Origin of the sequence: Limnobacter humi (assembly GCF_024518835.1) — a bacterium.
Classification (GTDB): domain Bacteria; phylum Pseudomonadota; class Gammaproteobacteria; order Burkholderiales; family Burkholderiaceae_B; genus Limnobacter; species Limnobacter humi.
Map to the genome: position 1 here is coordinate 56,828 of NZ_JANIGO010000001.1, position 57,671 is coordinate 114,498.

Annotated in this window: 51 protein-coding genes (2 of these 51 running past the window's edge); 20 read left to right on the forward strand and 31 right to left on the reverse strand. The window is 56.4% G+C overall.

The window, feature by feature from the left end; translation table 11 throughout:
• The 4 genes from greA to NQT62_RS00320 all read right to left on the reverse strand — a co-directional run.
• A protein-coding gene (gene greA, locus NQT62_RS00305; RefSeq protein ID WP_256762523.1) for a transcription elongation factor GreA crosses the window boundary here: on the reverse strand, positions 1–289 show its 5' portion. It extends 188 nt beyond the left edge of the window; 289 of the gene's 477 nt are visible here — the first part of the coding sequence; it begins with the start codon at positions 287–289; its stop codon lies beyond the left edge, outside the window.
• Positions 290–366: 77 nt separating this feature from the next.
• On the reverse strand, positions 367–3,597 hold the full coding sequence (gene carB / locus NQT62_RS00310) for a carbamoyl-phosphate synthase large subunit (RefSeq protein ID WP_256762525.1): 3,231 nt from the start codon (positions 3,595–3,597) through the stop codon (positions 367–369).
• A gap of 64 nt (positions 3,598–3,661) precedes the next feature.
• Complete coding sequence (gene carA, locus NQT62_RS00315; RefSeq protein WP_256762526.1) at positions 3,662–4,846, reverse strand: glutamine-hydrolyzing carbamoyl-phosphate synthase small subunit; 1,185 nt, start codon at positions 4,844–4,846, stop codon at positions 3,662–3,664.
• Positions 4,847–5,356: 510 nt separating this feature from the next.
• Entirely contained in the window at positions 5,357–6,313 is a 957-nt protein-coding gene (locus NQT62_RS00320; RefSeq protein ID WP_256762527.1) for a LysR family transcriptional regulator, read from the reverse strand.
• A 90-nt stretch (positions 6,314–6,403) separates the two neighbouring features.
• Here NQT62_RS00320 and NQT62_RS00325 point away from each other — a divergent pair, with 90 nt between their 5' ends.
• Positions 6,404–6,649, forward strand: coding sequence for a hypothetical protein (locus NQT62_RS00325; protein ID WP_256762529.1), 246 nt, complete (start codon positions 6,404–6,406; stop codon positions 6,647–6,649).
• 101 nt (positions 6,650–6,750) lie between these two features.
• Positions 6,751–7,719, forward strand: coding sequence for a diacylglycerol/lipid kinase family protein (locus tag NQT62_RS00330; protein WP_256762530.1), 969 nt, complete (start codon positions 6,751–6,753; stop codon positions 7,717–7,719).
• Between the two features lie 84 nt (positions 7,720–7,803).
• On the opposite strand, the gene NQT62_RS00335 is transcribed toward NQT62_RS00330, so the two are convergent.
• The 5 genes from NQT62_RS00335 to NQT62_RS00355 form a co-directional block, all read right to left on the reverse strand.
• Positions 7,804–9,465 carry an L-lactate permease gene (locus tag NQT62_RS00335; RefSeq protein ID WP_256762531.1) on the reverse strand — a complete coding sequence of 554 codons (1,662 nt, stop codon included), beginning with the start codon at positions 9,463–9,465 and terminating at the stop codon, positions 7,804–7,806.
• A 234-nt stretch (positions 9,466–9,699) separates the two neighbouring features.
• Positions 9,700–11,505 (reverse strand): acyl-CoA dehydrogenase, encoded by a 1,806-nt coding sequence (locus tag NQT62_RS00340; RefSeq protein ID WP_256762533.1) that lies wholly within the window; start codon positions 11,503–11,505, stop codon positions 9,700–9,702.
• Between the two features lie 90 nt (positions 11,506–11,595).
• Positions 11,596–12,525 carry an electron transfer flavoprotein subunit alpha/FixB family protein gene (locus NQT62_RS00345; protein ID WP_256762534.1) on the reverse strand — a complete coding sequence of 310 codons (930 nt, stop codon included), beginning with the start codon at positions 12,523–12,525 and terminating at the stop codon, positions 11,596–11,598.
• A gap of 25 nt (positions 12,526–12,550) precedes the next feature.
• Positions 12,551–13,300, reverse strand: a complete 750-nt coding sequence (locus NQT62_RS00350; protein WP_256762535.1) for an electron transfer flavoprotein subunit beta/FixA family protein — start codon at positions 13,298–13,300, stop codon at positions 12,551–12,553.
• A gap of 148 nt (positions 13,301–13,448) precedes the next feature.
• Positions 13,449–14,369 (reverse strand): histone deacetylase family protein, encoded by a 921-nt coding sequence (locus NQT62_RS00355; RefSeq protein ID WP_256762536.1) that lies wholly within the window; start codon positions 14,367–14,369, stop codon positions 13,449–13,451.
• 126 nt (positions 14,370–14,495) lie between these two features.
• Here NQT62_RS00355 and mltB point away from each other — a divergent pair, with 126 nt between their 5' ends.
• Entirely contained in the window at positions 14,496–15,623 is a 1,128-nt protein-coding gene (mltB, locus tag NQT62_RS00360) for a lytic murein transglycosylase B (protein ID WP_256762537.1), read from the forward strand.
• Here mltB and cysM read toward each other — a convergent pair.
• From cysM to NQT62_RS00395, 7 genes are all read right to left on the reverse strand, one after another.
• Positions 15,568–16,470, reverse strand: coding sequence for a cysteine synthase CysM (gene cysM, locus NQT62_RS00365; protein WP_256762538.1), 903 nt, complete (start codon positions 16,468–16,470; stop codon positions 15,568–15,570). The two genes, mltB and cysM, sit on opposite strands and share 56 nt — an antisense overlap.
• 35 nt (positions 16,471–16,505) lie before the next feature.
• Positions 16,506–17,951, reverse strand: a complete 1,446-nt coding sequence (locus tag NQT62_RS00370; protein ID WP_256762539.1) for a high affinity choline transporter 1 — start codon at positions 17,949–17,951, stop codon at positions 16,506–16,508.
• 92 nt (positions 17,952–18,043) lie between these two features.
• A complete protein-coding gene (gene ubiB, locus NQT62_RS00375) occupies positions 18,044–19,639 on the reverse strand; it encodes a ubiquinone biosynthesis regulatory protein kinase UbiB (RefSeq protein ID WP_256762540.1) in 1,596 nt (531 codons plus the stop codon).
• On the reverse strand, positions 19,636–20,364 hold the full coding sequence (locus NQT62_RS00380; RefSeq protein WP_256762541.1) for a ubiquinone biosynthesis accessory factor UbiJ: 729 nt from the start codon (positions 20,362–20,364) through the stop codon (positions 19,636–19,638). Before NQT62_RS00380 ends, ubiB begins: the two co-directional genes overlap by 4 nt.
• Before the next feature lie 83 nt (positions 20,365–20,447).
• Complete coding sequence (locus NQT62_RS00385; RefSeq protein WP_256762542.1) at positions 20,448–21,404, reverse strand: Tim44 domain-containing protein; 957 nt, start codon at positions 21,402–21,404, stop codon at positions 20,448–20,450.
• Positions 21,405–21,463: 59 nt separating this feature from the next.
• Positions 21,464–22,204, reverse strand: a complete 741-nt coding sequence (gene ubiE / locus NQT62_RS00390) for a bifunctional demethylmenaquinone methyltransferase/2-methoxy-6-polyprenyl-1,4-benzoquinol methylase UbiE (protein WP_256762543.1) — start codon at positions 22,202–22,204, stop codon at positions 21,464–21,466.
• A gap of 4 nt (positions 22,205–22,208) precedes the next feature.
• A complete protein-coding gene (locus tag NQT62_RS00395; protein WP_256762544.1) occupies positions 22,209–22,634 on the reverse strand; it encodes a gamma-butyrobetaine hydroxylase family protein in 426 nt (141 codons plus the stop codon).
• A gap of 185 nt (positions 22,635–22,819) precedes the next feature.
• Between NQT62_RS00395 and phoB the strand changes: the two genes are divergently transcribed.
• Both phoB and phoR read left to right on the forward strand, forming a co-directional pair.
• Positions 22,820–23,527, forward strand: coding sequence for a phosphate regulon transcriptional regulator PhoB (gene phoB / locus NQT62_RS00400; protein WP_256762545.1), 708 nt, complete (start codon positions 22,820–22,822; stop codon positions 23,525–23,527).
• 11 nt (positions 23,528–23,538) lie between these two features.
• Positions 23,539–24,855 (forward strand): phosphate regulon sensor histidine kinase PhoR, encoded by a 1,317-nt coding sequence (gene phoR, locus NQT62_RS00405; protein ID WP_256762546.1) that lies wholly within the window; start codon positions 23,539–23,541, stop codon positions 24,853–24,855.
• Here the strand turns inward: phoR and NQT62_RS00410 are convergent.
• The 11 genes from NQT62_RS00410 to NQT62_RS00460 all read right to left on the reverse strand — a co-directional run bounded on the left by NQT62_RS00410 (position 24,845) and on the right by NQT62_RS00460 (position 38,927).
• Positions 24,845–25,639: a hypothetical protein gene (locus NQT62_RS00410; RefSeq protein ID WP_256762547.1), complete on the reverse strand. Its 795-nt coding sequence runs from the start codon at positions 25,637–25,639 to the stop codon at positions 24,845–24,847. The genes phoR and NQT62_RS00410 overlap by 11 nt on opposite strands.
• Positions 25,640–25,731: 92 nt before the next feature.
• Positions 25,732–27,588, reverse strand: a complete 1,857-nt coding sequence (locus NQT62_RS00415) for a chloride channel protein (protein ID WP_256762548.1) — start codon at positions 27,586–27,588, stop codon at positions 25,732–25,734.
• Positions 27,589–27,732: 144 nt separating this feature from the next.
• The gene (locus tag NQT62_RS00420; protein ID WP_256762549.1) at positions 27,733–28,164 is read right to left on the reverse strand and encodes an HIT family protein; all 432 of its coding nucleotides are present in this window, start codon (positions 28,162–28,164) and stop codon (positions 27,733–27,735) included.
• Positions 28,164–32,135 (reverse strand): DUF3683 domain-containing protein, encoded by a 3,972-nt coding sequence (locus NQT62_RS00425; RefSeq protein WP_256762550.1) that lies wholly within the window; start codon positions 32,133–32,135, stop codon positions 28,164–28,166. Before NQT62_RS00425 ends, NQT62_RS00420 begins: the two co-directional genes overlap by 1 nt.
• A gap of 141 nt (positions 32,136–32,276) precedes the next feature.
• The gene (argS, locus tag NQT62_RS00430; protein WP_256762551.1) at positions 32,277–34,016 is read right to left on the reverse strand and encodes an arginine--tRNA ligase; all 1,740 of its coding nucleotides are present in this window, start codon (positions 34,014–34,016) and stop codon (positions 32,277–32,279) included.
• Positions 34,017–34,126: 110 nt separating this feature from the next.
• Positions 34,127–34,414: a hypothetical protein gene (locus NQT62_RS00435; RefSeq protein WP_256762552.1), complete on the reverse strand. Its 288-nt coding sequence runs from the start codon at positions 34,412–34,414 to the stop codon at positions 34,127–34,129.
• 56 nt (positions 34,415–34,470) lie between these two features.
• A complete protein-coding gene (locus NQT62_RS00440) occupies positions 34,471–34,875 on the reverse strand; it encodes a hypothetical protein (protein WP_256762553.1) in 405 nt (134 codons plus the stop codon).
• A gap of 66 nt (positions 34,876–34,941) precedes the next feature.
• Entirely contained in the window at positions 34,942–36,165 is a 1,224-nt protein-coding gene (locus tag NQT62_RS00445; protein ID WP_306173500.1) for a tRNA nucleotidyltransferase/poly(A) polymerase-related protein, read from the reverse strand.
• A gap of 65 nt (positions 36,166–36,230) precedes the next feature.
• Complete coding sequence (locus NQT62_RS00450) at positions 36,231–37,793, reverse strand: cryptochrome/photolyase family protein (RefSeq protein WP_256762554.1); 1,563 nt, start codon at positions 37,791–37,793, stop codon at positions 36,231–36,233.
• Positions 37,783–37,968: a DUF2256 domain-containing protein gene (locus NQT62_RS00455; RefSeq protein ID WP_256762555.1), complete on the reverse strand. Its 186-nt coding sequence runs from the start codon at positions 37,966–37,968 to the stop codon at positions 37,783–37,785. The genes NQT62_RS00450 and NQT62_RS00455 overlap by 11 nt, the downstream gene beginning before the upstream one ends.
• An 11-nt stretch (positions 37,969–37,979) precedes the next feature.
• Positions 37,980–38,927, reverse strand: coding sequence for a MerR family transcriptional regulator (locus NQT62_RS00460; protein ID WP_256762556.1), 948 nt, complete (start codon positions 38,925–38,927; stop codon positions 37,980–37,982).
• 255 nt (positions 38,928–39,182) lie between these two features.
• On the opposite strand from NQT62_RS00460, the gene NQT62_RS00465 reads away from it, so the two are divergent.
• The 11 genes from NQT62_RS00465 (at position 39,183) to rfaE2 (ending at position 48,796) form a co-directional block, all read left to right on the forward strand.
• The gene (locus NQT62_RS00465) at positions 39,183–39,725 is read left to right on the forward strand and encodes a glutathione peroxidase (RefSeq protein ID WP_256762557.1); all 543 of its coding nucleotides are present in this window, start codon (positions 39,183–39,185) and stop codon (positions 39,723–39,725) included.
• 27 nt (positions 39,726–39,752) lie between these two features.
• The gene (gene folE2 / locus NQT62_RS00470) at positions 39,753–40,550 is read left to right on the forward strand and encodes a GTP cyclohydrolase FolE2 (RefSeq protein ID WP_256762558.1); all 798 of its coding nucleotides are present in this window, start codon (positions 39,753–39,755) and stop codon (positions 40,548–40,550) included.
• A 92-nt stretch (positions 40,551–40,642) separates the two neighbouring features.
• The gene (locus NQT62_RS00475; RefSeq protein ID WP_256762559.1) at positions 40,643–41,968 is read left to right on the forward strand and encodes an NAD(P)/FAD-dependent oxidoreductase; all 1,326 of its coding nucleotides are present in this window, start codon (positions 40,643–40,645) and stop codon (positions 41,966–41,968) included.
• Positions 41,968–42,789: a DUF1365 domain-containing protein gene (locus NQT62_RS00480; RefSeq protein WP_256762560.1), complete on the forward strand. Its 822-nt coding sequence runs from the start codon at positions 41,968–41,970 to the stop codon at positions 42,787–42,789. Before NQT62_RS00475 ends, NQT62_RS00480 begins: the two co-directional genes overlap by 1 nt.
• A complete protein-coding gene (locus NQT62_RS00485) occupies positions 42,786–44,009 on the forward strand; it encodes an SAM-dependent methyltransferase (protein WP_256762561.1) in 1,224 nt (407 codons plus the stop codon). The genes NQT62_RS00480 and NQT62_RS00485 overlap by 4 nt, the downstream gene beginning before the upstream one ends.
• 17 nt (positions 44,010–44,026) lie before the next feature.
• Positions 44,027–45,418: an MFS transporter gene (locus tag NQT62_RS00490; RefSeq protein ID WP_256762564.1), complete on the forward strand. Its 1,392-nt coding sequence runs from the start codon at positions 44,027–44,029 to the stop codon at positions 45,416–45,418.
• Positions 45,418–45,987 carry a DUF3833 domain-containing protein gene (locus NQT62_RS00495; RefSeq protein ID WP_370569130.1) on the forward strand — a complete coding sequence of 190 codons (570 nt, stop codon included), beginning with the start codon at positions 45,418–45,420 and terminating at the stop codon, positions 45,985–45,987. Before NQT62_RS00490 ends, NQT62_RS00495 begins: the two co-directional genes overlap by 1 nt.
• Positions 45,988–46,007: 20 nt before the next feature.
• Positions 46,008–46,799 (forward strand): SDR family NAD(P)-dependent oxidoreductase, encoded by a 792-nt coding sequence (locus NQT62_RS00500; protein WP_256762565.1) that lies wholly within the window; start codon positions 46,008–46,010, stop codon positions 46,797–46,799.
• Between the two features lie 18 nt (positions 46,800–46,817).
• Entirely contained in the window at positions 46,818–47,294 is a 477-nt protein-coding gene (locus tag NQT62_RS00505) for a nuclear transport factor 2 family protein (RefSeq protein ID WP_256762566.1), read from the forward strand.
• A gap of 128 nt (positions 47,295–47,422) precedes the next feature.
• Entirely contained in the window at positions 47,423–48,289 is an 867-nt protein-coding gene (locus tag NQT62_RS00510) for a ferritin family protein (RefSeq protein WP_256762567.1), read from the forward strand.
• Between the two features lie 12 nt (positions 48,290–48,301).
• On the forward strand, positions 48,302–48,796 hold the full coding sequence (gene rfaE2 / locus NQT62_RS00515) for a D-glycero-beta-D-manno-heptose 1-phosphate adenylyltransferase (RefSeq protein WP_256762568.1): 495 nt from the start codon (positions 48,302–48,304) through the stop codon (positions 48,794–48,796).
• Between the two features lie 74 nt (positions 48,797–48,870).
• Here rfaE2 and NQT62_RS00520 read toward each other — a convergent pair whose 3' ends face one another.
• The 4 genes from NQT62_RS00520 to NQT62_RS00535 form a co-directional block, all read right to left on the reverse strand.
• Entirely contained in the window at positions 48,871–49,347 is a 477-nt protein-coding gene (locus NQT62_RS00520; RefSeq protein WP_256762569.1) for a hypothetical protein, read from the reverse strand.
• Between the two features lie 97 nt (positions 49,348–49,444).
• Complete coding sequence (locus NQT62_RS00525; protein WP_256762571.1) at positions 49,445–50,362, reverse strand: PPK2 family polyphosphate kinase; 918 nt, start codon at positions 50,360–50,362, stop codon at positions 49,445–49,447.
• 6 nt (positions 50,363–50,368) lie between these two features.
• Positions 50,369–53,965, reverse strand: coding sequence for an indolepyruvate ferredoxin oxidoreductase family protein (locus tag NQT62_RS00530; RefSeq protein WP_256762572.1), 3,597 nt, complete (start codon positions 53,963–53,965; stop codon positions 50,369–50,371).
• 119 nt (positions 53,966–54,084) lie between these two features.
• Positions 54,085–54,801 (reverse strand): EcsC family protein, encoded by a 717-nt coding sequence (locus NQT62_RS00535; RefSeq protein ID WP_256762573.1) that lies wholly within the window; start codon positions 54,799–54,801, stop codon positions 54,085–54,087.
• 260 nt (positions 54,802–55,061) lie between these two features.
• On the opposite strand from NQT62_RS00535, the gene NQT62_RS00540 reads away from it, so the two are divergent.
• The 4 genes in view from NQT62_RS00540 to NQT62_RS00555 are tightly spaced (at most 28 nt apart) and all read left to right on the forward strand, a layout consistent with a single transcriptional unit that may run on beyond the window.
• On the forward strand, positions 55,062–55,247 hold the full coding sequence (locus tag NQT62_RS00540) for a Flp family type IVb pilin (protein ID WP_256762574.1): 186 nt from the start codon (positions 55,062–55,064) through the stop codon (positions 55,245–55,247).
• A complete protein-coding gene (locus NQT62_RS00545) occupies positions 55,234–55,701 on the forward strand; it encodes a TadE/TadG family type IV pilus assembly protein (RefSeq protein ID WP_256762575.1) in 468 nt (155 codons plus the stop codon). The genes NQT62_RS00540 and NQT62_RS00545 overlap by 14 nt, the downstream gene beginning before the upstream one ends.
• Positions 55,702–55,729: 28 nt before the next feature.
• Positions 55,730–56,710, forward strand: a complete 981-nt coding sequence (cpaB, locus tag NQT62_RS00550) for a Flp pilus assembly protein CpaB (RefSeq protein WP_256762576.1) — start codon at positions 55,730–55,732, stop codon at positions 56,708–56,710.
• Positions 56,707–57,671, forward strand: partial view of a type II and III secretion system protein family protein gene (locus NQT62_RS00555; protein WP_256762577.1) — the 5' portion only. It continues 559 nt past the right edge of the window; 965 of the gene's 1,524 nt are visible here — the first part of the coding sequence; it begins with the start codon at positions 56,707–56,709; its stop codon lies off the right edge, out of view. Before cpaB ends, NQT62_RS00555 begins: the two co-directional genes overlap by 4 nt.

The window sequence follows — 57,671 nt, forward strand, 5'->3', positions numbered from 1 at the left end:
GGTCCTCTAGCTTCACGGTTGCGCCAAACACCACCCGGCCCTCGGCATCCAGATTGGATGGATCGATAATTTGCGCATTGCTCAGCTTGCCTTCAATTTCCTTGATACGGCCTTCGATAAATCCCTGTTTTTCCTTGGCTGCGTCGTATTCAGCATTCTCAGACAGGTCGCCCTGTGCACGTGCCTCGGCGATGGCATTGATCACGGATGGACGTTCGATGGTTTTCAGGCGATGAAGTTCCGCTTTCAGTTTTTCAGCGCCCTTCACGGTAATGGGTACGGTACTCATGCTTTCAATTCCCAACAAATGGAAAGCCGCCTCTGACTGAAAAGCCAGGGACGGCTTGGTGTTTTAAAGACTGCAGCTTAGGCGGACAATTCCGCGTGCAGGCTCTGGACGCTGTAGACGTCCATTTTGTTCAAATGCTTCATGCCTTCCACTGCAGCCAAGGCACCCGCCATGGTGGTGAACACCGTGACGCGTGAAGTCAGGGATGTGGTGCGGATGTAGCGGCTGTCATTGATGGCGCTGCGACGCTCTTCAACGGTGTTGACCACCAGTTGAACTTCGCCGTTTTTCAGCATGTCCACAATGTTCGGACGACCTTCCAGCACCTTGTTGACCACGGTGCATTCCACCCCGCCTTCACTGATGGCTGCAGCCGTACCCCGCGTGGCGATGATTTTGAAACCCAAATCAGCCAAACCTTTGGCAAGCTTCACTGCACGCTGTTTGTCTTCGTGCTTCACGCTGATGAAGGCGGTACCGCCGTCCGGTAATTTTACCGACGCAGCCAACTGGGACTTCACAAACGCCTCGCCAAAGCTGCGGCCCACACCCATCACCTCCCCGGTGGACTTCATTTCCGGCCCCAGAATGGTGTCCACGCCCGGGAATTTCACAAACGGGAACACGGCTTCCTTCACCGAAAAATATTTCGGTACCGGAATATCGCTAACCCCCTGATTGGCGAAGGTGCGGCCAGACATGCAGCGCGCGGCAATCTTGGCCAGCTGCATGCCAGTGGCTTTGGATACATAAGGAACGGTGCGGGATGCACGCGGGTTGACTTCCAGCACAAACACGCGATCGTTCTGGATGGCGAACTGCACGTTCATCAAACCCACCACATTCAACGCCTTGGCCATCAGCACAGACTGGCGCTTGAGCTCATCCACCATGGCAGCCGACAGGCTGTACGGTGGCAAGCAGCAGGCCGAATCACCGGAGTGAACGCCCGCCTGCTCGATGTGTTCCATCACACCGCCAATCAGCACGTTTTCGCCATCGCACAGCGCGTCCACATCCACTTCGATGGCATCGTTCAGGAAACGGTCAAGCAGCACTGGGCTGTCGTTGCTCACCTTCACGGCCTCGCGCATGTAGCGCTCCAGGTCTTTCTGCTCGTGCACAATTTCCATGGCACGACCGCCCAGTACATAGCTGGGGCGCACCACCAACGGGTAACCAATGTCTTGTGCATGGGCAATCGCCTCTGCCTCAGTGCGTGCAGTGCGGTTGGGCGGCTGCAGCAGGTTCAGCTTGGACAACAGCTTCTGGAAGCGCTCGCGGTCTTCTGCAATATCAATGCTTTCCGGACTGGTCCCAATAATGGGCACGCCGTTGGCTTCTAGCGCTTTGGCCAGCTTCAGGGGGGTTTGACCACCGTACTGCACAATCACGCCGACCGGTTTTTCCAATTGAACAATTTCCAGTACGTCTTCCAGCGTCAGCGGTTCAAAGTACAGACGGTCGGATGTATCGTAGTCGGTGGACACGGTTTCAGGGTTGCAGTTAACCATGATGGTCTCGAAACCGTCTTCACGCAAAGCCATGGCGGCATGCACACAGCAGTAGTCAAACTCAATGCCTTGACCAATGCGGTTTGGACCACCGCCCAGCACCATGATCTTTTTCTGGTTGGTTGGCTCAGCCTCGCACTCCTCTTCATAGGTGGAGTACATGTAAGCCGTGCCGGTTTTGAATTCGGCCGCGCAGGTATCCACCCGCTTGTAGACCGGGCGCACACCATGTTGATGACGCAGCTTGCGGATTTCAGCCTCAGACGTATCGAGCAAGTAGGCCAAACGACGGTCTGAGAAACCCTTGCGCTTCAAGAAGCGCAGCACGGGCTCGGTGAGGTCAGCCAGTGTTTTGGTTTCCAGTTCCAATTCAATGTCGACGATGTCCTTGATTTGCACCAAGAACCAAGGGTCGATATGGGTCAGCGCATGCACCTGCTCCAAGGTGAAGCCTTGGGCAAATGCATCGCCCACATAGAAGATGCGTTCAGGGCCAGGCTCACCCAACTCGCGCTCAATCACTTCACGGTCGGTTGTTTTCTGGTTCAGTCCATCCACGCCGGTTTCCAAGCCACGCAACGCTTTCTGGAAACTTTCCTGGAAGGTGCGGCCCATGGCCATCACTTCACCCACCGATTTCATCTGGGTGGTGAGGCGGTTGTCGGCGGTGGGGAATTTCTCAAACGCAAAACGCGGAATTTTCGTGACCACATAGTCGATGGAAGGCTCAAACGATGCAGGGGTGAGGCCACCTGTAATATCGTTCTTGAGTTCATCCAGCGTGTAGCCCACGGACAGCTTGGCGGCCACCTTGGCAATTGGGAAACCGGTGGCCTTCGAAGCCAGTGCTGATGAACGCGACACGCGCGGATTCATCTCGATCACGATCATCCGGCCATTGGCGGGATTGATCGAGAACTGCACGTTGGAGCCGCCGGTGTCCACACCAATCTCGCGCAAAATGGCGATCGATGCATTGCGCATGATCTGGTATTCGCGGTCAGTCAGGGTTTGAGCAGGCGCCACGGTGATGGAGTCACCGGTGTGAATACCCATCGGATCCAGGTTTTCAATGGAGCAAATGATGATGCAGTTGTCGGCGCGGTCGCGCACCACTTCCATCTCATATTCTTTCCAGCCGATCAGGCTTTCTTCAATCAGCAATTCCTTGGTGGGGGAAGCTTCCAGACCGCGCTTGCAGATGGTCTCAAACTCTTCAGCGTTATAGGCAATGCCACCACCGGTACCACCCAGTGTGAAGCTGGGGCGGATGATCACAGGGAAACCATTGCTGCCCACTTCAGCTGCAATTTTGCGCTGAATGTCCAGCGCCTCTTCCATGGAATGGGCCACACCCGATTTGGCAGAATCCAGGCCAATTTTCGTCATGGCGTTCTTGAATTTCAGGCGGTCTTCGGCCTTTTCAATGGCCTCTTCCTTGGCACCGATGAGCTCGACATTGTATTTGGCCAGCACGCCATGCTTGGCAAGATCCAATGCGCAGTTCAGAGCGGTTTGGCCGCCCATGGTGGGCAGCACAGCGTCGGGGCGCTCCTTTTCGATAATTCGCTCGACCACCTGCCAGGTGATCGGTTCGATGTACGTGACATCGGCCATTTCCGGGTCGGTCATGATGGTGGCGGGGTTGCTGTTGACCAACACTACCTTGTAACCCTCTTCGCGCAGGGCTTTGCAAGCCTGTGCGCCGGAATAGTCGAATTCACAGGCCTGGCCGATCACGATGGGGCCGGCGCCGATGATGAGGATTGTTTTTAGATCGTTACGCTTGGGCATAACTCGCCTTTTGGGTCAGATATTCGATTTCAAAAAATTCATTCAACGTAAGCCACTGATTGCCTTACTGCTTGCAGGCCCTGATGTCCGCAATGAAGCGGTCAAACAGCTCAGCCAAGTCGTGCGGGCCAGGGCTGGCTTCCGGGTGCCCCTGAAAGCAGAATGCTGCGCGGTCTGTGCGCTCCAAACCCTGAATGGAACCATCGAACAGCGACACGTGCGTGACCCGCAAATTGGCGGGCAGTGATTCAGGATCCACCGCAAAACCATGGTTTTGGCTGGTGATGAACACACGCTTGCTAGACAGTTCCTGGACAGGATGATTGGCCCCGTGATGGCCGAACTTCATCTTCAGTGTTTTGGCGCCGCTGGCCAAGGCCATGAGCTGGTGCCCCAAACAGATGCCGAACACGGGTAGCTTGGTCTGCTCAAGCACATGTTTGATGGCAGCGATGGCGTAGTCGCAGGGCTCGGGGTCGCCAGGGCCGTTGGACAGGAACACGCCATCGGGATTAAGCGCCAGAACCTTGTCGATGGCTGTTTGGGCAGGCACCACGGTGACTCGGCAGCCGCGCTGGGCCAACATGCGCAAAATATTGCGCTTGGCACCAAAGTCGTAAGCCACCACATGGTAGGGGCGATCGCCCTGCTGGAAGTGGGGCACTTCAGCAGCTTCACCCAGCGTCCATTCACCTTCGGTCCATTCATGGATTTCGGTGCAACTCACCACCTTGGCCAGGTCCATGCCAGCCAAACCAGGGAAACCGCGGGCCAGCTCAACCGCACGCTCGGCACTGAAGGTTTCGCCTGAACCTTCGGTCATCAAACAACCATTTTGAGCGCCCTTTTCACGCAGAATGCGGGTGAGCTTTCGGGTGTCGATGCCGGCAATACCGGGCACACCGTGCTGCTTGAGATAATCACCCAGCGGCTGGCTAGAACGGAAATTGGAGACCAGCATGGGCAGGTCTTTGATCACCAAGCCCGACAGGCACAACTGACCAGACTCTTCATCCTGCGCGTTGGTCCCGACGTTGCCGATGTGGGGGTAAGTGAGGGTGACAATTTGGCGGCAATAGGACGGGTCAGTGGCGATTTCCTGATAGCCGGTGAGGGATGTGTTGAACACCACTTCGCCCACTTGTGTGGTGGGGGCTCCGAAAGAAATCCCTTCGAACACGGTGCCATCGGCGAGCGCAAGCAATGCGCGCGCTTGATCCGATCTTGCGCTTGCGGCTAATTTCGACAAGGGAAACTCCAATAGATGCGACAAAACCCGGGGGGTTGATGCACCACCCGCGCAGGCCTTTGCCTAAGAATCATTCAGCTAACCGAGCATTATACCGGAGTTGGGCCTTGCAGGCCAGATGAGCATGGCGGGAATGATCGAGGAAAAGCACCAATTCTTTGTGGTGCCAGTAGCCCGGTTTCGCTGATTGCCCCCAGCAACACCGGCAGCCCGTGCCTTTTAACCCCCCGGCAACACCGGGGGCTGTTCGCGCGTCGATGCGTTTTGGGCCTGTGCGGTCCGCCTCCCCTGCAGCGACAGTCAGGGCCATTGGCCCGAGCGTGCCAAACAGGCGCGGTGGGCCAAGCTCAAAGAGCTGGCCCAGAGGTCGATCCTGACTCGCTGCTTGGAGGGACGACCTCAGCGGTCGTGCGGCTCAGCGAGGGAAACACCAATGGACCGTCGCAAAGGGGTGTGACCGTGCAGGGACGTAGCAAGTATCGACCAAGGGTCGGGTTACTACGCTAAGCATCACAAGACCGCCGACCGCTCAACCCCAAACTCGCGCAACAACACTTTCTCCAGAAATTCCGCCACCACACGGGACTTCAACGGTACTTGCCCGGAAGGCCCCGGCGGAAAAACGATGTAGATCGGCAATCCGCCCTGCTGTGGATCGTCACAATGCCAATCCGACAAAATTTCCACCACCGCCCCGTTGCCCACAGCCTGCCGCACCATCCATGGCGCGCTACGCCCAACCCCCAAGCCTGCAGCAATCGCGTTAACCACCATCATGGGGCTGGAGCAGGTGAGCCAGGAATTGACTTTGTGCTTTTGGCTAACGCCACCCGCTTTCGGCCAGAACTCCCACTCCTTGACATCTCCCCGTTGAGCAAAGGCGATGCATTGATGGCTGATCAAATCCTTGGGCGTTTTGGGGGCGCCATGCTCAGCCAGATACGCGGGTGAGGCATACAGGCGGCGCCAGATGGTCGACACCCGACGCGCTCTCAGACTGGAATCAGCGAGATGACCAAATCGAAGCGCCAAATCGATGCCCTCCTCTACCATCTGGGCATTCCGGTTGGACAAATCGATTTGCAGATGGACGTCTGGATATTGGTTGTGAAACTCACCCAAGCAATTGGCCAAAATATGTTCCCCCACAACCACCGGAACGCTCAGTCGAACCAGCCCCTTGGGCGTTCCACTTCGCAATTCCAGCAAGGCATCTCGCACGGTCTGTTGGTGTTCCAGCAATTCCCGGGCGTATCGGAGATAGGTGCTACCTGCTTCGGTGATTCGAAGATTGCGGGTGGTTCGGTTCAGCAGGCGGACCCCCAGATGCGACTCCAGTTGGGCGATGGCCCGGCTGACACTGGAGGGGTTCTCGCCCCGCAACTTCGCCGCTGCGGCAAAACTGCCGGTGTTCATGACCTGAACAAAAGCTTCAGCGGCATGAAGTTCGTTGAAATTATTGCTCATCGCGCAAGAGTCTCGTTCGAATCGGCTGGTTTATCAAATGCACTGACATTAATACCATGGCATCACACCGTCTCACAAGGAGTGTGAATCATGAACGAATGGCCCGAACAATACCCCGGCCTGGACGTACCCCCCCGCCATCTGAAGCGTTGGGAAGACCATGCCAAAACCTTGATCATCGTGTGCATTAGCCTCGGCTTTGCGGGACTGCTGCTTGGCCATGGCGACCTTGCCCACGCCAGTAACCAGACAATCGCTGGCTGGACCAGCCTACAGGGCTGGTTTACCGATGGCTGGAATGGCGCCTACGATGCCGGGGCGAGCGGCGCATTCTGATCGCATGATCAATTGCATCGCAGGAATGATTTGTGCCAAGGGACAAGGTACAGTGGCGTCATACTGTTTGACTCCACTGGCCCATCCATCCAAGCAACGGCATGATTCTTGTCCTCATCAATGGCAAAGCCAAATTTGCCAACCATTACGGTCCTGAGCGGCTCAAACAGGATGTTCAACACATTTTGGGACAACAGGGCACAGCCGCCCTGACCCAAAGCCTGGAAGAACTCGAGCAGACCTTGCAACAGCATGCCCCGGAGGGAATTTCTGCCATCGTTCCCTTTGGTGGTGACGGAACGGTGTCGGTGGCGCTGACCACCGCACTGCGAGTGTACGGCGCCGACCAATTGCCCCGGATACTGGCCATCAAGGCCGGCACCATGAATGAAATTGCCACCGAAATTGGCACCTTGAGCCGCAACCCACTTCACGACATTGCTGCCATGGCCCGCCTCATCAAATCTGGCGAGCCGATTCCAACCACACACCGTTACCCAATGTCCATCAATGGCGAACGCCTGGGTTTCGCATTCGGTTTTGGTGCATCGTCACGGTTTCTGGAGCGCTATTACGCTGCAGGCGCTGGTGTCTTGGTGGCGCTGCGCATGGTGGCAGGGTATGTGGGCTCAGCCCTCATCATGGGCGGCACCATCCGGAACCTGTTCAAACCCGTGGTTGGTCGCTTGGTTCACTCCCAAGGTTCGGCTCCGATTGCCTGGACTTTCTGCCTGGCACTGACGGTTCGAAAACTGCCCTTTGGTGTGCTGCTGTCGACCAGTGGTGGTGAGAATGCGAGACCAGTGATGTGCGTGGTGGCCGGTGCACCCAAATTGATTCGGCTGGCCCTGTGCCTGCCGCTGATCTGGATTGGTCGCCTGCCCAAGTGGATTGGACTGACCCGAGCGGAATACGCCAACATCCGGGTTGAACTGGAAGAACCCATGGCGTGGCACATTGACGGGGATGTGTGCACGCCCAGTCAGGCGATTGAGATTGTGACAGGGCCCAAGGTGCACTTTGTTGAACTGAAACGCGCCCTGAAACCCATGGACCTGCATGAACAATAAAAAAAGCCGCCACACCCACAAGGATGGCGGCTTTTTGAACACCCGGCCTGCACAAACAAAACCGGGGGCTTCAGTACTGCATGATCAATGAATGACCATGTGCGTGAACGGTGGCACATACGCCTGCAGGGTCACGAAGATACCGACCAAGCTGGCCAACGCAATCGAATGGAAGAACACGTAGCGCAGAATGTCGCCCTCGTGGTTATACCAACCGGTCGCAGTGGATGCCACGACGATGGACTGGGCGTCGATCATCTTGCCCATCACACCACCGGAACTGTTGGCCGCGCCCATGAGGTTGGCTGACAAGCCCAGTTGCTCGGCGGCCACTTTTTGCATGCCACCAAACAACACGTTGGAGGCTGTGTCAGAACCGGTCAGCGCCACACCCAGCCAGCCCATCAAGGTGCCGAAGAAGGGATAGAACACACCGGTGGCCGCGAAGGCCAGGCCCAATGTGGTGTCCAGGCCGGAATAGCGTGTGAGGGTACCCAAGGCCAGCATCAACACGATGGTCAGCAGAGAGTAACGCACCTTCCAGAAAGTTTGTCCGTAGTTCTTCAGCAGCGAGGGAACACCGTAACCCATCACCAAACCACCCACAATGGCGGACAGCAAAATGCCAGAGCCTGTGGCGGACAGCAGGTTGAATGTGTACTCGGCGGCTTCGGCTGTGGGCTTGGGTACAACCGGTGGCATTTTCTCAATCAGTTTGTGCAAGCCTTCAATGGCGAACTTGGGTGCAAACAGATCGTTGAAGAATTTTTTGGTGGATGGCAGACCCCAAATAAATACAAACACAGTCAGGATGACCCAGGGAGTCCAGGCCTTCACCACGGTGGCGCGGTCGTGCTGGGCGGGTGCTGTTGCCGGCTTGGCTTCACCACCATCTTCCACATGGTTTTTCAGGGAAGTTGTTGTCCAGGTTTTGGCAGGCTTCCACACGCGCAGGAAGAGTACCAAGCAAGTCATGGACACCAGCGCTGCAATCACGTCCACCAACTCAGGACCCATGAAGTTGGACACCAGGAACTGCGGAATGGCGAAGGACACACCGGTCACCAGAATGGCGGGCCAGATTTCCTTCATGCCGCGCCAGCCGGCGAAGGCCCAGATCAACCAGAATGGAACCAGCACCGAGAAGAAAGGCAGCTGACGGCCCACCATGGCCGACACTTCCGCCAGGTCGTAACCATGCACCTTCGCCAAGGTAATCACTGGGGTACCCAGCGCGCCATAAGCCACTGGGGCTGTGTTGGCAATCAAGGACAAACCTGAAGCAGCCAATGGCGAAAAGCCCAAGCCAATCAGAATGGCGGCCGTGACGGCCACAGGGGTACCAAAGCCGGCTGCACCTTCAAAGAATGCGCCAAATGCAAAGGCGATCAACAGCAGTTGCAAACGACGGTCATCGGTAATTCCGGCGATGGAATCCTGCAGCACTTTGAAGCTGCCGTTTTTCTCGGTCAACTGGTGCAGGAAAATGATGTTCAACACAATCCAGCCGATGGGCAGCAGACCGGTCAAACCGCCCAGGAAAGCAGCCTTGGTCGCCATTTCAGCAGGCATGCTGTAGACAAAAATTGCAATCACCAACGCGCTCAGCAAACCAGCGCCAGCGGCGATGTGTGCTTTTAGATGCAGGAATCCAAGACCGACAAGCATGACCACCACGGGCACAGCGGCCAGCAGTGTCGAGATGAGCATGTTGCCGAGCGGATCATATGTTTGTTGCCAGACCATTCGGAATCTCCGTTGTTGTAATAAGGATGTCGCCCATGCATTCAAAAAACCAACCACGCCGGATTGAATGCACGTGCGTTTTCCGTCAACCCTTGTGACAGATGCCGGCACTTTAATGAAACAGTGTGGGTAAACCCATTCGGTCTAACCCGCTTGGTACTAACCCGAAGCTCGTTAACCCTGAAATAAAAAAAGCCGACCCGAAGGTCGGCTTTCTCGTAGCGCACCGGCGAATCAGAAATTGGCCACAGCCATTTCAGTGACCGATGCAAAACCACCCACCACGCTATCGCGCTGACCGGGTACTTTGGACAGCACATGGTCTGCAAAGAAGCGGGCCGTCAGCACTTTGTCGCTGTAGAAGGAGTCAGTTTCACCCGACTTGATTTTGCCTTCTGCAGCCAACAGTGCACGGGCCATTTGCCAACCAGCGACCGCAGTACCTGCCAGCATCAGATAGGGCACCGAGCCTGCAAACACCGCATTGGGGTTGGTCTTCATGTTGTTGACAACAAAGTCGACGGTGTCGAGGAATGCAGCACGTGCTGCATCCAGGCGTGCAGCCACCGCTTTGGCGTGCACGGAACCGGATTCATTCAATTGACCCACGGTGCGAGCCATTTCGGCGGCCAGGGCTTTGGCAACCGCACCACCATCACGGGCGGTTTTACGGCCCACCAAGTCATTGGCCTGAATGGCGGTGGTGCCTTCATAAATGGTCAGAATTTTGGCATCACGATAGTACTGGGCAGCGCCGGTTTCTTCAATGAAGCCCATACCGCCATGCACCTGAACACCGGTGGAGGCCACTTCAATGCTCATCTCGGTGGACCAGCCTTTAACCAGCGGAACCAGGAACTCATACACAGCCTGGTTTTGCTGACGTGCAGCGGCATCGGGGTGGTTGTGGGCTGCATCGTATGCAGCACCGGCCACGCAGGCCATGGCACGCGCGGCTTCCACCTGCGAACGCATGCTCATCAACATGCGCTTCACATCGGGGTGGTGGATGATGGCCACAGCCTCGTTGGCAGAGCCATCCACCGGGCGGGACTGCACGCGGTCTTTGGCGTACTGCACAGCCTTTTGGTAGGCCCGTTCGGCAACGCCGATGCCCTGCACACCCACCTGGAAGCGGGCCGCGTTCATCATCACGAACATGTACTGCAAACCCTTGTTTTCCTCGCCGATGAGATAACCCACTGCACCCTCACCCACGTCGCCTTTGTTGTCGCCATACAGCAGCACAGCGGTTGGCGAGGCTTTGATGCCCAGCTTGTGTTCAATGGATGCGCAGAACACGTCGTTGCGTTTGCCCAGGGAGCCATCGTCATTGACCATGAACTTGGGCACGATGAAGAGACTAATACCCTTCACGCCTTCCGGTGCATCCGGGGTGCGGGCCAGCACCAGGTGCACAATGTTCTCGGCCATGTCGTGTTCACCGTAGGTGATATAAATTTTCTGGCCAAAAATTCGGTAAGTGCCATCGCCCTGCGGTACCGCTTTGGTACGCACCAACGCCAAGTCCGAACCCGCCTGTGGCTCGGTCAGATTCATGGTACCGGTCCATTCGCCAGAAATCATTTTGGGAATGTAGGTTTCTTTTTGTTCCTGGCTACCAGCCACGAGCAAAGCTTCGATCGCACCATCGGTCAACAGGGGGCACAGCGCAAAGCTGAGGTTGGACCCGTTCACCATTTCCATGCAGGGTGTGGCCACCACTTTGGGCAGGCCCTGACCGCCGAACTCGGTGGGGTGCTGCAGGCCTTGCCAGCCAGCCTCGGTAAACTGCTTGAATGCGTCTTTGAACCCTGTGGCGGTTTTCACCACGCCGTTGTTCCAGGTGGCAGCCTCCACGTCGCCGGTCCAGTTCAGTGGTGCAACCACTTCACTGGTGAATTTGGCGTTTTCATTCAACACTGCCTCGACGGTTTCCTCGGTGGCATCTTCACAACCGGGCAACTGGGACACTTGGTCCAGACCGGCCAATTCTTTCAAGACAAACATCATGTCTTTGACTGGGGCGTTGTATGTCATTTCTCGTCTCCAAAAACTGCCTGTTCTTCATGTGAAATCAGGCTCAACACGTGAGCCTGATTTTGTCTACTTCGGTACAACCGCGATGCCTTACAGCTTGGCCACAATCTGGGGAACAACCTCAAACAGGTCGCCCACCAAGCCGTAGTCGGCCACGCCAAAAATGGGGGCTTCCGGGTCTTTGTTCACGGCCACAATCACCTTGCTGTCTTTCATGCCGGCCAAGTGCTGAATGGCACCGGAAATACCCACCGCAACATACAACTGGGGTGCAACGATTTTGCCGGTTTGGCCAACCTGCCAATCGTTGGGCGCGTAGCCTGCATCCACCGCTGCGCGGGATGCACCAATGGCAGCACCCAGCTTGTCAGCCAACGGGTTGAGGATGGAAAAGTTTTCGGCGGAGCCAATGCCACGACCGCCCGACACGATGGTGCCAGCAGCGGTCAGTTCGGGACGGTCGCTCTTGGCCAGCTCACGGCTGACGAATGCGGATTTGCCAGAGTCACCCGCAGCAGCCAGGTTTTCAACAGCGGCAGATCCGCCTGTTGCAGCCACAGGGTCAAATGCAGTGGTGCGAACCGTGATCACCTTTACAGCGTCGGACGATTGCACGGTTGCGATCACGTTGCCCGCATAGATGGGGCGCTGGAATGTGTCGGCGCTTTCTACCCCGATGATATCGGACAACTGCGCAACGTCCAGCTTGGCGGCCACACGGGGCATCACGTTTTTACCCACGCTGGTGGAAGGCGCCAGAATGTGGCTGTAAGCACCGGCAATGGCCAGAATTTGGGAAGCCAGGTTTTCGGCCAACTGGTCGCCCAGCGCGTCGGAATCGGCCACCAGCACTTTGGCCACGCCAGCTGCAGCAGCGGCTTGGCTGGCCGCGCCAGAGACGCCCTTGCCAGCCACCAACACATGCACATCACCCCCAATTTTTTGGGCGGCAGCGATGGTGTTCAGCGTGGCGGGCTTGATGGTTTGATTGTCGTGTTCAGCAATAACGAGTACGGACATGTTGTTCTCCTGAATCCCTGATGTCTTAGATCACTTTGGCTTCGTTCTTCAGCTTGTCGATCAGTGTGTCGACATCGGGCACGGTAATGCCAGCTGAGCGGGAAGGAGGATCGCTGACTTTCAGCATTTTGATGCGGGGTGACACATCCACGCCGAGGTCCTCGGGCTTGATGGTGTCGATCGGCTTTTTCTTGGCCTTCATGATGTTGGGCAGTGTGACGTAGCGCGGCTCGTTCAAGCGCAGGTCAGTTGTGACCACCGCGGGCAGGTTCAGGCTCACGGTTTCCAGGCCACCATCTACCTCACGGGTTACCAATGCTTTGCCACCCTCAACCACCACTTTGGAGGCGAATGTGCCTTGGGGCATGTCAGCCAAGGCAGCCAGCATCTGGCCAGTCTGGTTGCAATCGTCGTCAATCGCTTGCTTACCCATGATGACCAGGTTGGCCCCTTCTTTCTCAACCAGGGCCTTCAAAATTTTGGCCACGGCCAAGGGCTGCAGTTCAGCATCGGTTTCCACCAGAATGCCACGGTCGGCACCAATGGCCAGCGCCGTGCGCAGGGTTTCCTGACACTGGGCTACACCGCAGGACACGGCGATGATTTCGGTTGCAACACCAGCCTCTTTCAGGCGTGTGGCTTCTTCCACGGCGATTTCATCAAAGGGGTTCATTGACATTTTTACGTTGGCAATGTCCACACCCGTGCCGTCGCTTTTGCAGCGCACTTTGACGTTGTAATCCACCACGCGTTTGACTGGTACCAGGATCTTCATGCAAGCCATCCCTAATTTGATTGGACAATAATGAAATTCAAGCACACGTATCGTACTTTGAAAAAACGCACGATCGTTCGATTTTCAGTAGAGTGTACACTCCAGACGGGGATCTGTCGAGTCAAAACCAAGTAGAAACCCTGCTTTTCTAGGACATCAACGCTTCCAGGTGCGCATGCACAGAATCGGCCAAAGCCGTCAGTTCATAGCCACCTTCCAGGGTGCTAACCAAGCGGCCGTCACAATATTCCTCAGCCACCCGTTTGAGAAAATGGGTCAGCCAACCATAGTCTGCGGTGGTCAATTGCAAGTCGGCCAGTGGGTCGCCTTCGTGGGCATCAAAACCGGCCGACACCAACACCAGCTGGGGCTTGAAACGATCAATCGCATCCAGCCAGTGGGTTTCAATGGCCGCTTTGACCTCGTCGCGCCCGGCACCGGGCGGCACCGGGCAATTTACCATGTTGGCGGCGCCATCCAACCCGCCAGTAAACGGGTACAAGGGCGACTGAAATGTGCTGCACATCAACACACCCGGATGGCCAGCAAACACGTTCTCCGTGCCGTTGCCGTGGTGGACATCAAAGTCAACAATCAACACCCGTTGTAAACGGTAAGCCGCCATGGCGTGCCGAGCCGCAATGGCCACGTTGTTAAACACACAGAAGCCCATGGCCTGATCCCGACAGGCATGGTGCCCCGGTGGACGCACGGCACAAAAAGCATTGCCGACCGCATGCGACATCACCAAATCCACCGCATGCACACAGGCACCCGCCGCACGTCGGGCTGCGTCCAGGGTGAATTCAGACAACGTGGTGTCTCCATCAATATCCACGGGCCGCCGCAGCGGGAAGCGACTGCGAATGCTTTCCACATAGGCCTCCGTGTGCACCGCGTTGATGGCTGGCCAATTTGCCATGGGTGCCTCACAGTGCACCAGCCTGGGCCAGAGCTCCGAGGCTTGGAGGCGTTGCTGAATGGCCTTGAGGCGAGCACCGCTTTCGGGGTGACCCGCACCCGGGTTGTGAAGTACACAATCGTTGTGAGAAATGTAGGCGGTGGTCATCTGTGCTCCCGGGGCAGTTTGCTGGAGTGCGGTATAGTGGGTGTGCAAGGGTTTGCGCCGTGTACTTCACCCTGGGTGAGCGCAGACCAAACCGAGTGACTAACCCCCCCGAATATTCCCCCTGACATGCCTGCTCCTTCTATTGCCACGTCCCGTTGGGCCAATGTATTGATTGTACTCACCGCGTTCGCCAGTTCTCAAGCCGCTGTTGCGCAAGCGGTCAATAAGGCCGCTGATAACTCCAACCAAGCCGAGCAAGCCAGTGCTCCGAATGCTGAGGACAAAGCGCGGCAATGGGCTTCGCAATTGGAAATCAGTCAGGGAATTCCTGCGTCATACACACTGAAAGTGCTCAGTGAAGCCAGGTACCAGCCCAAGGTGGTGGAAGCCGTCAAGCCGCCGAAAACTCCCACGGTGCGGAATTGGGACACCTATCGAGGCCGCTTTGTAGAGCCCATCCGAATCCGAAAGGGCGTGAAATTCTGGCTGGACCATGAGGAGGCCCTCAAGCAAGCAGAGACTCAGTACGGTGTACCTCAGGAAGTGATTGTGGCCATCATCGGCGTGGAAACCATCTATGGTGAGCACACCGGTAATTTCCGGGTGCTGGACGCTTTGAGCACGTTGGGCTTTGCTTACCCCCAAGGTCAAAAAGACCGTTCAGCGTTCTTCCAAGATGAGCTGGGGGCGTTTTTTGTGCTGTGCCAAAAAATGAAACTGGACCCGCTGGAGGTGAAGGGATCGTATGCGGGCGCCGTAGGCCTGGGACAATTCATGCCAAGCTCATGGCTGAATTTTGCTGTAGACGGCAATGGCGACGGTGGGATTGACCTGTTTCACAGTCGGCAAGACGCCATCTTCAGCGTGGCCAATTTTTTGAACGTGCATGGCTGGCAGCCAGGCAAAGCCGGACGCGTGCTGATTGAAACGCCCAAGACGCCCAATCTGACTGAATTGCTGGCACCCGACATCCTCCCGACTTTCACCACAAAAACCCTGACAGACAAAGGGCTGATATTAAAAACGCCGACCCAGGCGGATGAGTTGCTGGCCGTGGTGGAACTGGCACGGGGCGACGATCCCCCTGCCTATGTGGTGGGTGGACAAAACTTTTACGCGGTTACCCGCTACAACCGCAGCGCGTTTTACGCCAATGCCGTGTTGGAATTGGCCGAGGCGCTGGCCCTGCGCAAAAAACTCACGCCGGGAATACGCCAGTCGACAGGTAACGATCGCCCCGATCGCACACAATAAATACGATGGTGGCGTTTTCCACCTCCTGTGCGATCTTGAGTGCAATGTGCGCAGCGCCCGCGGCTGAAATGCCACAAAAAATGCCTTCTTCAGCAGCCAAACGGCGGGCCATGTGCTCGGCCTCGGCCTGGGTAACCTGCACCACCCGGTCTACACCTTCTGGTTTGAAAATTTTTGGCAGGTATTCCTGGGGCCATTTGCGAATGCCTGGAATTTGAGACCCCTCACTGGGTTCGGCCCCAATGATTTGAATGGCCGGGTTTTGGGACTTTAGATAGCGCGAAACCCCCATGATGGAGCCTGTGGTGCCCATGGCACTCACAAAATGGGTGACTTGTCCCGCGGTGTCCCGCCAAATTTCAGGCCCGGTGGTCTCGAAGTGTGCAAGCGGATTGTCCTCATTGGCAAACTGGTCAAGGATGACGCCTTTGCCCTGGTCCCGCATCTGCTCGGCCAAATCACGGGCGTATTCCATTCCGCCCTGCTGTGGCGTCAAAATAATGTCAGCACCAAAGGCCCGCATGGTTTGTCGGCGCTCAATGCTCAAATGCTCGGGCATGATGAGCACCATTTTGTAGCCACGCAATGCCGCAGCCATGGCCAACGCAATTCCGGTGTTCCCGGAAGTGGCTTCAATCAGCGTATCACCAGGTTTGATGTCGCCCCGCGCTTCGGCATGGCGAATCATGGAGATGGCTGGACGGTCTTTCACCGAACCGGCCGGGTTGTTGCCCTCCAGCTTGCCCAGAATGATATTGCCCCGGTCTGCGTTGGCCTGACCGGGAATACGCTGTAATTGCACCAAAGGCGTGTTGCCAATGGTGTCTTCGATGGTGAGGTATTTCAAAGCCGGATCACTTCTTCAACGATGATCTGACCATTTTACTTCGGATGGAGCACCCCATCGCGCAACAAAGGGCGATGTGGGATCCATTGCGGCAAGAGCGACGCCAGGATCATGGTCATGGCGCTGCACACCAACCCCAACAACTGGGGAGGCCAAACATCCGATGGCATGACATGAACGCTGAACTGCCACACGGCAATGCCCACCACGATGGATGCCACAGCCCCTTGGGTGGTCGCCCTTTTCCAGTACAACCCAAAGGCCAACGGTACGAAAGCCGCCACCAGCGTGACCTGATAAGCCGCTTCCACCATTTCAAAAATAGAGGACTCGGTATTGAAAGCGAAAGCCAGCACCATGCAGGTAAATACCAGCACCGACACCCGCATCACCTTCAGCAAATGCGCATCGTCCAGGTGCGGAAAAATCACCTTGTAGATGTTTTCCGAGAACGACACGGCGGGCGCCAGCAAGGTTGCGCTGGCGGTGCTCATGATGGCGGAAATCAGCGCGCCAAAAAACACCACCTGCGCAAAAATCGGGGTGTAATTCAGAATGAAGGTGGGCAACACCATCTGCGAGTCTTGTTCAATCAAGGGGCCGAACACTTCGGGTTTGATGAGCGTGGCACCGTAAGCCAAAAACACGGGGATGAACGCAAAGCAGAAATACAGGCTGCCACCGAGTACTGCACCTCGGGTGGCTGTTTTCTCATCCTTGGCTGAAGTGATGCGCTGAAACACATCTTGCTGGGGAATAGAACCCAGCATCATGGTGACAAAAGCCCCAATAAACGGTACCCACAGGGCGTAGCTGAACTCCTCGGGAAAGAAGCGCAGCTTGCCGGCGGCTTCGGCATGGTTGACCACCACGGCGACACCGCCGGTCATGTCAGCCACCAACCAGCCCACATACAACAGCCCACCGCCGATGACGGTCATCTGAATGAAGTCCATCACAGCCACCGACAACATGCCGCCAAACAGGGTGTAGGTCAGCACCACCACGGTGCCAATGATCATGCCCCATTGCTGGGTAATGGCACCATCGGAGAGCACTTTGAAAATAAGCCCCAAAGCACTGATTTGGGCGGCCACCCAGCCCAGGTAGGAAACGATGATGCAGGCACTGCAGAACATTTCAACAAAATGGTTGTAACGCACCCGGTAATAGTCACCGATGGTCATCAACTTGAGGCGATACAGCTTGGGGGCAAAAAACAAACCGGCCAAAATCAGGCACAGCGAAGCGCCAAAAGGGTCGGCCACAATGCCGTGCAAGCCTTCTTTCACGAAAGTGGACGAAATGCCCAACACGGTTTCGGAACCAAACCAGGTGGCAAACACCGTGGCGGTGACCACAGGCAAGGTGAGGTGACGCCCGGCAACCGCGTAGTCTGCCGTGGTGTTGACGTTGCGGGCCACATACAAGCCCACGATAACGGAAAGCAACAGATAGCCGATAACCGATGCCAGCAACATGAGAACGCCCACCCCAAGACAGAAATGATTGCGGATTATAGGCAAGAAACATGCGCATGGGCTGCCTTGCCCAGCACATTGGTTGCCCAACTCTAAATGCGCCCGATGGGCCCCCAATGGAACATCAGCATGGGCCACAACAATTCAAGCGCAACCACCCCAAACAACACCGCCAGACTCAACACCATCCAGAACAATACCTTGTTCAAACGCTTTTGTTGCTTCACCAACTGTTCAATTTGGTGGTCTACCCGACCGTTGGACTGCGTGAGAGACTGGTGCAACAACCGCGGCAACGCCGGCAAAATCTGCGACCATTGTGCAGCCTCCCATTGCAATGAGGATTGAAAACCCTTAAAGCCAATCTGCTGATGCATCCAGTTTTCGAGATATGGTTTGGCGGTTTTCCATAGGTCAAGGTCGGGGTCCAGTTGACGACCCAACCCTTCCACATTCAGCAGTGTTTTTTGTAGCAACACCAGTTGGGGCTGAATTTCCACATTGAAACGGCGCGAAGTCTGGAACAGGCGCATCAGCACGTTGCCCAGGGAAATTTCTTTCAGGGGTTTGTCAAAGTACGGTTCAATGCAAGCCCGGATGGCTGACTCCAATTCATCAATGCGTGTGGCCTTGGGCACCCAGCCGGACTGCACGTGCAGCTCCGCCACGCGCTTGTAATCTTGCCGGAAAAAGGCGAGAAAGTTTTGGGCCAGGTATTGCTTGTCGACATCGTTGAGTGTGCCCACAATGCCGAAGTCCAAGGCGATGTAACGGCCGAAATCGTCACCGGAATCGCCCACATAGATATTGCCCGGGTGCATGTCCGCGTGAAAAAAACCATCGCGAAACACTTGGGTGAAGAAAATTTCCACGCCATCCCGGGACAACTTTTTCAGGTCAATGCCCCGCTCGCGAAGGCGATCAATTTGTGAAATGGGAATTCCCCGCATGCGCTCCATGGTGATCACCGTGCTGCAGCAGTAATCCCAATACATCTCGGGTACCCGCAACAAATGACCACTGCCCGATGAGGATGAAAAGTTGCGCCGCAACTGTGAGGCGTTGGCCGCTTCTCGCATCAGGTCCAATTCATCATGCAGGTATTTGTCAAACTCCTTCACCACTTCCCGCGGCTTCAGGCGTTTTCCGTCTGCCGAAATCCTCTCCAGCACATTGGCTGCCGTTCGCATCAAGGCCAGGTCTTTGTCGATGACCGTCATCATGCCAGGCCGCAGCACTTTAACAGCCACTGCCTGGCCAGCCCTGGGGCCTGACTTGATCACAGCAAAATGCACCTGGGCAATCGATGCACTAGCGATCGGCTGGTCCTGAAATTCGACAAACATGTCCTCGATGCGACGCCCCAGGCTTTGTTCAATAAGCTGGCGTGATTGCTCAAAACCAAAAGGGGGAACCTGATCTTGCAACTTGGCCAATTCGTCGGCCACATCAGCCGGTAGCAAATCCCGGCGGGTGGACAGCAATTGCCCAAACTTGACAAACAGTGGCCCCAAATCCTCCAGGGCTCGGCGCATGCGCTCGCCACGTGGTGCATCCATGGCGGTTTTGGAGGAAATCAGGTTCAGAAGGATTTTTGCAAAACGGTTGTTGATTGAATCCGCCGCCAGCAAAAACAAACCATAACGACGGGCAACCAGCACAATTCGCGCCAGACGACGTAACTTCATGGCTTGGAATCCGTCGCTGTATCCAGTTTTGAAATGCGCTTTTCAAGGCGGGCCAGTTCATCGCGAAGTCGGCTTACGTCGCTGCGGAATGCGTCAAATTCGGAGGGAGTTGGTGCAATCGCTTTCTCGTGCACCACGTATTCTTTCAAACTGCTCTTGAAGCGGTTGAATACATCACGGCCATTGGTGCCCAGTGCGGCAAGGCTATTCATGATCCAAACCGCTTGGGCATCACCAACCACACGTGCCAGGTCGCGCTCAGGGTCCCAGGACAAATCATTGATCACGCCAGAGACCACTTGTGCAAAATCCATGTCACCGGAAATACTGGCTTTGCGGGCCATGCCACCAGGATTGCCAACGGAGTTCACCAGATCGGCCCACTGCAAACGAATCTCGGTGTCGAACGGCGCTTGAACACCTTGAGCCGGGGTGGTGGTTTGAAAGTGGCCTTGATCGTTGATGCGAAACACCAGTTGAACAGGCTGGATTGAAATCATCAAAACCTTGCCCGCTTCACGTTGAAGTTTGGACTTGCTGCTGCGTTGTTGTTCCAGCAAATGATTCAGAACCAGCGTGACCGACTTGGCAACGGATGCCGACAACACGACCGACGGCATGCTCGCCAATTGACCCAGACCTGGCAACGCAGCCAGCCCCTTCAGGGGCGATGCGGCCAGCAGCCGGTTGGCAAACTGTAGAAATGGCGGAGGTTGCAGGGCCACAGGAATTCCAGACAAGCGGAGGTCGAAAACTGCTTGAGTGTACCCCAGCCGCGAGGCCCTGCCAGAGCCGGGGTGCCGAATTTTCAGAGATTGTGGATACCGGCCAACAACCAGCCACCGCCAGACATGGGTCGTGTCAGTACCCACACCTCATCGACCTGCTCGGCAGCCGCACCAGCAGACTCCCGAAGCATGGCCGAGTAGGCCACCGTGGCAATTTGCTCGTCCACGTCCACTTCAAAGCCAATCAGTTCGGCCTGAAGCGTCACCACATCGGTTTTATTCACCGCGATGCCGCGCTCCTCAACCTGTGCGCGCAAGTGGTTCATGACGTCGTCGGTGCAATACTCGCGAAGCCCCTGAAGATCGCCCTGATCAAAAAGGCCTTGCATGGTGGTGAAAAACTTCTTGGCGCTTTGGATGAATGCGGCTTCATCAAAACCAGCCGGCAGCGTTTTGACCAAGCCTTGCTCTGGCGTTGGTAATGCTGCAGGTGCATCGAATGCTGCGCGCGGGTTGCCAAACTGCCCATCCATGGCCGTGGGCTGTTGAACCGGGGCACGGTAGGTGTTGGTTTGCTGGCCAGCGGACGAATAGGCCGGGCTGGGCTGCTGGGTGGTTTGGCCACGCATCAGACTGAACAACTTGCGCACCAGAAATACCGCCAACAACACCATGAGCGCCGTGCCAAGGAATTGCGCCATGCCCTCGCCAAAACCCAGGTGGCTAAACAGCGCAGCCAGACCCAAACCGGCCGCAAACCCCATCAATGGGCCCAAAAACCGGTTGCGCTGAGGTTGTGCAGCCGTGGGCGCTGTGGGTGCTGGTGCCGGGGCGGCCCGAGTGGGTGCCGTGGGTGAGGCGGTGGGCGAGCCAGCAGGGTTGCTGGGGCTGGCCTGCCGGCTGTAGGACGGTGCTGTTTTGCCAAAGCTGCTGCCTCCCCCCATACGCTTGGCTTCGGCTTCCATGGGCAGCATGGCCAAGGAAAACAGCATCACGGTTAGCAGGCTGAGGGCGCGATTCAGAAAGGAAACATTCATTACAGTGTGGCTCACAATGTTGGCTCAAGGTCCGTGGGTTAACAAGCCTTCAGACCGACTCAGGCGAACTTGGTTCCCAAATGAAGGGCAACAACGCCGAACGTAAAGTTGGTGTATTTGACATGGTCAAAACCACTGTCCAGCATGATTTGCTTGAGCGTTTCCTGATCCGGATGCATGCGAATGCTCTCGGCCAGGTATTGGTAACTCTTGCTGTCATTGGCAATCGCTTGCCCCAGGCGCGGCAACACCTGAAATGAGTACAAGTCGTAAGCAGGCGCCAGGGCAGGATTGACCTTGGAAAACTCCAGCACCATGACCTTGCCACCGGGCTTGACCACGCGGCGCATTTCGGACAATGCCACGTCCTTGTGGGTCATGTTGCGCAATCCAAATGCCACAGTGACCACATCAAAATAGTTGTCGGGAAACGGCAACTTTTCCGCATCGCACAGTGCCATGCGGGGCAGATAACCCTGGTCTATCATCCGATCCCGACCCACCCGCAGCATGCTCTCATTGATGTCGGTCAGCCAAACTTCCCCGCGTGGCCCCACCTTGTCCAGAAAGGCTTTGCTCAAGTCGCCTGTGCCGCCAGCGATATCCAGCACCTTCATGCCGGGGCGCACACCCGCCTCGCGAATGGTACTGGCCTTCCAGAGCCGATGCATACCGCCGGACATCAAGTCGTTCATGATGTCGTATTTGGCGGCCACGGAATCAAACACCTCAGCCACTTTGCGGGCTTTGAGGTCTTCGGGTACTTTTTCGAAACCGAAATCAGTGATTTTGTCGTTCATGATCTTAGTGGCTGGCGCAAGCCCCGCCTTTTTTCTGCTGAAGCGGAATATTTTCGGGCGCATTCGGGTCGCGGCTTCCGCCTGCAGCCTTCAGACGTTCCAGGTAGTCATTCCACAGGCCATCCTGGTTTTCGCCCAGCCACAGCAGGTATTCCCACGAGAACAAACCGGAATCATGGCCATCTGAAAAAATCGGTTTTACAGCGTACATGCCCACAGGCTCTAATGCGCTGATGGTGACTTCGCCCTTTCCAACCTGCAGGGTTTCCTGACCCGGACCATGTCCGCGCACCTCGGCGGATGGGGAATACACCCGCATTAACTCAAAAGGCAACTTGAACAGGGCACCCGTGTCAAACTCCACCTCCAAGAGGCGGGATTGCTGATGAACCACAATGCGGGTCGGAATGGGATTGTTGCTGGTTTCCATGGTCGGGATACTGCAGGTTGGCGTCAAACCGACAGTGTAACGCACTCCGCCCTGCTTTCCCCAACGGCTTGGCAGTCGACCTGATCCGGAGTGGATTGATGACGCTTCACCCAAGTGTCATATTACTGTCACGCAAATGCACTACTTTGTTGGCATTAACACCGACAGAGACTTTGAGGAAAAACATGACAAGCACAATTTTGGTGGTTGAAGACGAACCAGCCATTGCAGAACTGATCGCGGTGAACTTGAGTTTTGCCGGCCACAAAGTGCTGCGCGCCACCGATGCCGACCAGGCTCGCACCCTGATCACGGCTGAATTGCCCGACCTGGTCCTGCTGGACTGGATGTTACCGGGCAAAAGCGGGATCCAGTTTGCTCAGGAACTGCGTGCCGAGGAACGCACTCGACAAGTGCCTGTCATCATGTTGACGGCCCGCACCGAAGAACAGGACAAAGTTGACGGGCTAGAAGCGGGTGCGGATGATTACATCACCAAGCCATTTTCCCCAAAAGAGCTACTGGCCCGCATCAAGGCAGTATTGCGACGGCGCGCGCCGCAACTGACCGATGACGTGGTCGAGGTGCAAGGCTTGAAGCTAGACCCAGTGACCCACCGTATTCAGGGACACGACAAGATTCTGGACATGGGTCCAACGGAGTTTCGGCTTCTGCACTTCTTCATGACACACCCTGAACGGGTGCACAGCCGGACCCAACTGCTTGACCAGGTGTGGGGCGACCATGTGTTTGTGGAAGAACGGACGGTGGATGTGCACATTCGACGACTTCGGCAGGCCCTCACCTTGTCCGGCCATGACCGCCTGATTGAAACAGTTCGAGGTGCCGGGTATCGCTTCACCGTGAACCAGAGTGAGAGCGCGCTGGGCTAGAATATCGGTCTATGACTGCGCTGATCTTTCGCCTTGTGTTTTTCGCCCTGACCTTGGGGGCAGCCTCTATTGTGGGCCAAATGGCCTATGGGCACCAGGGCGCCGTGTTGTTCGCCATCGGTGCTGCGGTGTTGAATTACGCCGTGCAGGTGCGATCAGGACGAAAAGTCGCAGCCTGGCTGGACGATTTTACCCCCGAGAACATTCCGCGTGTGTCTGGCTGGTGGGACGACCTTGCTGCCAAACTGTTTCGCTACCTGCGCTTGCACCAACGCCAGCAACAGGCCCTGAGCAACGCACTGGTGTCGTTTCGCACCGCAGCGCAAGCGCTACCCGATGGCGTGGTCACTTTGAATGCACAAGGCCATATTTCGTGGTGCAACGACACCGCCCAAGACCATTTGGGTTTGAAACTCGGCACCGACATCGGCCAACCACTGATCAACCTGGTGCGTAACCCGGCTTTTCACCATTACATCAGCAGCCGCAGTTGGGAACAGCCCTTGATGATGAGCGCCCCCAGAAGCCGAAGCAAAATTTTGTCGGTTCAACTGGTGAGCTATGGCGACAACCAGGTGTTGGTGCTAACCCGCGACGTTACCAAAGTGGAAAAGTTGGAACGCATGCGGCGCGACTTCATTGCCAATGTATCCCATGAACTGAAAACCCCGCTGACCGTGCTGAGCGGCTTTCTGGAAACAATCCGCGATCTGCCGCTGAGCCCTGAGCAGCAAAAGGAATACCTGAACCTGATGTACACCCAGGCCAACCGCATGCAAAACCTGGTGGAAGACCTGTTGGCTTTGTCGGCACTGGAATCCGCCCCCAGTGCCAGCGAACATGGCGAAACCGTTGACTTAAGCCAGATTGCCCAACGCACCGTGGATGACGCCATTCAGTTGTCGGGTGGCAAACATCAATTGGATGTTCAGATTACCCCCGGGCTGTTGGCCATGGGCAATAGCGCCGAAGTGCTTAGCGCCTTTTCGAACATCGTGACCAACGCTGTGCGTTACACGCCCGAGAAAGGTGCGATTTCAGTGCGCCTGACCCGCACTGAAAACGAGTTGGGCCGCGCCTGTGCAGCATTTGTGGTGAAAGACACCGGCATTGGCATTTCGGCCGAGCACATTCCCCGGCTGACCGAGCGTTTCTACCGGGTGGACCGCAGCCGTTCGCGTGAAAGTGGTGGCACCGGCCTTGGCCTGGCAATCGTAAAGCATGTGGTGCAGCGCCACGATGGTGAGCTGGACATTCAAAGCAAGCCCAACCAGGGCAGTACGTTCACCTTGATCATGCCCCTGGTTAGATCGGTTGTTACAGATTAAATGAACCGATGTGGCTTGGCAGTTTCGAATACGATCTTAATTGGGTCAAATCTGCGCCACCCCAAGTCACGATGTCTTCAGAGTTGGATAGGGGACGATTTTCCTGTCTGAAATCGCTTCTACCGATGACAACCTTTATTCCGTCAAACAACTGATCACGTTTGAGTTTTATCTTTAAATCGAATCCTGAACCAATCGCCTCCTCAAGATGAGGGCCCAATAGCAGTTTGGCTCGTTCAATGGCGATCTCCAAAGGCTGTTGATTAGCCAAAGCATCGCGAATACATGCTCGCAGGCTTGCCGAAACCGCTGAGTCACTTCCCAATAAGGCTTCAATATCTGCTCGCTGAGAATCGTTAACTGATCCATCAATATTTAATCGAATAGAAAGATTCAAAGGCTCCACAGAATTGCCATCGCCCTTGGCGATACCATCTGGACCGAATGTACTGTGCTGAATACTGACATCATCAAGATTGAAATGCAGTTTTAGCATTCCACTTTGACCCCGACCCGATGACGCTACTGAATCAGAACTGAAAGGGGTTATCAGTTTCATTTTGGCCGACAGAATACCTTGCTGATGAAATTGATCTATCACCATGTTCTGGAATTTTGAAACGTCAACAGTATCCGAGCTGAGCGTTTTTAGAGCATCGATCAGATGAATGTAATTGAAATAACCAGCCAAAGGCGCATCGTTCGGTTTACGCTCGGTCACTGGATATTTAGCGACGAACTTTGCTACACCGGTCGAGATGCTAACAGAGTTAAAAGACGTCATGAGGAATCCCCGAAACATTGAAAACCATGAGTGGGCAATCAGAGTCTGAAAGTTCAGAACTCACCAGCATGCCGATAACCAGAAACCGTTAATCAGTCCTCTAGACCGTGACGATATGCGATGGAAATTTCAGTGTGCGAAATCACACCCACCAACACATACCGTTGTTGACGGCTCAACACGGGCAACGCATCAAGGCCGTACTTGACCATGTGCTGCACGGCATGGCGAACGGTCATGTCATCGAAGACAAATCGAGGGCGCTGCGCAATCAGCGACTCAATACCCTGTGTGCAGGCAACCTGACCGGTTTCAATCGCGGTCAAAATGCGATCACGATCAACCACCCCTTTCAACCGCCCCTCGGCATCCACCACGGGGTACACAGCAAAGCGATATGCATGCGGATCGCTTCGCATGGCCGTGACCACGTCCAAAATCTGTTGACCCGATTGAAACCGCATCACCTGCTGATTGGCCACTTGATGAACCAACACTTGTTCCAGCGGGTCGGCCGAATATTCAGCCGGTGTGCGAACACCTCGCCGCGCAATTTTTTCGGTCATGATGGTGTTGCGCATCACCAGCGATGACACCAGATAGGCCGCTGCGCAGCCCCCCAACAAGGGCAAGAGCCCCATGGGCTGCAAGGTGGTCTCAAACGCAAACACGGCAGAGGTCAGCAATGCACGGGACGCGCCCGCAAACAAGGCAGCCATGCCCACCAGGGCGGCCACCCGCACATCAATGTGCAGCATGGGCAACACACTGGCAGTGACTTTGCCCAACAACAAACCCAAGCCACCACCCAGGGTAAACAATGGGGCGAGGGTACCGCCGGAAGTTCCGCTACCCAATGAAATCGACCATGAGAAAAACTTGAACGCGATCAGCACCGCGACAGCTTGCCAAGCAAGACCATCGGACAAAATATTGCGGATGTTGTAATAGCCCACCCCCAAGGTGTCTGGCGCGAAATAACCAGCAACACCCACAGCCAACGCACCGAGTGCAGGCCACCACATCCAGTGTATGGGTAGTCGCTCAAACGTGTCCTCAATGCCATACACAATGCGGGTTACTCCCGCTGCAGCCAGGCCCATCACAGCGCCCAGCAGCGTGTAGAACACCAACGCCCCCAAGCCCGGCGGGCCCAGTTCAGGCATGGCGAAAATTGGCTCCGAGCCTTCCATCACAATGCGCATGCCCGCGGCAGTCACCGCCGCCAAAGCAACCGGAATGATGGAGCGAGGTCGGTATTCAAACAACAACAATTCAATGGCAATCAGTACCGCCGACACCGGGCTGCCGAAGATGGCAGACATGCCGGCCGCCGCACCGGCGGCCAACAGGGTTTTGCGCTCAGCGGTGGAGACTGGAATTTTTTGCCCCACAAAGGAGCCCAGTGCACTGCCCGTGGCGATGATGGGGCCCTCGGCACCAAATGGACCGCCTGTGCCGATGGAAATGGCGGAAGATATCGGCTTCAAGAACATGACCCGAGCCGGAATGCGGCTTCGATTGGTCAATACCTGCTCCATGGCCTCCGGGATGCCATGCCCGCGAATGGCTTTGGAACCATAGCGCGCCATGAGACCAATCAGCACTGCGCCCACCACTGGTATGGGCAATACCCACCATCCCAGGTGCGCAACAGCATCGGCCGGGCTCACGTCGTGAGCCTGAAAGTGACCATAGAATGCAAGGTTGGTGATGATGGCGATCAGCTTCAACATGAGCCAGGCCACACCACTGGCTGCCAGGCCCAACAAGATGGCCAAGCCCGACATACTGATGGTGCGTTTGTCGAGCAAGCCGGGTTGCTGACTTAGGTGCTCAGACTCCAGGACCAAGTCCAGCGACGGCGATACAGTGAGACCATCGGTGGTGGCGGCGTGGGAGGATGTGATGGAAGGCGTTGCGCGATGGGTATTTGCGACAGGTTTCATGCTCGACAGGTGGACCGTTCTGCGGCATGCAGGCGCACGGCAAGCCAGACGGATGAACTTTCCGTGCAGCCTGCATTGGCCATGGTTTATTTGTTAAAAACTGTGAACAGTTTACACCAAGCGAACTGCCCAAGCGGGTTGGGCTTAACCGAACTGGGCCTTCAAGCGTTCGTTCAGTTGTGCAAACCAGGTGAACTGGGTGTCCAGAATACGTTGTTGACGTGGGCTGAGGCGCGCTTCAGGCCTGGCCGCTGCCCACACTGGCGCCGGGAAATGGGCATCATCCGTAAAGCGGGGAATAACATGCCAGTGCAGGTGGGGCACCACGTTGCCCAGCGTGGCCAGGTTTACTTTGTCAGGTTTGAACTGCTGAAGTACAAATTCCTCCAGCAACACCACCGCGCTCATGCACAGCGTGCGCTGCTCGGGTGGCAATTGAGAAAACTCCTGCACGTGGGTTTTCCACACCAGTCGTAAAAAGCCCGGATACAAGGCTTCCCGGGCATCAATCACCCGGAACAGTGGATGGCGGTAAATCAATTCACCGCCATCACTGTTGCACAAGGGGCAATCCATCAGACCAGAATCCGCTCGATGCCGCCGTCGTTGGCCTGCTTCACATACTCGGGCAACCAGTTGTCGCCCAGCACATGTTTGGCAATTTCAACCACGATGTAATCCGCTTCAACCGTTGCGTCCTTGCTGTAACGGCTCAAGCCTTGCAAGCAGGATGGGCAGCTGGTGAGGATCTTCACGTCCGCACCCGGTGCCTTGTCGCGCAGGGCATCGGCACCCTTGCGCATTTCCTCTTCCTTGCGGAAACGCACTTGGGTGGCCACGTCGGGGCGGGACACCCCGAATGTACCCGACTCGCCACAGCAGCGGTCGTTCTTGACAATGGTTTGCCCTTGCATGTCGCTGTTCATCAAGGTGTTAATCACTTTGAGCGGATCATAGGTTTTCATGGGGGTGTGACAAGGGTCGTGGTACATGTACTGCACACCGGTCACCTGGTCCAGCTTCACGCCTTTTTCCATCAGAAATTCATGGATATCGATGATGCGGCAACCCGGGAAAATCTTCTCAAACTCATAACCCTGCAACTGGTCGTAACAGGTGCCACAGCTGACCACCACAGTCTTGATGTCGAGGTAGTTGAGCGTGTTGGCCACCCGGTGGAACAGCACCCGGTTGTCGGTGATGATTTTCTCGGCCTTGTCGGACTGCCCTGCCCCGCGCTGTGGATAACCGCAGCACAGGTAACCCGGTGGCAACACGGTTTGCACGCCCACATGCCACAACATGGCTTGGGTGGCCAAACCGACCTGGCTGTACAGGCGCTCAGAGCCACAACCTGGGAAGTAAAACACCGCTTCGGTATCGGCCTGTGTGCCCTTGGGGTTGCGAATCACCGGCACGTAATCACTGTTTTCAATGTCCAGCAAGGCACGGGCGGTTTTCTTGGGCAACCCACCGGGCATCGGCTTGTTGATGAAGTGGATGATCTGCTCGCGAATCGGCGCTTTGCCCACGGTCGCTGGCGGTTTGCTGGTCTGGTTGTCGACAAGCCCAATCGCCTTACCGACTTTATACGCCAAGCGTTGTGCCTTGAAACCGATGTCGGTGATGCCCACCCGCATGGCTTTGATGGTGGCTGGGTCTTTCGCATTCAGGAAAGCCATGGCCGCCGCAGTACCTGGGTTGAAGCTCTTCTTGCCCATTTTGCGCAGCAAGGCGCGCATGTTCATGGACACATCGCCAAAGTCGATGTCGACCGGGCATGGCGTGACGCACTTGTGGCAAACCGTGCAGTGGTCAGCCACGTCTTCAAACTCGGCCCAGTGCTTAATAGAAACACCGCGACGGGTTTGTTCCTCGTACAGGAAGGCCTCCACCAACAAGGAGGTGGCCAGAATTTTATTACGCGGACTGTACAGCAAGTTGGCACGGGGCACGTGTGTAGAACACACCGGCTTGCACTTGCCGCAACGCAGGCAGTCCTTCATGGAATTGGCAATCGAACCAATGTCGCTTTGGCTCATGATGAGACTTTCATGCCCCATCAGGTTGAAGCTGGGCGTGTAGGCGTTGGCCAAGTCACCACCCGGCAACAACTTGCCCTTGTTGAAGCGGCCTTCTGGGTCGATGCGCTGCTTGTAGTCCTGGAACGGCTTCAGCTCGGCTTCCGACAGGTATTGGTATTTGGTGATGCCAATGCCATGTTCCCCAGAAATCACACCGTCCAGGTCGCGCGCAATTTGCATGATGCGATCCACCGTGTGCTCCGCTTCGCGCAGCATGTCATAGTCGTCCGAATTCACCGGCAGGTTGGTGTGGACGTTGCCGTCACCGGCGTGCATGTGCAGCGCCACAAACACCCGGCCACGCAGCACTTTTTTGTGGATGGCACGGGCTTCGGCCACCACGGGCGCAAACACGCCGCCCACAAAAATGCGGTCCAGGTGAGCGCGGATTTCGGTTTTCCAACTGACGCGCACGGTGCGGTCCTGGAGCACATCGAATACGCGGGCATCGGGCTGTTGTGCCAGGCGCTTGGTCAGCTCGCCATCCAGGTGACCCATGCCCAGGCTCAGCAGGACCGGCTTGGCCGCTTCCAGACCCATGTCCATGTTGGACAGCAACCAGCTCCAGCGCTCGTGTACGGTGTCCAGCAGCTCGTTGGCCCGCAACACACGGTCACCGATGATTTCATCAGGTGACAGTTTGCTGGTGTCTGCGTCGTCGCTTTTGCCCAAGGCCAGCGGCAGCGCGAAGAAACCTCGCAATGCCGCGACCAGCTTCAGCTTGTTGCGAATCGACAGCTCAATGTTGATGCGTTCAATCGCGTCGGTGTACTCGCCCATGCGGTGCAAGGGAATGACCACGTCTTCGTTGATTTTGAAGGCATTGGTGTGGCGCGCAATGGCCGCCGTGCGGGAACGGTCGAGCCAGAATTTTTTGCGGGCTTCAGGGCTAACCGCCACAAAGCCTTCGCCAGAGCGACCATTGGACAAGCGAATCACTTCCGAGGCCGCTTTGGCCACGGCGTCTTCGTCATCGCCCACGATGTCGCCAAACAGCACCATCTTGGGAAAAGCGCCCCGCTTGGATTTCGGACTGTAACGCACAGCGCGCAAGTAGCGCTCGTCCAAATGTTCCAGGCCCGCCAGAATGGCGCCCATGGCCTTGCCCTCGCCGTCCAGGTAGTCCTTGATTTCAACAATCGACGGCACGGCATCCCGGGCTTGTCCGTAGAACTCCAGACACACCGTGCGGGTGTGGCTGGGCATGCGGTGCAGTACCCACTTGGCCGACGTGATCAAGCCATCACAACCCTCTTTCTGAATACCGGGCAGGCCTGCCAGAAATTTGTCAGTGACGTCTTTGCCCAAGCCGACCTTGCGGAACACTTTGCCTTCGACCACCAGGCGTTCGGTCTTCAAGACCTTGTCACCCGGTTTGCGATTGCCGTCACTCCACACCAGCTCGAACTCGGCTTGCGCTGCATCGTGAATTTTGCCGAGGTTGTGGTTGATCCGGGTCACTTCCAGCCAATTGCCTTCCGGGTCCACCATTCTCCACCAGGCCAGGTTGTCGAGCGCGGTGCCCCACAACACGGCCTTTTTGCCACCCGCGTTCATGGCAATGTTGCCACCAATGCAACTGGCCTCGGCGGAGGTTGGATCAACAGCAAACACGCGCCCTGCTTTTTCTGCGGCTTCAGACACACGCTTGGTGACCACACCCGCACCGGAATAGACCGTGGCGTATTCAGTGCTCAGGCCGGGCAACGTTTCCATCACAACCGGGCCCAGCTCTTCCAGCTTCTCGGTGTTGATGACCGCAGACAGGGCGGTGAGTGGCACCGCACCACCGGTGTAACCGGTGCCGCCTCCGCGTGGAATGATGGTCAGCCCCAGGCTGATACAGGCTTTCACCAAACCCGGGATTTCGGATTCCCGGTCGGGTGTGAGCACCACCATGGGGTATTCCACACGCCAGTCGGTGGCGTCTGTGACATGCGATACGCGAGACAGTCCATCGAACTTGATGTTGTCTTTCGCGGTGTGCTCGCCCAGCGCATGGCGGGCGCGGCTGCGAAAGTCGCGCAGGGTGTCGAACTCTTTCTGGAAAGCCAGCACGGCTTGCTCGGCCGAGGTCAGCAGTTCGCGAACGCGGGCACTGCGGTCGTCGGCTTCGTGGTTTTCGTTGGACTCCACGCGGCGAACATTGATTTCGCTCAAGCGGTGAAACAGCGCGGAAATGAGGGCTTGCAAACGCTTGGGGTTGTCCAGCAAATCGTCTTGCAGATAGGGGTTGCGGCGCACCACCCAAATGTCGCCCAACACCTCGAACAGCATGCGGGCCGAGCGACCTGTTTTCCGCTCCTGACGCAGTTCCTGCAGGATGTCCCAGGCCTTTTGGCCAAGCAGGCGGATCACGATCTCCCGGTCGGAGAACGAGGTGTAGTTGTACGGAATTTCCCGCAGGCGGGTGGTTTCGCCGGCTGAGGGTTTCAAGGTGTTCAATTCAACGGGTGCGTTCATGCAAAACCTTTTAACTGCTTAGCACCACATGGTACCAAAGGCAACGCTGGAGCGCCTAGAGCAACGCCCCTGTTTTTATCGCCAAAACCCTGATGGCAAAAGGGGCATCAGGGGTATTGGATGGGTGATTTCATCGTCGACTTACATGCGTTTGGGCGCCGAAACACCCAGCACGGCCAAGCCGTTGGCCAACACTGTGGCCACCGCCACCAGCAGGGCCAAACGGGCCTTTTTCAGTTGGACATCATCCACGCGCACACGTTCCGCGTTGTAGAAAGTGTGGAAGGCTCCAGCGAGCTCACGCAGGTAAAACGCAATGTGGTGGGGCGCCAATTCATCGGCCGATTTGGCCAACACATCGGCATAACTGGCCAAGGCCCGCAACAAAGCCGCTTCTGACGGGGCCTGCAATAGGTCCAGGTTGGCTTCTTTCAAGCCGATGACATCCACGCCCTCCTGGTCCAAAATGGAGTGAATACGGGCATGCGCGTATTGCACGTAGTACACCGGGTTTTCGTCGGATTGAGACAGCGCGAGGTCTACATCGAACACAAACTCGGTGTCGGCTTTGCGCGACACCAGGAAAAACCGCACGGCATCTCGCCCTTTGGTCAGTGCGTCAGGCTGGCTCAACATCGGCTGACTTTCATCCACACCACCGGACCAGCAGATAAGGTCTCGCACTGTCACGTAGCTGCCCGCACGCTTGGAGATTTTGACCTCTTGCCCACCCTTCATGACGGTGACCATTTTGTGCAACACATAGTCAGGGTAGCCCTGCGGAATGCCGACATCGGCCGCTTGCAGACCAGCCCGAACCCGGGCAATGGTGCCATGGTGGTCGGTGCCCTGAATGTTGATGACTTTGCCAAAACCACGACGGAATTTGCTGATGTGGTAAGCCACATCGGGCACAAAATACGTGTAACCCCCTTCGGATTTGCGCATCACGCGGTCTTTGTCGTCACCGAAGTCGGTGGACCGCAGCCACAGCGCACCGTCTTGCTCGTAGGTTTTGCCGGAAGCCACCATTTTCTGGACGGCCTCTTCCACTTTCCCGTTAGTGTACAAGGAGCTTTCGAGGTAAAAATTGTCGAACTGCACGCCAAAGGCTGTCAAATCCAGGTCTTGCTCAGCGCGCAAATAGGCCACTGCAAAGGCGCGAATGGACTCGAAATCGTCCACATGGCCACTGCCCTTCACGGGCTCACCGTCGGCGGCCTTCACTTCCTTGCCAGCCAGAAAATCAGCAGCAATATCGGCAATGTAATCGCCGTTGTAGGCGCTCTCGGGCCAGCCCGCATCGCCCGGCTTCAAGCCCTTGGCGCGACACTGCACCGAGGTGGCCAGGGTTTGAATCTGTACGCCGGCATCGTTGTAGTAAAACTCTTTGTACACAGTCCAGCCCTGGGTTTTCATGACCGAGGCCATGGCGTCGCCCAACGCGGCCTGCCGACCGTGGCCCACATGCAAAGGGCCTGTGGGGTTGGCCGATACAAATTCAATCAACACGGTTTCGCCTGCATGTTCAGACGATTGCCCAAAAGCAGCCCCCTGCTCCAGCACCGCGGACACCACAGCAGTGCGTGCCTGCGCGCTCAGGCGAATGTTGATGAAACCTGGGCCGGCAATCTCAATGGCCTCGACCAGACCAGCACAAATGGGGTTGGCCTTGACATGATCGACCAACGCTTGGGCCAATTCACGCGGGTTTTTTCGGGCTGGCTTGGCCAACTGCATGGCCAGGTTGCAAGCCACATCGCCATGGCTGGCATCCTTGGGTTTTTCAAGTGTGACCACCCCTTCAAAAGGCGTGCCCAATGCAGCAGTGGCAGCGTGTTCAAAAGCGGTGGCAAGTGTTTGGCGGTGTTGTGGCAGCATGGTCCAAAGGGGCCCGGGGAGGCGGTGTTGCTCTTGACCCAACGTGGATCTTCGAGCAATGGGGTGTCGAAACCCTCCATTGTATCAAGGATTTGCTTCGCCCATCGACGCTACCGCTGCTTGGCAACCCAGGCAAAGTGGCGTGCCAAGGCGTCATCGCCCCGAAGTTGCTCCAGCGTCGGGAACTGCCGAGCCAAGGTCATTTCGTCATAGAGGTCGTGAATGCCATCGTGGCAGGTGCGGCACACATTGATGCCCTGATTGAGTTGCATCTTGTTGAAATGTCGCTGGAAAAAAGCGCGACGATGCAATTTTTTGGGAATCAGGTGATGGAATGTGAGTAGCGTCGTACGGCCACAACAGGCACAAACGCCCTGCTTGATACGAAGTGAGGCCATGGCATGTCAACAACGGTTGGGCTACGCCTATTGTGCCCCAACTGGGGAGCAGACTGTTAACGCGACTTGCCACCCAGCACCAGCCGGCGAACTGGAGACACGCAGACCATGACGATGTTCAACAGCACAAAAGCACTCAAAAACAAATGAGCCTCGTTCAGCCGAAGGTGTGTGCTGAACACGGTTTGACTGACCCACGCCACCGAATGACGCAACCAGGGCAAAAATGGCCAGACCAATACAAGGCAAGCCGACAGCACCGAGAACAGGGCCAAACCGACCAGCACACGCCGAAACAGGCCTGAAGCCGCATGCAAAATAACGAAGAGACCCAAGTTGATGGCCAGCCAGATGGCATCGCCCATCCAACCCTGGCGGGCCCAGGGAAACACCATGGCCCACGACAGGCAAACTGCGATGGCCAGAATGAGAATGCCGGTGGACTGCAGTGTTTTGTGCATGGAAACCTCCCGAAACGAACCGTGTGTTTTTTTTGAAAGAAAGACAACGCGCGATGGCGCAGAAGGTTAACGCGTTCGGGATTTGGATCTGGGTTTGGCCCCGGAAGCCGATTGTGTTTGCTTCAATGTGGACAACCAAGCTTGACGAAAGGCGGCAATCAAACCGGGCATATCGGCTGGGACAGCCTGCGGAAGGCCTTCCAGATGCTGGCGCAGTGCTGCTTTGTAAGTGCCATCCAATTGCTGCTGCACAGCACAGCCCAACAAGGCGATGGTGTCGGTTTGGCCTCCGCGCTGAAAAAGCTGCAGGGCTTTGAAGGCCCGCTCTGGCTTACGGTACACGTCGATCTCGGTCAACAGGGCCAGTACATCGGCAATGCCGGGACTGGATCGACCCTCCAGCGCCTGAATGCTGGCCACCACGCGACAGAGGTCTCGCAATTCATTGGGGAATTTCAAGTGGGCTGCCACTCGGTCCAGGTGCTCACGATCCATGAACAGGCCCAAGGCATAGGCCCAACGCAGCTCAACATCGCCCAGATCGAGCAAACCCCGAAACTGCGCCTCTTCAAAATGCGCCAATGCGCAATCCATACCCGGCAATAGCGCATCCCAAGCATTGAGCTTGCTCAACAGCTTGAACAGGCGCGCTGGCTTTTTTTCTCCCATGCCCCGGTTGAATTCTGCAAACACGCGTTCGGGGGTTAGGTGCTGCAATTCCCCCGACATCACCAGGCCACGGCACATTTCAAACGTCACCGGGTCAATGCGGAAATCCGTGAAGCGAGCCATGAAACGCCCCAAGCGCAACACACGAAGCGGGTCTTCGAGAAAGGCTCGACTCACATGTCGAAAGGTTCGATCTTGAATATCGCTCCAACCGTCGTAAGGGTCGATCACCCGTCCCTTTGAATCCATGGCCATGGCATTGACTGTGAAGTCACGGCGGCGCAAATCCTCTTCCAGGCTGACAGACGGATCAGCAAAAAAAGTAAAACCCTTGTAGCCTTGCCCGCTTTTGCGTTCTGTCCGCGCCAGTGCATATTCTTCATGGGTTTGGGGATGCAAGAAAACCGGGAAATCCGCACCCACGGGTGCAAAACCGGCAGCAGCCATGTCCTGGGGTGTGGCCCCAACCACCACCCAGTCCCGGTCTTGCGATGGGCTACCCAGCAGCGCATCCCGAACAGCCCCGCCCACCACATACACCGCCACCTTGCGTGGTAATTTGGCCACTGTGGCATCGTGCTCAAAACCAGCAAGCAAAGGGAGTTCGGGCGTCAAAGTCATGGTGTGGGCGGGTGTCAAAACGCCGTCAGGGTACCACCTTGAGGGTGTTTGCGGTGCAGCGGCTTCTAGAGCGACTGCAACTTTTCAAAGGTTCGAGCCACCTGCCCGCGCAACTCGATGCGCTGGGCCTGCGAGAGCTTCCCGATGTTTTTGGCCATCAAGCCTGTGCGGGGGTTGGCCGCCAGCAAGGCCTCGTGCTTGTCCAGAAAGCCCCAATACAGGGTGGTGAACGGGCAAGCCTTATCGCCAGTTTTCACGGCAGGATCGTAGCGGCAGCCGCCACAATAATTGCTCATGCGCTTGATGTAAGCACCGGATGCAACGTAGGGCTTGCTGGTAAAGCGGCCCCCATTGGCAAACAAGGCCATGCCTGCCACATTGGGCAATTCCACCCATTCAACCGCATCCACATACACGGCCAAAAACCAGTCTTCCACCTGCTGCGGCACCAGGCCGGCCAGCAGCGCGAAGTTGCCAATCACCATGAGGCGCTGAATGTGGTGGGCATAGGCATGTTCCAAGGTTTGGCCAATGGCATCACGCAGGCAAGCCATGTGGGTTTGCCCCGTCCAAAACCAGTCGGGCAGCGGAACATCGGCCTTGAGCGCGTTGTCCTGGCGCATTTTGGGCATGTCCATCCAGTACACGCCGCGCATGAACTCCCGCCAACCCAGAATTTGCCGAATAAAGCCCTCCACGCCCGGCAAATCAGCTCGCCCAGTTTTGTAGGCCGCCTCGGCACGCTGAATCACTTCCAGGGGGTTGAGCAAGTGAAGATTGATGGCAGCCGACAGCAATGAATGCCACCCAAATGGCGTATCGGTCCACATGGCATCCTGGTAGGGGCCAAACTGCCGAAGGCGATGGTCAATAAACACGTCCAGCGCCTTCAGGGCCTGCTCTCGCGTCACTGCCCAACCAAACCTTGCGAACGTTCCGGGGTTATCGGGCAAATGTCGCTCTACATCGGCCATCACAGCCAGCGTGAGTTCATCGGGTTCAAAACCGGCAGGCTCAGGAATTGAGCCTGGGCCTGTTTTGGGGTAAGCACTCCGATTGTCTGCATCGAAATTCCACTGTCCACCCTCTGGCTCGGCACCCGCCATCAAAATACCCGTGCGCCTGCGCATTTCCCGGTAAAAATATTCCATGCGCAGTTGTTTGTAGCCTGCGGCCCAACGAGCAAAATCGGCGCGCGAGCAAATGAAGTGTGGGTCGTCGTGAAAACGGATTTCAACGGCACGTTGACGGGCCATGTCCACCAACCCTTGCTCCAAACGCCATTCACCGGGCTCCATCAGGTCTATCCGGCGAATGCTGTGCTGCAGGCACAGGTCGAACACCATTTCACACAGTGATCGCTGCGCGGTGTCCGTCAACGTGTTGTAAATCACCGTATACCCTGCCTCGCGAAGCTTTCCGGCAAAATGGCGCATTGCACTCAGAAACAACACGGTTCGTGATTTATGACTCCACACCACGCGTGACTCATCCGCCGACTCGATCATGAGCACGCCCACATCGGCAGGCGCACCCAACTGCAATGCCGGGTTATCCAGGGTCAGTTGGTCGCCCAACACCAGCACCCAGTGCTTGGGGATTTGCGTCAAAGCAGATTTAGTCACCATGCGCAGCCCCTTTCCGCTGCTTTCGGCAAGCCTCGGAACAGTACTTCACGTCATCCCAGTTTTTGGCCCAGCTTTTGCGCCAGGTCATGTCGCGCCCGCACACCGTGCAGGGCTTAGACGGCAAAGCGGACTTATTGCCTTTGAAGGTGCTGCGGGTACTGCTCGGTTTGGTCACGGTGTGGGGTGTCAGGCCTTGGGGCCCCGGTGTGGGTTGCGGGCACGCCAATCCGAAATGGCCTCTGCAATCGAATCCAGGGTGTGCAGCAACAAAAACTGCTCGCTGACTTTTTTGCGCAGGGCTGTGGAGGCACCACCGCACCAGATCTCGGTCTGGGCGGGCAACTTTTCCCGCAATTCAAAAATGGCATCCAGCGTGGATGGTGAGCCCTGAACCACGGAGAAAGACAGGGCCACGATGTCGATGGTTTGAGCCCGAGCAGCCAGAACAATGTCATAAATGGGGGTTTGTGTACCCAGCGATACACATTGCGCCCCCTCCATGGTGAAAATACACTCTGCCATCAGCAGGCCCAAGCCATGCAATTCACCGGGCAGGGTGGTCAGCAGCACACGTGGGCCTTTGCGGGCTGACGGAATGGTATTGAGCGCATTGCGCAACACCACCTGAATGGTTTCGGTGTAAATGTGTTCTTCGAAAATTTCAAAGTAGCCGCGGGCCCACGCATCGCCGACCATGGCATTCATGGGGGCCACCACATCGACCACAAAGCGCCGCAAGCCCATGGTGAGCGCCAGTCGGGACATGGTTTGGCGAAACTCTTCAGCATCATGGCGCTTGATGAGTTCCATGTAACCGTTCAACTCGTCCAGGCTGTCCGCGGCCACGTTCAGGCGCGCACCGGCACTGCTGACTTCGGAAATTCTGACCAGCTCTTCAATACTCAAACCAATGATTTTTCCCGGGCGGTGACCACCGTCCAGCAGGCGCTTGATGACACGGAGCTTTTCCACCTGATCAATCGGATACACCCGCTCACCGTAGGCATCACGCTGAGGCTGAGGAAAGCTGTAGCGCTTTTCCCAAACCCGCAGGGTGTCTTTGGGCAAACCAGTGTCACGCTCAACAGCAGCGATGGAAAATGCGGGTTGATTGAGATCGGCCCGCTCATTCATACAACAATCGTCCACATACCTGACACTTCCTGCACTGCGCTCAATGTTTTGTCCTAGACAAAATTGACTTGTCTGACTGTTCCCATAATAATGGAACCACCCAGTTCGATTGACGTCAAATTATCACAAAGTTGAATAAATCACCACACATATAGAGACATTCACGTGAATTTGAGTTTAGTTTTCGCTCATCGACCCAACAGACTCTGCCAGTGCTTGGCCACCCTTTTGGTGTGGACAGCACTGTTTTTCTCAATGAACGGCCAAGCAGCAGAGAAAACACAGGCAACCATGGCCTGCCCGACGATTCTGCAACACACGTTCGCCCGGCTTCAGGATGAAAAGCCGGTGTCAATGTGCACCTTGAGCGGAAACGTCCTGTTGGTGGTAAACACAGCCAGCTACTGTGGTTACACAGGCCAGTACGAGGAACTGGAAAAGTTGCAGCAGCAATACAGTGCGCAAGGTTTTTCGGTGGTGGGATTTCCGTCGAATGACTTCGGTGGACAGGAACCCAAATCCAACAAACAAATTGCCGATTTTTGCGCCAACACCTTCGGCGTGAAGTTTCCCATGTTTGCCAAATCCAGCGTCACTGGGGCACAGGCCAACCCTTTGTACAAACAACTCACATCCTTGACGGGCCAAGCACCCTCCTGGAATTTTTTCAAGTACCTGATCGACCGCAATGGACAGGTGATTGGCGTTTACCGCAGCGGCATTTCACCCCTGAGCAACGAAATTACCACCCCACTTCGCCGTGCTCTCGAAGCACCTCGCAGTACCCTTCAGCAGTAATGGCCCAACAGCCAAGGAGAGCACACCATGAACGCACCCGACTCCCTCTTTTTGCCAGATGAACAGTCCCGTGCTGACCTTCGCAACATCGCCATTCAGCGCGTTGGTATCAAATCGGTTCGCCACCCTGTGATTGTGGATACCCGCGAAGGTCCGCAGCCTTCCGTGGCCAACATCGACATGGCGGTGTTTTTGCCAGCCGATGTGAAGGGCACCCACATGTCTCGGTTTTTGGAAATTCTTCAACAGCAGGATCAGGCACTGACTGTTCGGGGCATGCGCACCATGATGCGTGAAATGCTGGCTCGCCTGGACTCCAATGCCGGTACCATCACCATGAAGTTTCCTTACTTTGTTCGCAAAGTGGCGCCTGTGTCTGGCGTGGCCAGTTTGCTGGACTATGAGGTGACGCTGGAAGCCGATAACAACGGCAAGGCGACCGATGTGTACATCACCGTGTTGGTGCCCGTCACCAGCCTGTGCCCCTGTTCCAAGAAAATCTCTGAGTACGGTGCGCACAATCAGCGTTCTCATATCACCATTCGCGCGTTGGTGGGCGAAGGTGTGGATATTGAAGACCTAATTCGCATGGCCGAAGAATCAGCCTCCTGCGAATTGTGGGGCTTGCTGAAGCGGCCAGACGAAAAGTATGTGACCGAGAAAGCCTACGAGAACCCCAAATTCGTTGAAGATTTGGTGCGAGATGTGGCCATTCGCCTTCGTAAACACCACCAGGTGCTCCAATACCGGGTGGAAAGCGAGAATTTCGAATCCATCCACAACCACTCCGCAGTGGCCTGGATTGAGGAAGACAAGCGAAGCTGATCCGGGGTCTTGCTGCATCCAAGCCGGGCTTTTGCGGGTAGGATGCAGCAATTCCTTATCGCAATCACAACGCAATGACAGACCAGACAGGCATGAATTTGAAGGTGAATTCCCCCAGACCCACCGTGGCGGTTGTTGGCGGCGGCGTGTCCGGCCTGACAGCAGCCTATGCGTTGCGCGAACACGCAGACGTGACGCTGTTTGAAGCCAATTCATACATCGGTGGACACACCAACACGGTCGACATGGCGCTGCACGGACAGCATTTTCCGGTAGACACGGGGTTTCTGGTGTACAACGAGCGCACTTACCCCAACCTGATTCGTCTCTTTGATGAGCTGCAGGTGGAAACCGTGATGTCGGATATGTCTTTCTCGGTGTGTCTGCCGGAGTTGAACCTGGAATGGGCTGGCACCAACCTCAACACCGTATTTGCCCAGCGCCGCAACCTGTTCAAGCCGCGCTTTTTGCGAATGCTGTTGGATATTCTGAAATTCAACAAAGAAGCCACTGCCTTGGTGGCCGATGCAGGGCGCGCCAATTTATTTCAAAGCAAAGCCCAGATGGGTTTGGGCGACTACCTGACGCTGGAAGGCTACAGCGCCGAGTTTCGGGATTGGTATCTCATTCCCATGGCGGCGGCCATTTGGTCATGCCCCAGCGAGCAGATGCTGGCATTTCCCCTGGCCACGTTTGTGCAGTTTTGTCACAACCATGGCCTGCTGCAGGTGGAAAACCGGCCGAAGTGGTACACCGTGAAAAATGGCGCACGGAATTATGTCCAAAAATTACTGCCGCACATTCCGGTTGTTCATGCCAACACCCCAGTGCTGCAGGTGGTCCCGGGCGTCCAACCTATCGTAAGGACGAACCAAGGCGGGCAGGCATTTGACCATGTTATTTTGGCCTGCCACAGCGACGAGGCCTTGGCCATGCTGAGCGGCAATGACGCCCAAAAAGACCAGCTGCAACACATTGCTTACCAACCCAATGTGGCTTACCTGCACACCGATGTGCGGTTGATGCCCAAAACCCGCAGCACATGGTCGTCGTGGAATTACCTGAGCGATGTACTCAACCCGCAACCCAGCGTGTCAGTGACGTACTGGAGCAACAATCTTCAGCCCCTGCCCACTTCAACACCAGTGTTTGTGACCTTGAACCCCATACTGCAGCCCCGGGATGAACTGGTCCATCGTGAAATTCAGTACAGCCACCCGGTGTTTGATGGCGCAGCCGTGAAAGCCCAGGATGCCCTGCGGGCCCTTCAGGGGTTAAACAACATTTACCTGGCTGGGGCATGGATGAAGTACGGCTTTCATGAAGACGGCCACACATCCGGCCTCCAGGCCGCGGCGGCGCTGATTGAAAACCTGCGCAGCGGGCAAACCAGCGGCACGGCACAACGGGCGGCCTGATGGGCGCTGGCACCTACCACTGCCACGGTGTAAAAATGGCCTGGGGGCAGGTTCGCCACCGCCGTGAAAAACCGAAAGCAAACGGATTTGCAACCGGGGCCTGTTTTGTCAAACTGGTGTTCAAGCCTGAGCCCTGTGCCCATACTCTGCCACGTTACCCGGTGATTGACGGTCGCGGCCTGGCATCGGTGAGCGCAAGTCATTATGGTTTTGAGCAGCACAACGAACGATTTGACACCTTCATCCCCAGCCTGGTCGCTCGAGTCGAAGGCGAGAGCAGCGAGGCCTTGGGTGGCGAAGTACACCTGCACACCTTTCCCAAGACATTTGGTTTTGTCTTCAATCCAGTCAGTTTCTGGTACTTCCACAACACGGCCGGGCAATGCCGCGCCCTGCTGTGCGAGGTCAACAACACCTTTGGCGAGCGACATTTTTACCTGCTGCACCAAGAAGGCCCATTCAGAGCACCATTGGACAAGGGCCAAGCCATGATCGCCCGGAAGGTGTTCCATGTGTCGCCTTTTTTTCCGGTGTCTGGCCACTATGAATTCCGGTTTTTCAATCAAGCAGACCGCACGCTGGCCAGCATTCGTTATTTCGACCAAGGCGAACTGAAACTCAGCACCAGCGTGAGCGGTACCCTGGTGCATCCAAGCACTGCGCTGTGGTGTAGAACATGGATGAAATACGGCTGGTTTACACTGGCTGTGGTGGTCAAAATTCACTGGCAAGCCGTGAAGCTGCTGTTCAAAGGCGCCAAATTCCACCGAAAACCCGAACCCCCGAGCAATGTGATTTCGCAGACCGAGTTGAACGTATGACCCAAGCCGCAGTAAGCCTTTCGCAATTCCAGTTGCCCAGTCACGCCCCTTCCGCCGCGCAGTGGACCCTGAAGCTGCTCAACAAGCTCAAAAAGGGCCGCTTGGAAATGATCACGCCAGAAGGTGTTCACCTGCTGTTCGGTGGTGAGGATGATCAGCCCAGCGCGCGCATGACCCTGCATTCCTGGGCAGTGTGCAGCAGGGCCTTGAAATCTGGCGACATTGGCTTTGCTGAAAGCTACATTGCGGGCGAATGGGAAACAGACAACCTGGCTGAATTGTTGGGTGTGTTCCTTGAAAACCGCAAAGCGGTTGAGCAGGTGATTTACGGCAGTTTCCTTGGCAGCATTGCTTACAAGCTGAAACACCTGTTGAACCGCAATACCAAGGCGCAAGCCCGAAAAAACATTCATGCCCACTATGACTTGGGCAACCCGTTTTACCAGCTGTGGCTAGACCCTTCCATGACCTATTCCAGCGCGCTGTTTGACGGCAACACCAGCCTGAGCCTGGAAGAGGCGCAGCAGGCCAAATACCAGGCCATGGTGGACTATCTGCGCCCCAAAGCTGGCGAAACCATTCTGGAAATTGGCTGCGGTTGGGGTGGCTTTGCCCAAAAGGTGTGCAGCCAGGGCGCAGAATTGGTGGGGCTCACCCTGTCTACCGAACAACTGGCCTACGCCAAGGCACGGCTCGACCGCGCTGGCCTGGGCCAGCATGCGGAATTTCGCCTGCAGGATTACCGGGACTGCAAAGGGCAGTTCGATCACATTGCGTCGATTGAAATGTTTGAAGCGGTGGGCGAGGAATACTGGTCGGTGTATTTTGAAACCGTCAGCCGCTTGCTGAAAACTGGCGGCAAAGCCGCCATTCAAACCATCACGATTGCCGATGAGCTGTTTGAACGCTATCGCAAAGGCACCGATTTCATTCAGCAGTACATTTTCCCGGGCGGCATGCTGCCCAGCCCCAGCAAGTTCCGCGCAATGGCTGAAAGGCATGGCCTGCGGGTGGTGCGTGAGAAGGCCTTTGGCAAGGACTACGCCGAGACCCTGCGTCGCTGGCGTGTTCAATTCATGAAACAGCTGGATGCGGTGCGTGCACAGGGCTTTGACCAGCCCTTCATCAACACGTGGGAGTTTTACCTGGCGTATTGTGAAGCCGGCTTCCAGTACGAAAGCACCGACGTGATCCAGTTCTATCTCGAGAAAGCGGAATAAGTTATACAAGGCCCTGCATGGACAAACCTGTTTCTGTCGGGCCCCGCGCCCTCATTACCTATGGATTGCTGGGTTGGGCCATGGGCGCCGTTGTGGTGCCCATCTATATCCAAGTGCCCTACCTGTACAACCGCGTGTACGAGGTTCCCTCTGCATGGGTGGGTGTCATCCTGCTGCTGTCGCGGTTGATTGATGCGGTGCTGGACCCTGCCATTGGGCTCTGGGTAGACCGACGCAGCAGCAACACCAACCGGTATGTATTCCCGATTGTGTTGTCCGTGCCTTTTTTGCTGCTGGGCATGGCTGGGGTGTTTTTTCCTGTGGGTAGCACACCAGTTCACCATGCCGCCAGTTTAATGGTCAGCTTGCTGGTGGTGCATTTGGGTTACAGCCTGGTCAGCATTGCATACCAAAGCTGGGGCGCCGAGCTGGGCAATACCGACAAGGAACGGTCCACATTTGTGGCGGTGCGCGAAGGCGTGGGCATTTTTGGTGTGATTTTTGCCGTGTCGCTTTCACTGGAAACCCATGGCGTGTTGATCTACACGGTTTTTGTGGCCATGCTGCTGGCTGGCCTGTATGTGCTGCTCAAGTATTCACTCACGCCCGCCGATTATGCGGGTCAGGCCAGACCAGCCCACCATCAATCCACCCACGGCATCCCTGTGGGTTCCCTGCGACGGCTTCAACAGGCGATCGCGGATGTGCTGCACCCGCTGTCCCACAGTAACTTCCGTCGCCTAATGGCCGTTTTTTTGTGCAACGGACTGGCCGGCGCATTGCCCGCCACCCTGGTGCCCTTCTACATGCGTGACCGCCTTGGCCTGACCGATGCAGACCAGTGGGTGCTGGCGGTTTACTTTTTGGTCGGCGCCGTATCCACGGTGTTTTGGGTCTGGTTGTCCAGTCGCTTGGGTTTGGCCTGGACCTGGCTGTGCAGCATCGTCATCACCGTGCCCACGTTTGCCCTGGTGGCCACGCTGGGTGAAGGCGATTTTCAGCCCTACCTGTGGGTGTGCATTGTGACCGGCTTTGCCTTGGGGGCCGATTTGTCCATGCCGGCGGCCCTGGTGGCCCGCGTGATTGGCGACAATGGTGAACGCGGCAGCAACGAGGGCACCTACTTCGGCCTGTGGAACTGGATGACAAAGCTCAACCTGGCATTGGCACCCACCGTGGCCTTGGGTACCCTGCAGTGGTTCAACTATTCGCCAGACATTGCCAAAACCGAGGCCTTTAAAGCCATGGGCTTATTAGACCAATTGGCCAATGACCCTTTGATCTGGATGTATTCCCTCATTCCCTGTGGCCTGAAAATTCTGGCCATGGTCCTGTTGGTGTTCAGTGGCCTGGGTGGGCGCCCCCAAGCAGTGCCGGCCAACACCGCCACCCACCGGAGCGCAGCATGATGTTCACAAAAACTGTTGATTGGAACATGGGTCGACCCCTCACCCGTTTGTTGGCCGCCAGTGCCCTGTGCATGGGCTTGCTGGGGGCCTGTGCATCGCCCCCGGTGGCCAGCGACTATGCCCAGGAAAAACCGGTATTGGACATTGCCCAGTATTTCAACGGCACCATTGATGCCTGGGGCATGTTCACGGATCGTTCCGGGCGCGTGGTCAAGCGTTTTACGGTGGTCATGAATTGCCGCTGGGACGGCAATGTCGGCACCTTGGACGAAGACTTTACTTATTCTGACGGCAGCTCCCAGAAGCGCAGTTGGACCTTGACCAAAACCGGCAATGCCGTGGTGGGCAAAGCAGCCGATGTGGTGGGTGAAGCAACCGGACTTCAGGCGGGCAACGCCTTCAATATGAAGTACACCTTGCAGGTGCCAGTGGATGGCAAAACCTACGACATGCAGTTTGACGACTGGATGTATTTGATGGACGAGAAAACCATGTTGAACCGCGCCGTGATGAGCAAGTTTGGCATTGAACTGGGTCAGGTCACCCTGAGCTTTCGAAAACGCAATTGAACACAAGGTAGTCAACAACCATGGCACTGAACCGACCCATCACGGATTGGAAAGGCAAACGGGTCTGGCTGGTGGGCGCGTCCACCGGGATTGGCGAGGCGCTGGCACGACAACTCGATGCGCAGGGCTGTCAACAGGTGTTGTCGGCCCGCAGTGCTGACAAACTGGCTGCATTGGCCAAGGACTTGAACCAGGCCATGGCCGTGCCGGTGGACATTGCAGATGAGCATGCGGTGGAACAGGCTGCGCGCGTGGCCTTGCAGTACTTGGAAGGCATCGATCTGGTGGTGCTCATGGCCGGAACCTATGCGGAGATGGCCATCGAGAACTTTGATCTGACCGAGGTGAAGCGCCAAGTCAACGTCAACCTGAACGGCACGCTGCATGTGCTGGCCCAGGTGCTGCCTGTGGTCATGCAACAAAGGGCGGGGCACATTGCGGTGGTGTCCAGTGTGGCTGGGTACCGCGGCCTACCCAACTCATTGGCCTATGGCCCCACCAAAGCGGCCCTCATTAACCTGGCCGAAGCGCTGTATGTGGAATTGAAACCACACGGCGTGGGCGTTAGCCTGATCAACCCCGGGTTTGTCGACACCCCGCTGACCCGCAAAAACACATTTCCCATGCCCTTCATCATTGGCGCGGACAAGGCGGCCAGCGAAATCATCTACGGCCTGGAAGCTGGGGAATTTGAAACCCATTTCCCGAAAACGTTTACCCGTAGCCTTCGGGCCATGCGACTGATGCCCTACTCCCTGTATTTTTCTGCGGTGAAACGGTTTGCAAAAACCCAGCCACCAGGAACCGATTGAATGCGGATTGATTGAACCATGAGCCCACGCAACCCCGAAACCAGCCTGGCCCCACTGGACCGCCAGCACTTGTCAGCTCCACTTCGGCGCCTGATTGATTTTTTTGAGCACATGACCCCAGCCAGTGCCGACACGCTGGACCAGCATTACGCGGCGGATGCCTATTTCAAAGACCCTTACAACGAGGTCAATGACCTGGCATCCATTCGCCGCATTTTTCTGCACATGTTTGAGCAGGTGAACAACCCGCGCTTTGTGGTTCACACCGCGTTTGAACAAGGCGAGCAGGTGTTTTTGGGTTGGCACTTCCTGTTTGAAATGAAGCAGTTCAAAAAAGGGCAGCTGCAGTGCTGCCGGGGTTCAACCCATGTGCGGTTGAACAAACAAGGGCTGGTCCAATTCCACCGGGATTATTGGGACCCAGCCGAAGAGTTGTACGAAAAAATTCCCGTGTTGGGCAATTTAATGCGTTGGATCAAAAAGCAGGCAGGTTAACAGCGGATGAATGCTGTTGTGAACATACGTTCACTCAACAAGCAGATGTCACCAAAACTTCATTTGTTTCATGACATGTCTTGTTAAAATCATACACATTGAAAGTTACAGGTTAGGCGGAGACAAACATGCTGTACCCCGAATTGTTCAGATCACTGGAGTCCGTTCGCTGGAACATGGAAACCGATATTCCATGGGATCAGTTCGACGCGAGCAAGTTGAGCGAAGAACAGGCCCAGACCATCAAGATGAATGCCATCACGGAATGGTCTGCCCTGCCGGCCACGGAAATGTTCCTGCGCGACAACAAGCACGACAGCGACTTCTCCGCCTTCATGTCCATCTGGTTTTTTGAAGAGCAAAAGCACTCGCTGGTGTTGATGGAGTACCTGCGCCGCTTCCGTCCGGATTTGCTGCCCACGGAAGAGGAGCTGCATGCGGTGCGCTTTGAATTCGATCCGGCACCGCCGCTGGAGACACTGATGCTGCATTTTTGCGGTGAAATTCGTTTGAACCATTGGTACCGATGTGCCTCTGACTGGCACACCGAGCCGGTGATCAAACACATTTACAAAACCATTTCGCACGATGAAGCACGCCATGGTGGCGCGTACTTGCGCTACATGAAAAAAGCCCTTCAAGATGTGGGTGACAATGCGCGCGCGGCTTTCTCCAAAATTGGTGTGCTCATGGCATCGGCCCGCCGCACGCAAAAGCCACTGCACCCCACCAACCTGCATGTGAACAAAGCGCTGTTCCCCAACGACACAGTGCAAAGCCGCCTGCCCGACCCCGATTGGCTGGAGCGCTGGCTGGACGGCCAGATTCGCTTTGACGCCGATTGGGAAAAGAAAGTGATTGAGCGCATTTTGCACAACATGAGCCTGCTGTTTGAGCGCACCTTCGAGAGCGTTCAGGATTTGAACCGTTACCGAAAGGAAGTGATGTCGCGACTGGGTGGTGGAGAAGACACCGCACTGGGCAACGCTGCCTGAGGCTGCCAACACATGACAAGCACAGGGAAACCGGCCCGATTCAATGCCAAGGTATGCACACCCAAAGAACTCGCTGACCACGCCAGAACATTGAAAGGACCAGTGGTGTTTACCAACGGCGTGTTCGATCTGTTGCACCGCGGGCATGTGACCTACCTGGACCAAGCAGCTCAGGAAGGCGCCAGCCTGATTGTGGCGGTGAATTCCGATGCATCGGTGAAGCGTTTGGGCAAGGGCCCAGACCGCCCCATCAACACCCAGGAAGACCGCATGGCCGTATTGGCAGCACTGGAGTGCGTGAGCCTGGTCACTTATTTTGAAGAAGACACGCCACTGAACGCCATCTTGGCTGCCAGGCCAGACGTCCTGGTGAAAGGTGGTGACTGGCCGGTGGAAAAAATGGTGGGGGCACGGGAAGTACAAGCTTGGGGTGGTCGGGCTGTATCGATTGCCTTTGAACACGAGCGTTCAACCACGGCCACACTGGAAAAAATCCGCAAGCTCTAAGTGGGGCTCGGAGCTCGCGGATGGGCCGTCATGTTGCAAACGGCGGAACAACGGAAGACTTCAACAACGAATGATTAATTCATGCGGGCTTTGCCGTGCAGTTTTGCATCGCCTTTGGCATGCATTTTGGCCTTGCCACCGGCTTTAACGTCGGCGTCTGCACCCAAGCTTGCACCAGCACCTGCTTCGGTGGTTTTTCCAACCGCTTTGCCGGCTTCACCTTTGATGCCCGAATGCAAAGTGCCCGCTTCGCTGCGCATGTCGTCACCCTGGCTCTTGGCACCTTTGACAGCGGCTTCCGATTTGCCACGAACGTCCGCACCGGCGCCACCATTGGCGTTGCCGTTCACATTGCCTTTCACATTGCCTTTACCCTCGGCTTTCACATCTGCTTTTGCGCCGGTGTCCACGGCCACGCCGGGCAATTCCGCTTTCACGCCAACACCGGTGTTTACGCCAAAGCCCACCGCCATGGCGCTGGCTGACAAGGCCATGGCCGCGGTTGCGAATGCGATTTTGATGGTTGCAGCAGTTGTGCGATTGATCGTCATACAGTTCCCTCAATTGGGTTGTTCAGGTGTCTCAAGAACGAACCACCCAGAGAACTGGTTGACAAGTTTGCAGGCTGCCTACGCACATGGAGTGAGTTTATTGCCCCACTTTTTTCCAAAAGTCGCTTTTGGCCACCACGGGATCGGGGTCTGGCCAGGACAAGCCCATGCGTTCCAACGTGCCCACCAAAATTTCTGCAGTCAGCATGTTTCGAAACCCCTTGTGGTCGGCTGGAATAATCCACCACGGTGCATGCTTGGTGCAGGTTTTCTCCAACACCTGCTCATAGGCATTGGCGTACAGGCTGTAATTCTCGCCACAATGCAGATCTGCCTCCGTCAGCTTCCAGCGCTTCTCCGGGGATTCCCAGCGTTCGATCATGCGGGCGTGCTGCTCTTCGCGAGACACGTTCAAAAAAATTTTCAGCACGGTGGTGCCAGTTTCCACCAGCAACAACTCAAAATCATTGATTTGGCGACAACGCTCTTCAACCTGCGCGGGCGTTAAACCCTCGGTCACCATGGGCATGATCACGCCGTCATACTGCGAACGGTTGAATATCACAGACTGCCCAGCGCCTGGCACATGGGGATGAACCCGCCACAGGAAGTCGTGTGATGCCTCCACATCATTGGGCACCTTGAACGAGACCATGCGCAATGCCATGGGGTGAACAGCCCGCATGATGCCGCGCGCAGCACCATCCTTGCCGGCGGTGTCCAGGCCCTGCAGGATCACCAGCAACTTGCGCTGACCCTGGGCATACAGACAGGTGAGCAAGCTGTCCAAACGAGCCGACAGCTGATTGATGCGTTCACTCATGTCTTCTTTGGAGGGCATGTCGCCATAGCGGGTTGGCCACTGGCGCAAACGCACCGGGCGGCCGTTAACCATGCAGGCTTGCCCCAGGATTTCCCACTGACTTTCCGGAACCAGCGCATCCGGCAGTACGCGCTCGGAACGCTTGATGTCTCTCTTTTTGGCAGTGGGTTTGGATTCGGTTGGTTTTGTCATGAAGACTCAGTCAGGGAGATTCGGGGCTTTCAGCCGGTTCAGGGCCGCGTCCAACTGCGGTTGCACACGTTCATATGTTTGGCGTCGAACCTGACCATAACCTTTCACCGAATCAAACAGGGTGAGAAGATCTTCGATGGCCTTGCTGTTCTGCAGCAACGTGGGGTCATTCTGCAACAGTTCCAGCAGGCTTTCAAATCGCTGACGCAATTGCTGTTGATTTTTACAATCCGTGGAGTTTTTAAAGGGATCCAGCCAGCGACCCCGCAGCCATTTCAAGGCGGCCAGGCATTTGAACAGCGGCTGCGCTGGTTTTACCAAGCGCTTTTTCTCAGGCCGCAATGCCTGCCCGGCAAGCCATTCGGGAGCCAGGTGAAACACCAGTTGGGCGCCCGCCTGAAACCTGTCCAATACACTGCGCTGCCAGGCCATGTCGCTGTGCAGCCGGGCCACTTCATATTCATCTTTGAATGCCAGAACACGGAAGTAACTGTCACACAAGTTCAACCAGAGCCGACCCTGGTGCTTCGCATCAAACGCTGGTTTCAAACGCTCCATGCGCTGCTGAAACTGTTGGCCAAAGCGCGCATTTTGATACGACACCAATTCGCTGCACAGGCGTCGAAAATGCGCGGAGGGCGTCTCTGGCTGAAGCACGGCATGCTGGGCGTCTGCGCCCCGGTGTGTCGACAATGCGGTGGGGTTTTCTGCCATCAACCGACCCAGCTCAAACGCAAACTGATTGTTCTCCACCTGCACGGCATTCAACTCAATGGCTTTGCGCAACGCGGCATGGTGTAGGGGCAGCCAGCCTTTTTGCCAGGCAAAGCCGAGCAACATGGCATTGGAGTAAACGCTGTCACCCAGGAAATCAGCCGCCAGCGCTTGTGCGTGAAGGTTGTCGTACCGCGCCCCAGATTGGCCCAAGGCACGCCGCAGGTCTTGGTGCAGGGCAGCCACTGGTGCCTGCCAATCCCGCTGGTGAATGAAATCGGCCGTGGGTGAAGCGTCCACATTGACCACCACGCGGGCATCCTGCGCCAGCAATTCCAGTGTTTTGGGGTGTGCCGAGGTGATGAGGTCCCCACCCAGCATGAGGTTGGCCTCACCCACCGGAATTTTGGGCGATGCAAGGTCGTGGTCATGGGCGGCAATTTGAACATGAGAAAACACTGCGCCACCTTTTTGGGCCAAACCCGCCATGTCCAAGGCCTGTGCACTTCGACCCTGTATATGCGCAGCCATGGTTAGCCAAGCGCCAATGGTGACAACGCCAGTTCCCCCTACCCCATTGACCAGAATCGAATACCGACCTGTGAATGCATCCGGATGTGAGTCAAAAGCGGGTTCGGGCAAACGTTCAATCAGGCTCATCCAGTGAGCCCGGTCCAGATTTCTGTCGGGCGTGATTAATTCTGCCTGTTCAACGGTCACCAAACTTGGACACAGCCCCTCCAGGCAACGCATGTCCTTGTTGCAGGTGGATTGGTTGATGGTGCGCTTCACACCCCAGGGTGTTGGCAAAGGCTCTATGGACAGGCAGTTTGAGACCGCTGAGCAATCGCCACAACCCTCGCACACCCGGGGGTTGATCACCACCCGACGGGCTGGATTGGGATACAACGGTAGACCAGTGCGGGGGTCTGTCCGCTTGCGGCGGCGACGTTTTTCGGAGGCGCAGGTTTGTTCATAAATCAGGACGGTGGTGCCAGCCACTTCACGCAGGGTGCGCTGCACAGTGTCCAGGTCCCGCCGGTCGAAGACCTGGACGCCAGGCGCCATGGGGTCATCGGGCTGCTGCACCCGGTGGCGGTCCGGTTGGTCACTCACAATTACAATCCGTTGCACAGCTTCGGCATCCAGCTGACGGGTCAACTGGGGTACGGTCAATGTTCCATCCAGTTTTTGACCGCCGGTCATGGCCACGGCGTCGTTGTACAGGATTTTGTAGGTGATATTGACGCCGGCCGCCACGCTGGCGCGGATCGCGAGCAAGCCAGAATGGAAATATGTACCGTCCCCCAGGTTGGCAAACACATGCGGGGTGCGCGTAAACGGCGCCTGACCGATCCATGGCACACCCTCGCCGCCCATCTGGGTGTAGGTTTGGGTGTTTCGGTCCATCCACACCGCCATGTAATGGCAGCCAATGCCCGCCATGGCCCGGCTTCCCTCGGGAACCACGGTCGATGTGTTGTGGGGGCAACCAGAGCAAAAATACGGCTTGCGCTCAACCGTGCTGTGATCGGGCAGGCTGACCTGCTCCCGTTGCTCAATGGTGTGCAGGCGGGCTTGAATAACGCGACGCACCTCCTCACCCAAAGGCAGGCTCAGTAGGCGGCGGGCAATGGCCCGGGCCACCGTGGCTGGGTCGAGTTCCCCATGGCTGGGCAACAGCCACTGCCCCTGGGGAATGGACCACTCGCCCCCTTCGCGGCCGTCTTCGGTCAGGCGTTCATCAAACTTGCCATAGACCTTGGGGCGTACATCGGCCCGCCAGGCATACAATTCCTCTTTGATCTGGTACTCCACCAGTTGCCGCTTCTCTTCCACCACCAATATTTCACGCAGGCCTTGAGCAAATTGCCGAATCCCGATGGCGTCCAGCGGCCACACCATGCCGACTTTGTGCACGCGAATGCCCAACTCGGCACAACGGTCTGGACTTAAGCCCAAGTCCCGCAGCGCCTGCAGCGTGTCCTGGTAGGCTTTCCCGGTGGCAACAATGCCAAATCGGGCGTTCGGTGAGTCGATCACGGTACGGTTCAAGCCGTTGGCCCGGCAAAATGCCAGCGCGGCATACAGCTTGTGGTCCAACAGCCGGGTTTCCTGGTCCAAGGGCGTGTCCGGCCAACGAATGTTCAAACCGCCCGTGGGCATGTTGAAGTCGGTGGGCAACACAATCCGCTGGCGTTCTGGATCCACCTCGACCGTGGTGCAACATTCCACCACATCAGCAACGGTTTTGAAGCCCACCCAAACAGCGGCGTAGCGGCTCATGGCATAGCCCAGCAGACCAAAATCCAGAATCTCCTGCACACTGCTGGGAAACAACACCGGCATGAGCGCCGCTTTGAGCACATGGTCGGACTGGTGTGGCAGTGTGGAGCTTTTGGCAGCATGGTCGTCCCCCGCCACCAACAACACGCCACCCAGGGGCGAGGTACCCGCTGCGTTGGCATGCTTGAACACATCCAGACTTCGGTCCACGCCAGGCCCTTTGCCATACCAAAGTCCAAACACCCCGTCCACAGTGGCATCCGGGTACAGGTTGAGCTGCTGGGAACCCCACACCGACGTGGCGGCCAAGTCTTCATTCAGACCTGGCTGAAAACGGATGTTGTAGGCGTTCAGATGTGGCTTGGCAGCCCAAAATGCCTGGTCGACTCCTCCCAATGGCGAGCCCCGATAGCCCGACACAAAACCGCCAGTGTTCAGCCCAGCCAGGCGATCCCGCTGGGCCTGAAGCAACGTGAGACGCACCAGGGCTTGGGCACCGGTGAGCAACACACGCCCTTTGGTCAGGGTGTATCGGTCATCCAGACGGACATCGTGAAGCAGGGGCTGGGTTTGCAGCTGCTGGGGGGTGGTGGGCGCATTCATCGCTCAAGCCTCCTTGGAACGGGTTGTTCCGGAAACGGGATGCGTCAGCAAGACCTTGTGGGCGCTCGCCAATGGATGCAGTCAGTGTTGCACAGCAGGACTGGGGTCACAAGCCCCTCTTAATCGGGAAGGTCGGGCTCGATATCGCGGGCATTGTCCACGTTGAACATTGCTTCGGCCCGGGGGTAGGCTTTCTTGCTTCGGCGAGCAGGCAACTTCTCGCCCGAGAACATTTCCACCGCAGTCCTGGCCACCTCTTTGGTGTCCAGGGCCGCATAAGCCGACACCACAGCAGCACCAGCCAGCGGAACGATGCGGGATGCCGCCCGCTTGGCCACGCGTTGTACCAGGACCTGACCGATCTGTTTGGACACCCGAACCGCCAGATCGCGTCCGCCACTGCGGGTGAACTGGTCAATCAGGTCCAGCACCGATCGTGCCGTGTTGTCCGGATGTTCGATCGGGATGGAACGCTCGTATTCACGCAGCGCAGTGCCGGCCACGTGCTGAAACAGGCAATTCATGAGTTCTTGTTGAGTCACCGGCCCCTGATGACCAAATGCCGTGGCAATGTCCACCACCATTTGCGCCTGAATGCGCCACACCAGCATCAGATCGGGCAGCACGGTCAACATGCCCAAGGGACCAACGGGAATGGCCAGGCTGCCAGACACCGCCGCCGCTTTGGCACAGGCTTTTTGTGTGATTTCTTTCGAACGTTCGTAAGGGCGTTTGGCCCGACCGGGCTCTTTAGAATCCGGAACACCCCCGGTTACCAGCCCGACGACGGTTTGCAAGGGTGCCATCCAGGACTGCGGCAGTGATGTTTTTTGCATGATTTCCAGGCCGGAGTTGTTTTGTTTCCCGTTGTAACACTTGAAAGTCACAAACTTCGAGTTACTATCCTAACCTACAAGGGGTAAATATTTTGGGTGATTCGCACTAGTGCTCGCTCAGCGCCTGACTCAAACCCTTGAATCAAACAGGTGATAAGAGCCCCTTTTAGGGGCCCTGATCTTGGTTTTGATTGCCTTGTACCCCCCCTACTATGGGGATGTCCCATGGTGGTTAATCATTCAACACAAGGAGTTTGGAGATGAAATATCAACTGATGGCGAAAACCGCACAACACTTGCGAAAGCAGGACGGTGCCTCCCTGATTGAATATGCCGTGCTGGCCGCCCTCATTGTGGTCGCGGCGGTCGTTGCAATCAACGCCCTGGGTGGCGGCATTTCAACCGTGTTTACCAACATTCTGAACGCCCTGGATGGCACGCCCTAATCCAGCTTTCAAGCGGCAGCGGGGGGCACAACTCGTGGAGTTTGCCCTCATCCTGCCGATCCTGCTGACCGTCACGTTTTTGATTGTGGGCTACAGCGCCGTGTTCATGGTGCAACACACCCTGAGTTCTGCCGTGTCTCAAGGCGCCCGCGCGGTGGCTGTGGCCGGCAGTACAACCAGCCCGGAAGTGGCTGCACGCCAGTTGCTGGCCAGTGCATTGCCCGCGGCCATTTATCCCAACGGTTTCAGTTTCAGTACCCAAGCATTGGGTGGTGCTGGTGATTGCGGCAATGCCTTCAATGCTGGCAGCAACCCGGCGTTGACCTGCCTTGAATTCAAGGGCACATTCAGTGTGGCCCAAAATGCATTTCTATCCAGCATTCCGTTTGCAAACGAACTATTCCCAGCCCAATTGACGGCCAGTGCGGTGGTGCTGTACCAAAACACGAATTGATTTCACTTTGTCGGGGACTGTGCCCACCATGTCAGGAAAAACAAAAATACTCGCACTGCTGCTTCTGGGTCTCGGCATGATCTTTCTGGTGCTGGCTTTTCTCTCGGGCCAGAATGTGAAAAAAAGTGGCGACACGCTGAAAAACGAACTGGAGCGCTATCCCGTGGTGGTGAGCGCCAAAGAAATTCCTTTCGGTCAGATCATCACTGGTGATTTGCTCAAGGTCGAAAAGTTCGCCATTGCACCAGCCGGCAGCTACAAAGACATCAACGATGTGATTGGTAAAAAGCCGGTGTTCAATATTGGCCCTGGCCTGCCCGTGACCGCACAATACTTTGAGTCGGGTGCCGTGGCTGCCGAGGTGCGCGATGGGTTTCGCGCTTTTGCGTTGCGGCTGGATGAGAACAATGTCGCAACCGGAAAAATCAAGCCAGGTGACTTTGTGGATGTCTTTTCCATTTTTCGGGCCAACAACCAGGATGTTGAGCAAACCGTATCGCGATTGATTTTGCCAAAATTGCGGGTTTTGTCTGTGGGCCAACAGTTGGTCAACGCCCCCGAGACCGCGACCAAAGATGACAACGACAAAAACGGGCAGCGTCGGCAGAACCAGCGCGCCATGATGGTTGAAGTGGCGGTGCCTGACGTGAACGCGCTGGCCATTGCCCAGTCACAAGGCGAATTGTTTGTGGTGCTGCGCGGACCCGATGACGAGGAAATACCCGACCCATCGAAATACCCACTGGCTGAAAACGTGCTCAAGCCCATTCAGCCCAAGGCCGAAAAAGGCCAACCAGCTCCACCGCCGGTTGAATTGACCAACAGCGACAAAGCCTATGCTGGCTTGTCGTTAAGCAACACGGTATTGCCCGGCAGCGGCAACGGAAAAAACAATGTCAAGAAGCCGGCTGCAACCAACAATACCGGCACAGCACGCCCCGTTGACGACAGTGGCTCAGCAGTTGAAGTGATCCGCGGCGGTGAAACTACCCGGGAAAAGGCACGATGAAAACAACAACAGCAATCCGATTCCTTGCGCTGACAGCCGTGGCTGGGTTTTGTGCAAGCCTCAACCTGAATGCAGCGGCGCAGCAAATGCCCACCGTTATTCGAGCAACCGGCGGTGTGGTCACCACGTCGGGTGGAAGTACGCCCACAGCGGCCCCCACAGCGGCCCCCACGACGCAGCAGGCCGCGGCCGTCACCAGCGCGCCGTTTGTCTTGAGCCTGAGCACCGGCTTTCAGAAAGTTCTGAACCTGCCAGCCGTGCCTGCCCGCGTATCCATTGGTGATCCCAACATCATTTCCGTGAATGTGCTCAAGCCCACCGACAAAGACCGCAAAAGCGCCGGCGTGTTGGTGACTGGACTGAAAACCGGATCCACCTCACTGCTGATTTGGGACAAAGGGGCCAGCACCCCTCGGGTCATCACCGTGTCCGTCACAGGCAAAGCGGCTGAAACCATCTCCAGCATCAAGGGCCTGGACCTGAAAACCCAGGGGCAAGTGCTGACCTTGTCGGGCTCAACGCCCGATGTGCGGACCTATCAACAAGCCCGCGAAAGTCTCACCCGAACCACACAAGGGCAGGCGCCGGCAGAACTGATTGATCAAGCCACCCTACAGACATCTGGCACGGTGCAGGTGGACGTGAAAGTGGTTGAATTCACCCGCAGTGAACTGCAACGGCTAGGCATCAACATTACTGGTCAAATGCGGGGTGGCGGATTCACCTACGGGATTGCCAGTCCGTCAGCCAGTGGCGCTGGCAACGTTTCAAATGCATTTTCACTTGCATTCAATGGGGGCGGATGTATCGGTAATGCAGCGCTCGGTTCAGTATCGACGGCGTTGTTACCTGGATCAAATGTACCTGTTGGTCCTCTCACTTGCGATTTGCTGTCTGGACTGAATATTCTTCAATCAGATGGATACGCCAAGGTGTTGGCCGAACCATCCTTGATCGCGCA

What these genes read in the sequence shown, in the direction of transcription:
- ubiB (WP_256762540.1), bottom strand. Translation starts at nt 19,639, where the DNA reads ATGAAGTTACGTCGTCTGGCGCGAATTGTGCTGGTTGCCCGTCGTTAT.
- NQT62_RS00540 (WP_256762574.1), top strand. Translation starts at nt 55,062, where the DNA reads ATGAAATATCAACTGATGGCGAAAACCGCACAACACTTGCGAAAGCAG.
- NQT62_RS00325 (WP_256762529.1), top strand. Translation starts at nt 6,404, where the DNA reads ATGAACGAATGGCCCGAACAATACCCCGGCCTGGACGTACCCCCCCGC.
- NQT62_RS00510 (WP_256762567.1), top strand. Translation starts at nt 47,423, where the DNA reads ATGCTGTACCCCGAATTGTTCAGATCACTGGAGTCCGTTCGCTGGAAC.
- NQT62_RS00500 (WP_256762565.1), top strand. Translation starts at nt 46,008, where the DNA reads ATGGCACTGAACCGACCCATCACGGATTGGAAAGGCAAACGGGTCTGG.
- NQT62_RS00370 (WP_256762539.1), bottom strand. Translation starts at nt 17,951, where the DNA reads ATGTTGCTGGCATCGGTTATCGGCTATCTGTTGCTTTCCGTTATCGTG.
- NQT62_RS00450 (WP_256762554.1), bottom strand. Translation starts at nt 37,793, where the DNA reads ATGGTGACTAAATCTGCTTTGACGCAAATCCCCAAGCACTGGGTGCTG.
- NQT62_RS00420 (WP_256762549.1), bottom strand. Translation starts at nt 28,164, where the DNA reads ATGGATTGCCCCTTGTGCAACAGTGATGGCGGTGAATTGATTTACCGC.
- NQT62_RS00385 (WP_256762542.1), bottom strand. Translation starts at nt 21,404, where the DNA reads ATGAATGTTTCCTTTCTGAATCGCGCCCTCAGCCTGCTAACCGTGATG.
- NQT62_RS00480 (WP_256762560.1), top strand. Translation starts at nt 41,968, where the DNA reads ATGGGCGCTGGCACCTACCACTGCCACGGTGTAAAAATGGCCTGGGGG.
- NQT62_RS00530 (WP_256762572.1), bottom strand. Translation starts at nt 53,965, where the DNA reads ATGAATGCGCCCACCACCCCCCAGCAGCTGCAAACCCAGCCCCTGCTT.
- NQT62_RS00330 (WP_256762530.1), top strand. Translation starts at nt 6,751, where the DNA reads ATGATTCTTGTCCTCATCAATGGCAAAGCCAAATTTGCCAACCATTAC.
- carB (WP_256762525.1), bottom strand. Translation starts at nt 3,597, where the DNA reads ATGCCCAAGCGTAACGATCTAAAAACAATCCTCATCATCGGCGCCGGC.
- NQT62_RS00445 (WP_306173500.1), bottom strand. Translation starts at nt 36,165, where the DNA reads ATGACTTTGACGCCCGAACTCCCTTTGCTTGCTGGTTTTGAGCACGAT.
- phoR (WP_256762546.1), top strand. Translation starts at nt 23,539, where the DNA reads ATGACTGCGCTGATCTTTCGCCTTGTGTTTTTCGCCCTGACCTTGGGG.
- mltB (WP_256762537.1), top strand. Translation starts at nt 14,496, where the DNA reads ATGCCTGCTCCTTCTATTGCCACGTCCCGTTGGGCCAATGTATTGATT.
- NQT62_RS00410 (WP_256762547.1), bottom strand. Translation starts at nt 25,639, where the DNA reads ATGACGTCTTTTAACTCTGTTAGCATCTCGACCGGTGTAGCAAAGTTC.
- NQT62_RS00340 (WP_256762533.1), bottom strand. Translation starts at nt 11,505, where the DNA reads ATGACATACAACGCCCCAGTCAAAGACATGATGTTTGTCTTGAAAGAA.
- NQT62_RS00520 (WP_256762569.1), bottom strand. Translation starts at nt 49,347, where the DNA reads ATGACGATCAATCGCACAACTGCTGCAACCATCAAAATCGCATTCGCA.
- NQT62_RS00345 (WP_256762534.1), bottom strand. Translation starts at nt 12,525, where the DNA reads ATGTCCGTACTCGTTATTGCTGAACACGACAATCAAACCATCAAGCCC.
- NQT62_RS00395 (WP_256762544.1), bottom strand. Translation starts at nt 22,634, where the DNA reads ATGGAAACCAGCAACAATCCCATTCCGACCCGCATTGTGGTTCATCAG.
- ubiE (WP_256762543.1), bottom strand. Translation starts at nt 22,204, where the DNA reads ATGAACGACAAAATCACTGATTTCGGTTTCGAAAAAGTACCCGAAGAC.
- NQT62_RS00415 (WP_256762548.1), bottom strand. Translation starts at nt 27,588, where the DNA reads ATGAAACCTGTCGCAAATACCCATCGCGCAACGCCTTCCATCACATCC.
- rfaE2 (WP_256762568.1), top strand. Translation starts at nt 48,302, where the DNA reads ATGACAAGCACAGGGAAACCGGCCCGATTCAATGCCAAGGTATGCACA.
- NQT62_RS00440 (WP_256762553.1), bottom strand. Translation starts at nt 34,875, where the DNA reads ATGCACAAAACACTGCAGTCCACCGGCATTCTCATTCTGGCCATCGCA.
- NQT62_RS00545 (WP_256762575.1), top strand. Translation starts at nt 55,234, where the DNA reads ATGGCACGCCCTAATCCAGCTTTCAAGCGGCAGCGGGGGGCACAACTC.
- NQT62_RS00460 (WP_256762556.1), bottom strand. Translation starts at nt 38,927, where the DNA reads ATGAATGAGCGGGCCGATCTCAATCAACCCGCATTTTCCATCGCTGCT.
- NQT62_RS00535 (WP_256762573.1), bottom strand. Translation starts at nt 54,801, where the DNA reads ATGCAAAAAACATCACTGCCGCAGTCCTGGATGGCACCCTTGCAAACC.
- NQT62_RS00425 (WP_256762550.1), bottom strand. Translation starts at nt 32,135, where the DNA reads ATGAACGCACCCGTTGAATTGAACACCTTGAAACCCTCAGCCGGCGAA.
- NQT62_RS00485 (WP_256762561.1), top strand. Translation starts at nt 42,786, where the DNA reads ATGACCCAAGCCGCAGTAAGCCTTTCGCAATTCCAGTTGCCCAGTCAC.
- NQT62_RS00490 (WP_256762564.1), top strand. Translation starts at nt 44,027, where the DNA reads ATGGACAAACCTGTTTCTGTCGGGCCCCGCGCCCTCATTACCTATGGA.
- cpaB (WP_256762576.1), top strand. Translation starts at nt 55,730, where the DNA reads ATGTCAGGAAAAACAAAAATACTCGCACTGCTGCTTCTGGGTCTCGGC.
- phoB (WP_256762545.1), top strand. Translation starts at nt 22,820, where the DNA reads ATGACAAGCACAATTTTGGTGGTTGAAGACGAACCAGCCATTGCAGAA.
- NQT62_RS00350 (WP_256762535.1), bottom strand. Translation starts at nt 13,300, where the DNA reads ATGAAGATCCTGGTACCAGTCAAACGCGTGGTGGATTACAACGTCAAA.
- folE2 (WP_256762558.1), top strand. Translation starts at nt 39,753, where the DNA reads ATGAACGCACCCGACTCCCTCTTTTTGCCAGATGAACAGTCCCGTGCT.
- NQT62_RS00525 (WP_256762571.1), bottom strand. Translation starts at nt 50,362, where the DNA reads ATGACAAAACCAACCGAATCCAAACCCACTGCCAAAAAGAGAGACATC.
- NQT62_RS00475 (WP_256762559.1), top strand. Translation starts at nt 40,643, where the DNA reads ATGAATTTGAAGGTGAATTCCCCCAGACCCACCGTGGCGGTTGTTGGC.
- NQT62_RS00335 (WP_256762531.1), bottom strand. Translation starts at nt 9,465, where the DNA reads ATGGTCTGGCAACAAACATATGATCCGCTCGGCAACATGCTCATCTCG.
- NQT62_RS00465 (WP_256762557.1), top strand. Translation starts at nt 39,183, where the DNA reads ATGAACGGCCAAGCAGCAGAGAAAACACAGGCAACCATGGCCTGCCCG.
- argS (WP_256762551.1), bottom strand. Translation starts at nt 34,016, where the DNA reads ATGCTGCCACAACACCGCCAAACACTTGCCACCGCTTTTGAACACGCT.
- NQT62_RS00355 (WP_256762536.1), bottom strand. Translation starts at nt 14,369, where the DNA reads ATGACCACCGCCTACATTTCTCACAACGATTGTGTACTTCACAACCCG.
- NQT62_RS00505 (WP_256762566.1), top strand. Translation starts at nt 46,818, where the DNA reads ATGAGCCCACGCAACCCCGAAACCAGCCTGGCCCCACTGGACCGCCAG.
- NQT62_RS00435 (WP_256762552.1), bottom strand. Translation starts at nt 34,414, where the DNA reads ATGGCCTCACTTCGTATCAAGCAGGGCGTTTGTGCCTGTTGTGGCCGT.
- NQT62_RS00495 (WP_370569130.1), top strand. Translation starts at nt 45,418, where the DNA reads ATGTTCACAAAAACTGTTGATTGGAACATGGGTCGACCCCTCACCCGT.
- NQT62_RS00320 (WP_256762527.1), bottom strand. Translation starts at nt 6,313, where the DNA reads ATGAGCAATAATTTCAACGAACTTCATGCCGCTGAAGCTTTTGTTCAG.